The organism is Achromobacter insuavis (genome assembly GCF_902859645.1).
Classification (GTDB): Bacteria; Pseudomonadota; Gammaproteobacteria; order Burkholderiales; family Burkholderiaceae_B; genus Achromobacter; species Achromobacter insuavis.
In genome coordinates this window covers 338,759-396,429 of the sequence record NZ_CADIJR010000001.1, presented here as the reverse complement: position 1 = coordinate 396,429, position 57,671 = coordinate 338,759, and the positions used below count along the sequence as shown (strand labels likewise).

Below are 57,671 nucleotides of genomic sequence, written 5' to 3'. Positions count from 1 at the left end.
GGTGCAGCGACAACGCCACATCAAACTCGCCGGACAGGATAAATTGCGGGTTGAGATCAAGGCCGCGCAGATCCCGGCCCGCGCCGACGCCGTGCGCGCCGTGCTGCGCGCCTTGAAGTAACCCGCCCCGACCTTCGCATTTTTATGACTATCCATCACCTCGTCGTTCAATCCCCCGGCCTGACGGTCGAACACGCCGAACAGATCGCCGCCCTGGCGCAGGCGCAGGGCGTGGCCCGCATCAGCGCCACCGCGGCCCGCCTGCTCGACGTGCAGCACGATGACGCGACCCGCGCCCAGGTGGTGTCGTGGGCCGAGCGCCACGGCGTCGATACCGCCTTCGTGCCGGCCGGCCTGAAGCTGTCGCACTGCAAGGTGCTGGCGATGGACATGGACTCGACGCTCATCAACATCGAGTGCATCGACGAGATCGCCGGCGTGGCGGGCGTCAAGGACAAGGTCTCGGAGATCACCGAGGCGGCGATGCGCGGCGAGATCAAGGACTTCTCCGACAGCCTGCGCCGCCGCGTCGCGCTGCTCAAGGACGTGCCGGCCGAGGCCCTGGAGCAGGTCTACACCGAGAAGCTGCGCCTGAACCCGGGCGCCGAGCGCCTGATCACCACCGCCCAGGCGGCCGGCATCAAGGTGCTGCTGGTGTCGGGCGGCTTCACTTTCTTCACCGACCGCCTGCGCGAGCGCCTGCGGCTGGACAGCGCCCACGCCAATACGCTGGAGATCGACAACGGCGTGCTGACGGGCCGCGTGCTCGGCGACATCCTGGACGCCGACGCCAAGGCCGTGTACCTGCGCGAGTTCGCCCGCACCCATGGCGCGACCAAGGAACAGATCATCGCCATGGGCGATGGCGCCAACGACCTGAAGATGCTGGGCGCCGCCGGCTTCCCGGTGGCCTACCACGCCAAGCCGCTGGTGCGGCAGCAGACGCGCTACGCGCTGAACGTCTCTGGCCTGGACGGCGTGCTGAACTGGTTCGAAAGCTGATCGCGCCGCATCCGCCCAAGAAAAAAGCCACCGTCGAGGTGGCTTTTTCTTGGGCTGAACCCGCCCGGGAACCGCATGCGCGGCGCCCGGACTCGCGAATCAATAGCGCATGTTCACGCTCAGGATCGCCGAGCGGCCCGGCGCGATGTTGGCGTAGTGCGCCGGATAGGCCTTGTCGTAGTAGGTCTTGTCGAACAGGTTGAAGACGTTCAGCTGCACGTTCCAGTTCTTGTTGAAGCGGTAGCCGGCCATCGCGTCGAAGCGCCAGTACGACGGAATGTAGGTGGTGTTGGTGGTGTTGCCGTACTGCTTGCCCACGTAATAGGCGCCGCCGCCCAGCGTGAAGTCCGGCGTCACCGCGTAGGTCGACCACAGGCTGAAGCTGTTCTCGGGCGTGTTGGGGAAATCGTTGCCCTCGTCGGCGCCCGAACCGTCCTTGAGCTTGCTCTTCATGAACGTGTAGCCGCCGAACACCTGCCAGGCCGGCGTGATGCTGCCCGAGAAACCCAGCTCCAGGCCGTTCACTTCCTTCTTGCCGGCCATGGCGTAGTCGCCGGACGGCAGCGTGACGCGGGCGTTGGTGGTCTCGGTGCGGAACAGCGCGGCCGTCAGCGTCATGCGGCGGTCGAGCACATCCCACTTGGTGCCGATCTCGTAGGTCTTGTTCTTTTCCGGCGCCATGTCGGCCGCGTTCAGGCCGACGTTGCCGCGACCCGGCGTCAGGGCCAGGCTTTCGCTGCCTTCGCCCAGCGTGGCGTTGGACGGCGTCGACGAGGTCGCGTACGACACGTACACGCTGCCGTTGTCGGTCGGCTTGAACACCAGGCCCAGCTGGTAGTTCAGCAGCGTGTCGTCGCGCTTGATGACCTGGTAGTTGTTGGCCGGGGTATTGGTGAACTTGGTCTCGTAGCGGTCCAGGCGCAGGCCGCCGTTGACCAGCCATTGCGGCGACAGTTCAACGGTGTCGAAAGCGTAGATCGACTTGGTGATGGTGCGCGAGCGGGTCGGCTGGCCGAGGCGGTCGCCGTCCAGCGTGTTGACCCAGGGATCGTGCGGATCCGGGTCGTACAGGCTGGTGCAGTTGTAGTTCGATGCCGCGCCCAGTGCATTGCACGCGTTCGCCGGGCCCGAGCCCGAGCCGCGGTTGACCGCCAGCGTGTCCTTCTTGCCTTCTTCCTTGGACAGCTCGATGCCGACGTTAAAGCTGTGCTTGAGCGAGCCGGTCTCGAACTTGCCCGTCAGCTCGGTCTGGTTGGCCAGACTGTCGACGCGGCTGGCGCGGGTGTTGGCGCGGCGCCAGACGCGGCCGTTGAGCACGTTGCCCTGGCTGTCGTCGGGCTGCGTCCAGACGTAGTCCTGGGTCGAGTAGGTGTAGCGCGTCATGTTGCGCAGGGTCAGGCGGTTCGAGAAATCGTGCTCGATGCCGATCGTGCCCATGTCGGACGTGGTCTTGCGGTAGTCGCTGGACAGGCCGTAGAAGTTGTTGCGGTTGACGCTGGCCGGGCCGGTTTCCGTGACGCCCATGTAGCTGCCGTTGCGCTGCACCTTGGTGCTCGGGTAGGCGTACGGGATGCCGCTGTCGGGCAGGTCGTCCGACTGCATGTGGTAGTAGCTCAGCGTCACGCGGGTCGGCGTGTTGACGCCGAAGGTGATGGTGGGCGCCACGCCCCAGCGGCTGTTGTTGACCATGTCGCGGCCGGCCACGTCGGCGTCATGGTACATGGCGTTCAGGCGGAAGGCGGTCTTCTCGCCCAGCAGCCAGTTGCTGTCGATCGTGCCGCGATAGTAGTTGTCGGTGCCGATGCCCAGGCTGGCCGCGGTGAAGTTCTCGGCCTTGGCCGTCTTGCTGATCAGGTTGATGCTGCCGCCGGCGCCGCCACGGCCGCCAAAGGCGCCGTCGGAGCCCTTGATGACCTCGATCTGCTCCAGGTTGAACACTTCGCGCGAGGTCGCGCCGATGTCGCGCATGCCATCCACGTAGGTGCTGGCCTGGGCGTCGTAGCCGCGGATGATCGGACGGTCGCCGAGCGGATTGCCGCCCTCGCCCGCGCCGAACGTGATGCCGGGCGAGTTGCGCAGCGCTTCCGTCAGGGTGGAGGCGGCCTGGTTCTGGATCACTTCCTGCGGGATCACCTGCACCGATTTGGGCGTGTCCAGCAAGGGCGCGGTGAACTTGGTGGAGGCGGAATCCTTGACGTCGTACGGCACCAGCGTGTCGCCCTGCACCTGCACGGGCGATAACTGCGTCACGCCCTGGCCGCCCGATTGCGCCTGCGCGCCGGATGCCAGGAACAGCGCCGGGGTCGCCAGCACCGCGGCCAGCGATCCGCTGAGCGAGGTGACGGCAAAAGTGTCTTCGGATTTCAACGCTTTCTCCAGAATATGAATAACAACGATTCTTGTTTTTTTGAAGGTTGCGATTCTGGACGCCGAACCTGAAAGGTTCCTGAAAGAAAGGTGAATACCTCGTAAAGTCGGGAAAAAAACAACACAAGTTAAGTAAACATTCGCGATATATAACAACTCATAACGCGGGTATTCCCTGAATAAAAACTGAACCATTGCGCCGTGCCGCGTCGACAGCCTCCCGGCGTTCTCAAGGCTCGCCCGTCAACGTCCCCGCCCGACGGCTCCATGAAAAAAAGGCCACCTCGAAAGGTGGCCTTCTTCATGCCGCGCGCCGATCAGTAGCGCACTTTCACCGACAGCAAGGCCGCCCGCCCCGTGCCGAGCGCGGCATGGTTGCTCGGCCTGGCCCGCGTGTAGAACGTCTCGTCGAACACGTTCAACACATTGAGCTGGACCGAGAGATTCGGGCTGAAGCGGTACTTGGCCATGGCGTCGAAGCGCCAGTACGACGGCACCCAGCGCGTCTTGGGCGCGCCGTGGGCATCGACATCCGTATTCGTGTTGCCGTAGACCTTGTCGACGTAATAGGCGCCCGCGCCCAGCGTCAGTTCAGGCAGCACCTTGTAGGAGGTCCAGAGGCTGAATGCGTTGCGCGGCGTGTTCGGCAGGTCCCGGCCCTCGGCGCCGATATCCTTGCGGCCGCCCCGGATCAGCTTGCTGTCCAGGAAGGTGTAGCCGCCATAGACGTTCCAGGCGGGCGTGATGGCACCCGAGAAACCCAGTTCGATCCCGCGCACCCGGGTCTCGCCCGCCTGCTCGTACTCGTTCGGCATCACCTCGATGTTGGTGTGCTTGCGCGTGTCCTGGAACACCGCGCCCGAGAGCGTCAGGCGTTCGTCCAGCACCTGCCATTTGACGCCCGCCTCGACCGAGCGGCTCTTTTCCGGCGCCGCCGCCTCGTCCGAGCTTTTCCTCAGGATGTCGGACGCCGTGGCGCCCGCCACCGCGGACGGCGTCGACGACGTGCCATAGGAGGCGTAGAGCGTGCCTTCGGGCACCGGCTTGTACGCCAGGCCCAGCTGATAGTTCAGCAGATTGTCGGTGCGGCGGTAGCCCTGCTCTTTCTTGTCGTGGCCGCTGGCGCGGTAGTTATCCCAGCGCAGGCCGACGCTGGCCTGCCACTGCTCGTCGAACTTGAGCGTGTCGAAGCCGTACAGCGCCAGCGTGTCGGTGGCATAGGGCGCCGGCCAGCTGCGGACGGTGCGGCACGGATAGGACACGCTCGGATCGGGATCGCGCAGCGAGGTCTGCGCCAGGTCGGCCGGGCATTTGGTGACGCCATCCGACGCCAGGACCTGGTCGTTGTTGTAGGCCATGGTCTGCTCGACGCTGGTGTATTCGAAACCCAGGTCGAAGCCATGCTTGACGCCGCCCGACTCGAACTCGCCGCTCAGGTCGGTCTGGTTCGCGAAGGCCTTGGTGGTGTAGTACCTGCCATAGGCCGGCCGGTTCACGATCCCCGCGGGCAGGTTGGCGAGCGTGAGGTCGGGTTGGGTGGCCAGATAGTCGGCGGTCTCGTGGCCATATCGCACCACGCTGCGCAGCTTGAGCCTGTCGGAGAAATCATGCTGGAAATCGACCGTGGCCAGGTCATCGCGCGTCTTCATGAAATCGCGCCCGGCCAGGCCATAGAAGTTCTTGCGGCTGATGCCCAGGGTCTCCGTCACCGGCAGGCCCACTCGCGGGTCATAGGGGATGGAGTAATCCGGCATGCTGTCGTTCTGGTAGTGGTAGTAGCTGAGCGTGATACGGGTTGGCGTGCCCATGCCCAGCGCCAGCGACGGCGCCACGCCCCAGCGCTCGAAGTCCACCGCCTTGTCACGGCCCGGCACATCGCCCTTGTTGCCCATGACGTTCAGACGGAAGGCCGACTTCTCGCCCAGCCGCCAGTTGCTGTCGAGCGTGCCCCGGTAGTTACTGTCGGTGCCGATCTGGCCCGTGACCTCGATGGCGTCCTTGGCCTTGGGCGCCTTGCTGACCAGGTTGATGCTGCCGCCCGCGCCGCCGCGGCCGGCGTAGACCGAATCGGGGCCCTTGATGATCTCGACCTGTTCCAGGTTGAAGGTGTCGCGCGCCTGCATGCTGACGTCGCGCATGCCGTCCAGGAACAGGCTGCTGGCGGCGTTCTGGCCGCGGATGACGGGCAGGTCGCCGCCGGCGCGTCCGCCTTCGCCCGCGGCGAAGGTGATGCCCGGCGAGTTCTGCAGCACGTCCTGCAGCGAGGTCGCGGACTGGTCGGAGATGACCTGCTTGGGCACCACCTGCACCGAGCGCGGCGTATCCAGCAGCGGCGCGGTCATCTTGGACGACTGCACGCTGTCCGGCTGGTAGGGCGAGGCCTCGCCCTCCACCTGCACCGGCGCCAGCTGGGGAATGTGGCTGGCGCCCGCTTGCGCCATCGCATAGGGACTGGCGAACAGCGCGGGCATCGCCACGGCGGCGGCCAGCGACCCGGCCAGTGAATTCAGCGCGCATGCATCTTCGCGTTTCACGATCAAGCCCTCCAGGTTGTGAATGACAACCATTTCTGTTTATGAAAGGTTGCGATTCTGAACGGGAAAGCCGATCGGGTTCAGTTCGACGAGGGAAATCGGACGCGGTAACGCGGAAATGCCGTGATTTGACGATATTTCGCCACGGAATCGGCAATCAGCGGAGACACCGAGGCATCAAAGCAAAACGCCCCTTGCGGGGCGTTTCAAAGGTACTGCTCGGCGCGGCCGGCTCAGGTCCGCAGCCGCGGGTGCCGCTTGAACAGATAGCGATACACGAAACCGGGATAAGCCAGCACCAGGTACAGGCTCAGCGTGATGGCGTAGAACTCCCAGGTCTGCGCGAAGCGGTTGCCCAGCACGGACTCGAACGTGAAGCCCAGGGCCCCCACGATCAGGTAGAACACCAGCACTTCGACCAGGCGCATCCAGAACGGCTTGACGGCATCCGCCCCGCCCCGCTTCCACGGCAGCACGGCGAACACGCGTTCCGTCAGGAAGGGCAGATTCGCGCTGACCAGGGCCAGCGCGATCAGGAGCCATACCGCCAGGGTCTGGTTCATGGCCCGGTCCGCTTACAGGCTGAGCGAGCTGCGGATGGCCTGCACGCACAGGGCCATCAGGCCGCCGGGCAACAGGCCCAGCACCAGGATCAGCAGGCCGTTGACCGACAGCACGCCGCGCTGGCCGCAGGTGGCCGACATCGGGGCGGCATCGGCCGCCGGCTCGTCGAAGTACACGACCTTGACCACGCGCAGGTAGTAGAACGCGCCGATCAGCGAGAACAGCACCGCGATCACGGCCAGCGTGACGTGACCGGCGCTGACCAGCGCCTGCAGCACCGCCAGCTTGGCGTAGAAGCCCACCAGCGGCGGGATGCCGGCCAGCGAGAACATCAGCAGCAGCACGATGGCGGCATGCCACGGGCTGCGACGGTTCAGGCCCTTCAGGTCATCGATGTGCTCGCACTCGAAACCCTGGCGCGACAGCAGCAGCACGATGCCGAAGCTGGCCAGCGTGGTCAGCACGTAGGTCAGCATGTAGAACAGCGACGCGCCGTAGGCGGACGAGGCCAGTTCCGGCTTGCCGACCACCGAGCCCGACATCAGGCCCAGCAGCACGAAGCCCATGTGCGAGATGGTCGAGTAGGCCAGCATGCGCTTGAAGTTGGTCTGCGCGATGGCGGTCAGGTTGCCGATGGCCAGCGACAGCACCGCCAGGATCATCAGCATCGGCTGCCAGTCGGCCGCCAGGCCGTGCAGGCCGTCGACCAGCAGGCGCAGCGTGATGGCGAAGGCCGCCAGCTTGGGCGCGCCGCCCAGGATCAGCGTGACCGCGGTCGGCGAACCCTGGTAGACGTCCGGCACCCACATGTGGAACGGCACGGCGCCGAGCTTGAACGCCAGGCCCGAGACCAGGAACACGATACCGAACACCAGGGCCAGCTTCTCGGCCTTGCCGGCGGCGATGACCTTGGAGACTTCAGCCAGGTCGAGGTGACCGGTGGCGCCGTAGACCATCGACATGCCGTACAGCAGGAAGCCCGAGGCCAGCGCGCCCAGCACGAAGTACTTCATGGCGGCTTCGGTGGCGACGACGTTGTCGCGACGCAGCGCGATCAGCGCGTACAGCGCCAGCGACATCAGTTCCAGGCCCAGGTAGATCGAGATCAGGTTGCCCGACGAGATCATCACCATCTGGCCCAGCAGGGCGAACAGCGTCAGCACGTACAGTTCGCCGCCGCGCATCATGTCGCGCAGCTGGGCGTAGACGCGGCCGTAGACCAGCGTGACCGCCACCGCGATGTACGAGGCGATCTTGAGCAGGTGCGACAGTTCGTCGGTGACGTACAGGCCGTTGAAGGTCGAACCCGTGACGCCGTTCTTCCACTGCAGCACCGACACCACGGTCAGCACGCCCAGCGCAAGCATGGTCAGCAGGAACGTCGGCTTGCGCTCGGGGTGATTGCTGACCGCGTCGACGAGCAGGATAGCCAGGCCGAAAACCAGCAGGAGGATTTCCGGTGTCGCCAGGGCGAAATCGATTTGGGATTGCATCATTGTCTTGTCTTACAGTTTCGAGACGGCAACGTGTTGCAGCAGGGCCTCGACCGACACGTGCATCACGTCGGTGAAGGGCTTGGGATAGATCCCCATGTACAGCACGGCGATCGCCATCACGCCAAGAATCACGAATTCGCGGCGGTTGATATCGGTCAGTTCGCGGACGTGGTCGTTGGCGATGTCGCCCAGGACCACGCGCTTGACCATCCACAGCGAATACGAAGCGCCCAGGATCAGCGCGGTGGCCGCCAGCAGGCCGATCCAGAAGTTGTGCTCGACCGCGCCCATGATCACCATGAACTCGCCGACGAAACCGCTGGTGGCCGGCAGGCCGCTGTTGGCCATCGAGAACAGGATGAAGAACGTGGCGAAGCGCGGCATCACGTTGACCACGCCGCCGTAGTCGGCGATGCGGCGCGAGTGCATGCGGTCATAGAGCACGCCGATACACATGAACATGGCGCCCGAGACGAAGCCGTGGGAGATCATCTGCACGATGGCGCCTTCGACGCCGGCCGTGTTGAAGATGAAGAAACCCAGGGTGACGAAGCCCATGTGGGCGACCGACGAATAGGCCACCAGCTTTTTCATGTCGTCCTGCACGATCGCGACCAGGCCGATGTAGATCACGGCGATCAGCGACAGCGTGATCATCAGGCCGGCCAGGCTGTGCGAGGCGTCGGGCGCGATCGGCAGCGAGAAGCGCAGGAAGCCGTAGGCGCCCAGCTTCAGCATGATCGCGGCCAGCACGATGGAGCCGCCCGTGGGCGCCTCGACGTGGGCGTCCGGCAGCCAGGTGTGCACCGGCCACATCGGCACCTTGACGGCGAAGGCCGCCAGCAGCGCCACGAAGATCAGGATCTGCGGGGTGTAGCCCAGCTTGGTCTGCTGCCAGGTCAGGATGTCGAACGAACCGCCCGAGGCGTGCCACAGGTAGACGAACGCGACCAGCGTCAGCAGCGAGCCCATCAGGGTGTAGAGGAAGAACTTGAAGGCCGCGTAGACCCGGTTCGGTCCGCCCCAGACGCCGATGATGATGTACATCGGGATCAGCGTGGCTTCGAAGAACACGTAGAACAGCATGCCGTCCAGCGCGCAGAACACGCCGACCATCAGACCCGACAGGATCAGGAAGGCGGCCATGTACTGGGACACGCGGCTGGTGATGACTTCCCAGCCGGCCAGCACCACGATGATGGTGATGAACGCGGTCAGGAGCACGAACCACAGCGAAATGCCGTCGACGCCCAGGTGGTAGTTGACGTTGAAGGCTTCGATCCAGGAGGTCTTCTCGACGAACTGCATGGCAGCCGTCTTGGAGTCGAACCCGGTGTACAGCGGGATCGTGACGAGGAAGCCGGCGATCGAGCCGACCAGCGACAGGCCGCGCGTCAGACCGGGACGGTCGTCACGGCCCACCGCCAGCACCAGCAGGCCGAATACGATCGGGACAAAGATCGCAAGCGTGAGCCAGGGGAAAGTGTTGGATGCCATCTCGCTTGCCATCATTGGGGAATCAGCACAAAGAAAGTCACCAGCGCCATGATGCCGATGATCATCGCGAACGCGTAGTGATAGATGAAGCCGGACTGCAGGTGGCGGCTGATCGCCGACACCCAGCCCACCACGCGGGCGCTGCCGTTGATCAGGAAGCCGTCGATGATGCCGCGGTCGCCGGTCTGCCACAGGCCACGGCCCAGGCAGCGCAGGCCGCGGGCGATGATCTGCTCGTTGACCCAGTCGACGTAGTACTTGTTCTCAAGCACCTTGTTGACGCCCGACAGGCTCGACTTGATCGCGGCCGGGACCTTCGGGTTGATCAGGTAGCAGTACCAGGCGATGACCGCGCCGGCCACGACCAGCCAGAACGGCAGGGTCTGGAAGGCGTGCAGGCCGAAGGCGACCCAGCCGTGCCACTCTTCGTGCAGCTCGTGCATGGCGGGATGCTGCGGCAGCACCGTGATCACGCCGTTGAAGAACTTGCCGAACAGCATCGGATCCACCGCCCAGGCGCCGATCAGCACCGACGGGATCGCCAGCAGGATCAGCGGCAGGGTCACGACCCAGGGCGACTCGTGCGGCTTGCCGCCGTGGTGGCCGTGGCCATGGTCGTCGTGACCGTGGTCGTCATGGCCATGCGCGTCGTGGCCGTGGCCATGACCGTGGTCGCTGGTGTCGAAGCGTTCCTTGCCGTGGAAGACCAGGAAGTACACGCGGAACGAGTACAGCGAGGTCACGAACACGCCGATCAGCGTGGCGTAGTAGGCGAAGCTGGCGCCCCAGACGTGGGCGGCGCCGGCGGCCTCGATGATGTGTTCCTTCGAGTAGAAACCCGAGAAGAACGGCGTGCCGACCAGGGCCAGCGTGCCCAAGAGGAAGGTGATCCAGGTGATGGGCATGTACTTGCGCAGGCCGCCCATGTTGCGGATGTCCTGGTCGTGGTGCATGCCGATGATGACCGAGCCCGCGCCCAGGAACAGCAGCGCCTTGAAGAACGCGTGCGTCATCAGGTGGAAGATCGCCACCGAGTAGGCCGAGGCGCCCAGCGCGACGGTCATGTAGCCCAGCTGCGACAGCGTCGAATACGCCACCACGCGCTTGATATCGTTCTGGATGATGCCCAGGATGCCCAGGAACAGCGCGCCGATGGCGCCGATCACGATGATGAACGACAGCGCGGTGTCCGACAGCTCGAACAGCGGCGAGAAACGCGCGACCATGAAGATGCCGGCCGTCACCATGGTGGCGGCGTGGATCAGCGCGGAGATCGGGGTCGGGCCTTCCATCGAGTCGGGCAGCCAGGCGTGCAGGGGCACCTGCGCCGACTTGCCCATGGCGCCGATGAACAGGCAGATGCAGGCCACGGTCAGCAGCATCCAGTCCGAACCGGGCAGCGTCAGCTTGGACAGCTTGTCGGCCTGGGCGAACACTTCACCGTAGTGCATGGTGCCGGCGTAGGCGAACAGCAGGCCGATGCCGAGGACGAAACCGAAGTCGCCGACGCGGTTGATCAGGAACGCCTTCATGTTGGCGAAGATCGCGGTCGGGCGGGTGTACCAGAAACCGATCAGCAGGTACGAGACCAGGCCCACCGCTTCCCAGCCGAAGAACAGCTGCACCATGTTGTTCGACATCACCAGCATCAGCATGGAGAACGTGAACAGCGAGATGTACGAGAAGAAGCGCTGGTAGCCGGGATCGTCGGCCATGTAGCCGATGGTGTAGATGTGCACCATCAGCGACACCGAGGTCACCACGACCATCATCATGGCCGACAGCGGATCGATCAGGAAGCCGATTTCCAGCTTGGTCTGGCCGATCAGGCTCCAGGTGTAGACCGCGCCGTCGAAGCGCAGGCCGTTGAGCACGTCGCCCAGCACCACCACCGAACCGATGGCGGAGATGAGCACGCCCAGGATGGTGATGACGTGCGAGGCGCGGCGGCCGATCGGACGGCCCAGGAACCCGGTGCCGAAAAGGCCCGCGAGGATTGCTCCGGCCAGCGGCGCCAGCGCGATGAGCAGGTAGAGATTGGGTGAGCTAGACATTTTCTTCCAATACCCCGTCAGCCCTTCAGGCGATCGAGTTCGTCAACGTTGATCGTGTTCAGGTTGCGGAACAGCAGCACCAGAATGGCCAGACCGATCGCCGCCTCGGCGGCGGCCACGGTCAGGATGAAGAACACGAACACCTGGCCGGCGGTGTCGCCGAACCAGCTGGAGAACGCCACGAAGTTCATGTTGACGGCCAGGAGCACCAGCTCGATGGACATCAGCAGGATGATCAGGTTGCGGCGGTTCAGGAAGATGCCGAAGATCCCGATGGCGAACAGGATCGCCCCCAGGATCAGATAATGGGCCAGCGTCAGCGTCATTGTTTTTCTCCTTGGGGCGCGGCGGTACCGTTCTGGGCCTGGGCGCGCTCGCTCTGGGCGGGCATGCTCACCATGCGGAAACGGTCCTTCGAGCGCACGCGAACCGCGGCGACCGGGTCGTTGTACTTCACGTCGCGGCGGCGGCGCAGGGTCAGCGCGATGGCGGCGACCATGCCGACCAGCAGCAGCGCGGCGCCGACTTCGATGGCGTAGATGTAGTGCGTGTACATCGCTTCACCGAGCGCGCGGGCGTTGTTGTAGTCGCCGGCGACCGGGGCTTGCGGGCCCGAGCCGTACCAGGTCGAGCCCAGCACGAAGGCCATTTCCAGCACCATCACCAGGCCGATCACCAGGCCCAGCGGCAGGTAGGTCTTCATGCCTTGGCGCAGGGCATCCATGCGGATGTCCAGCATCATGACGACGAACAGGAACAGCACCATCACGGCGCCCACGTACACCAGCACCAGCAGCAGCGCGAGGAACTCGGCGCCCAGCAGCATCCACAGCATGGCCGCGTTGGCGAACGCCAGGATCAGGTGCAGGACGGCGGTGACCGGGCTGCGCGCGGTGATCACGCGGAACGCCGCGATCACCAGCACGGCGGCCAGTATGTAAAACAGGACAGTGGTAAAAGTCATGGATCAGGACCCTGGGCTCAACGGTAGGGAGCGTCTTCGGCCCGGCGGCGGGCGATTTCGGCTTCGTAGCGGTCGCCCACGGCGAGCAGCATGTCTTTGGTGAAATACAGGTCGCCGCGCTTTTCACCGTGGTATTCGTGGATGTGCGTTTCCACGATCGAGTCCACGGGGCAGCTTTCCTCACAGAAGCCGCAGAAAATGCACTTGGTCAGGTCGATGTCGTAGCGCGTGGTGCGGCGGGTGCCGTCGTCACGCTGGTCCGACTCGATGGTGATGGCCAGCGCGGGGCACACGGCTTCACACAGTTTGCACGCGATGCAGCGCTCTTCCCCGTTGGGGTAGCGACGCAGCGCGTGCAGGCCGCGGAAACGCGCCGAGGTCGGCGTCTTTTCCTGCGGGTAGCGCAAGGTGACCTTGCGCTTGAAGAAATACTTGCCCGTCAGGCGCATGCCCTTGAGCAGTTCGGCCAGCATCAAGCTGCCGAAGAAATCTTTGATCGCTTCCATATCCTGCCTCTGCCTGGCGGCTTAGCGCCAAATGTTCCAGGGCGTCTGCATCCAGATCGCCACAACGACCAGCCAAACGCCGGTCAGCGGGATGAAGATCTTCCAACCCAAACGCATGATCTGGTCGTAGCGGTAACGCGGGAACGACGCACGGAACCACACGAACAACGAAACCACGACGAACGTCTTGAGACCGAGCCAGATCCAGCCCGGGATCCAGGTCAGCGGCGCGATGTCGATCGGCGAAGCCCAGCCGCCCAGGAACATGATCGACGCCATGCACGACAGCAGGATCATGTTGGCGTATTCGCCCAGGAAGAACAGCGCGAAGGCCATGCCCGAGTATTCGACCATGTGGCCGGCCACGATTTCCGATTCGCCTTCCACCACGTCGAACGGGTGGCGGTTGGTTTCGGCCACGGCCGAGATCACGTAGATCACGAACAGCGGCAAGAGCGGCAGCCAGTTCCAGGACAGGAACGTCAGGCCCTTGTCGGCGAACCAGCCGCGGTTCTGCACATGCACGATCTCGGACATGTTCAGGCTGCCGGACACCAGCAGCACCGTCACCAGCACGAAGCCGATGGCCAGTTCATACGACAGCATCTGGGCCGAGGCGCGCAGCGCGCCCAGGAACGCGTACTTCGAGTTCGAGGCCCAGCCGGCGACGATCACGCCGTACACGCCGATCGACGTGATGGCCATGATGTACAGCAGGCCGGCGTTGACGTTGGCCAGGACCACGTCCGGGCCGAACGGCACCACCGCCCAGGCGGCCAGCGCCGGCATCAGCGTGACCACGGGGGCCACGATGAACAGCACCTTGTTGGCCTGGCTGGGGACCACGACTTCCTTGGTCAGCAGCTTGAACACGTCGGCGAACGGCTGCAGCAGCCCCTTGAAACCGACGCGGTTCGGACCCATGCGCACGTGCATGGCGCCGATCATCTTGCGCTCCCAGTACGTCAGGTAGGCGACGCACAGGATGATGGGCACGGCGATGACCACGATCTTGATGAGGGTCCAGAGGACCATCCAGACCGTCGGGCCCAGCAATGCCGTGCCGTGGCTTTCAAGAACATTGAGCCATTCCATCAGGCACGCTCCACGCTGAGTTGACCAAATGCGCCACCCAGGGCTGCGGTATTTTCAAAGGCTGCGGCGATGCGCACGGCGCGATCGGCCACGGCGTCATCCTGCACGGTTTCGAGCTCGACAGCGCCCTGCCCGCCCGTCACGCGCACCTTGACGCCGGCGGTCAGGCCGAGGCTGGTCAGCGTGTTGCCGTTCATGCGCGCGGCGGGCAGCTTCGAGGCCGGCGCGGCCTGCAGCGGCTCCGAGCGGCGCACCATGGCGTCGGTACGGTAGATCGGCACGTCGGCGACGCGTTCCAGGCCGGTCAGGGCCTGGCCCAGGCCCAGCGGCGCCTTGATGTCGTTGGACAGGCGGCCTTCGACGCCACCGGCCAGCGCGGTGTCGCGCACGGACTCGGAGGTTTCGTCATCGAAGCCGGCCAGGTGCAGGACGTTGCCCAGCACGCGCAGGACCTTCCAGGCCGGACGGGTCTGGCCGAACGGCGCGACCGTGCCCTTGAAGCTCTGGGCCAGGCCCTGGGCGTTGACGAACGTGCCCGAGGTTTCGGTGAACGGCGCCACCGGCAGCATGACGTCGGCCCATTCGGCGGCGGCCGAACGGTAAGGCGTCAGGGCCACGGCGAATTGCGCGCCGCGCAGCGCGGCGATGGCTTGCTGGCCGTTGTCGGCATCCAGCAGCGGCTCGGCGTGCAGCACCACGTAGGCCTTGAGCGGCTCGGCCAGCATGGCGGCGGCGTTCTTGCCGCCCTTGCCCGGGATGGCGCCGGCCAGGTAACCGCCGACGGTGTTGCCGCCGGAGGTCAGGAAGCCGAACTTGCCGCCGGCCAGGTCGGCCACGGCGCGGCCGTTGGCTGCCAGGGTCGAGGCCTGGGCGCTGGCCACGGCCAGGTTGCCCATCAGCACGGCGGTGTTGGAACCCGACGCCAGGCTGGCGGCGATGATCTTGGCGTTCTCGCCCGGGGTGACCGAGGCGAACTCGGCCGGCACCGCGGCTTCCTTGGCTTGCGCCAGGGCCACGGCCACTTCGGCCAGGGCGCGCGGCAGCTCGGACGGAGCCACGGTGAGGCGGCCGGCGACCGGCATCAAGGGATCGTCGGCGGCGCTGTCGACCATCAGGATCTGCGTGCCGCGCTTGGCGGCCTGGCGCAGGCGCTGGGCCATCAGCGGGTGATCCTTGCGCAGGAACGAGCCGACCACCAGGACGCGGTCCAGGTTGTCGAGTTCGGCGATCGGCATGCCCAGCCACGGCGCGCCGGTCAGGGCGGCGTCGAAGGCGGCATCGGTCTGGCGCAGACGGAAGTCGATGTTCTCGGAACCCAGCGCGCGGACCAGGCGGCCCAGCAGCGCGTATTCCTCGGTGGTGGCGTATTCGGACGCCAGGGCGCCGATCTGGCCGGCGCCGAAGCTGTCACGCACGCGCGACAGGCCTTGGGCCACGGCGGCCAGGGCGTCGGCCCAGGAGGCTTCCTGCCACTTGCCGTCGGCGCCCTTGATCATCGGGGCGGACAGGCGGTCTTCGCTGTTCAGGCCTTCGTACGAGAAGCGGTCGCGGTCGCTGATCCAGCATTCGTTGACGGCTTCGTCTTCGAACGGCACCACGCGCATGACGCGGTCGCCCTTGACCTGGACCACCAGGTTGGCGCCCAGGCTGTCGTGCGGGCTGACCGAACGGCGACGGGCCAGTTCCCAGGTGCGGGCGCTGTAGCGGAAGGGCTTGGAGGTCAGCGCGCCCACCGGACAGATGTCGATCATGTTGCCCGAGAGCTCGGACTCGATCGAGCGGCCCACGAACGAGGTGATCTCGGAGTGCTCGCCACGGCCCAGCATGCCCAGTTCCATGACGCCGGCGATTTCCTGGCCGAAGCGCACGCAGCGGGTGCAGTGGATGCAGCGGCTCATTTCCTCGGCGGAAACCAGCGGGCCCAGGTCCTTGTGGAACACCACGCGCTTTTCTTCCTGGTAACGCGAGGAAGAGCCGCCGTAGCCCACGGCCAGGTCCTGCAGCTGGCATTCGCCGCCCTGATCGCAGATCGGGCAGTCGAGCGGGTGATTGATGAGCAAGAATTCCATCACCGACTTCTGAGCGGCGCGAGCCTTCTCGGAGCAGGTGTGCACGACCATGCCGTTCGTCACGGGGGTGGCGCAGGCGGGCAGCGCCTTGGGCGCCTTTTCCACTTCGACCAGGCACATGCGGCAGTTGGCCGCGATGGACAGTTTCTTGTGGTAGCAGAAATGCGGCACGTAAAGCCCGACTTTCTGGGCCGCATGCATCACCATGCTGCCCTCGGGCACTTCTACCGTATTGCCGTCGACGGTTAGTTCAACCATTGCTGTTCCTGAGACCTACAGATATTGCGGAACCACACACGACTTGTGCTCGATGTGGTGCGCGAATTCGTCGCGAAAATGCTTGAGGAAGCCACGCACGGGCATGGCGGCGGCGTCACCCAGGGCGCAGATGGTGCGGCCCATGATGTTGCCCGCCACGTTGTCCAGCATGTCCAGATCTTCCGGACGGCCGTGGCCGTTTTCGATGCGGTGCACCATGCGGTACAGCCAGCCGGTGCCTTCGCGGCACGGCGTGCACTGGCCGCAGCTTTCCTCGAAATAGAAATACGACAGGCGCAGCAGCGACTTGACCATGCAGCGCGTCTCGTCCATGACGATCACGGCGCCCGAACCCAACATGGAACCCGCCTTGGCGATGGCGTCGTAGTCCATCGTGGTTTCCATCATGATGTCGGCCGGCAGCACCGGGGCGCTCGAGCCGCCGGGGATCACGGCCTTGAGCTTCTTGCCGCCGCGCATGCCGCCCGCCAGTTCCAGCAGGGTCGAGAACGGGGTGCCCAGCGGGATCTCGTAGTTGCCGGGACGCTCGACGTCGCCGGTGATCGAGAACAGCTTGGTGCCGCCGTTGTTGGGCTTGCCGACTTCGAGGTAGGCCTGGCCGCTGTTGCGGATGATCCAGGGCACCGCCGCGAAGGTTTCGGTGTTGTTGATCGTGGTGGGCTTGCCGTACAGGCCGAAGCTGGCCGGGAACGGCGGCTTGAAGCGCGGCTGGCCCTTCTTGCCTTCCAGCGATTCCAGCAGCGCGGTTTCCTCGCCACAGATGTAGGCGCCGTAGCCGTGGAATGCGTGCAGCTGGAAGTTGTATTCCGAACCCAGGATCTTGTCGCCCAGGAAGCCGGCGGCGCGCGCCTCTTCCAGGGCCTCTTCGAAGCGCTCGTAGACTTCGAAGATTTCACCGTGGATGTAGTTGTAGCCGACGCTGATGCCCATCGCGTAGGCGGCAATCGCCATGCCTTCGATCACGATGTGCGGATTGAAGCGCAGGATGTCGCGATCCTTGAACGTGCCGGGTTCGCCTTCGTCCGAGTTGCAGACGAGGTACTTCTGGCCCGGGAAGGCGCGCGGCATGAAGCTCCACTTCAGGCCGGTCGGGAAGCCCGCGCCGCCACGGCCGCGCAGGCCCGACGCCTTGACTTCGGCGATCACGTCTTCCGGCTTCATACCGGTGGTGAGGATCTTGCGCAGGGCTTCGTAGCCGCCGCGCTTGACGTAGTCGGCCAGGCGCCAGTTGGCGCCGTCGACGTCGGCCATGATCTGCGGCTTGATGTGGCGGCCGTGCAGGCACATCGAATTGGACAGGTCGTTCAGCGGGTTGGGCTCCAGGCCCTGCGCGAACTGCTTGTAGATGTCCGGCGCGTTCATGCCGACTCTCCTTGCGCCTTGAGGGTCGCGACCAGCGCGTCCAGCTTCTCTTCGGTCATGCGCACGCACATATGCTTGTTGTTCACGATCAGCACGGGGGAATCGCCGCAGGCGCCCATGCACTCGCCCTCGACCAGGGTGAACTGGCCGTCGGCGGTGGTCTCGCGATAGTCCACGCCCAGCTTGCGCTTGAGGTAGTCGCCGGCACGTTCGCCGTCGCGCAAGGCACAGGGCAGGTTGGTGCAGACCGCGATCTTGGTCTTGCCGACGGGCTTGACGTCGAACATGTTGTAGAAGGTGGCGACTTCCTGCACCGCGATGGGCGGAACGCCGATGTAGTTGGCCACATCTTCGATGATGTCGGTAGCCAACCAGCCCTTCTCTTCTTGCGCGATCGCAAGAGAGGCCATGATGGCGGACTGCCGCTGGTCGGCCGGGAACTTGGCGAGTTCTCGGTCGATTTTCTGGTAGGCCTGTTCGGAAAGCAGCATAGTTTGAATCCGGGTTAAGCGGGCGTGCTCGTGACTGTCTCTGGGCGGATCAGCGATCGATCTCGCCGAAAACGATGTCCTGCGTACCAATGATGGTGACGGCGTCGGCGATCATGTGACCGCGCGACATTTCGTCCAGCGATTGCAGGTGGACGAAGCCGGGCGCCCGAATCTTCAGGCGGTACGGCTTGTTGGCGCCGTCCGACACCAGGTAGATGCCGAACTCGCCCTTCGGGTGTTCCACCGAGGCGAACGCTTCGCCCGGAGGCACGTGGAAACCTTCGGTGAAGAGCTTGAAGTGGTGAATCAGCTCTTCCATGTTGGTCTTCATGGCGGTGCGCTTGGGCGGGGCGATCTTGTGGTTCTCGATCATGACCGGGCCCGGGTTGTTGCGCAGCCATTCCACGCACTGGCGGATGATGCGGTTGCTCTCGCGCATTTCGGCGATGCGGACCAGGTAGCGGTCGTAGCAGTCGCCGTTGACGCCGACGGGGATGTCGAAATCGAGCAGGTCGTAGACTTCGTAGGGCTGCATCTTGCGCAGGTCCCAGGCCACGCCCGAGCCGCGCAGCATCGGGCCGGTGAAGCCCAGCGCCTTGGCGCGTTCGGGATCGACCACGCCGATGCCGACCAGACGCTGCTTCCAGATGCGGTTATCGGTGAGCAGGGTTTCGTACTCGTCGACGCACGCGGGGAAGCGGTTGGTGAAGTCTTCGATGAAGTCCAGCAGCGAGCCCGAACGCGCGTCGTTCATGACGCGCATTTCCTTCTCGCCGCGGTATTTGCTGGTGTCGCCGTACTGCGGCATGGTGTCCGGCAGGTCGCGGTAGACGCCGCCCGGACGGTAGTAGGCCGCGTGCATGCGCGCGCCCGAGACCGCTTCGTAGCAGTCCATCAGGTCTTCGCGCTCACGGAAGGCGTACAGGAACACCGCCATGGCGCCCACGTCCAGCGCGTGCGAACCGAGCGACATCAGGTGGTTCAGGAGACGCGTGATCTCGTCGAACATCACGCGGATGTACTGCGCGCGCAGCGGGGCTTCGACGCCCAGCAACTTCTCGATGGCCATGACGTAGGCGTGCTCGTTGCACATCATGGACACGTAGTCCAGGCGGTCCATGTAGGGCAGCGCCTGGATGTAGGTCTTGTGCTCGGCCAGCTTTTCAGTGGCGCGGTGCAGCAGGCCGATGTGCGGGTCGGCGCGCTGGATGACTTCGCCGTCCAGCTCGAGCACCAGGCGCAGCACGCCGTGGGCGGCCGGGTGCTGCGGGCCGAAGTTGAGCGTGTAGTTCTTGATTTCTGCCATGATTCAACGTCCCAAGCCGTAGGTGTCTTCGCGCACCACGCGCGGCGTGATCTCGCGCGGGTCGATCGTGACGGGCTGGTAAATGACGCGCTTCTGTTCCGGGTCGTAGCGCATTTCGACGGTGCCGGAAAGCGGGAAGTCCTTGCGGAACGGGTGGCCGATGAAGCCGTAATCGGTCAGGATGCGGCGCAGGTCCGGGTGGCCTTCGAAGACGATGCCGTACAGGTCGAACGCCTCGCGCTCGAACCAGCCCACGGCCGGCCAGCATTCCATCAGCGACGCGACCATCGGGAACTCGTCGTCCGGCGCCCAGGTGCGCACGCGCAGGCGCCAGTTGTTCTCGACCGACAGCAGGTGCGCGACCACGGCGAAACGCGCGCGGTGCACCTTGGCGTTGGTTTCCTCGGGCAGCTGGCGCGTGCCGTTGCCCCAGGTCAGGTAATCGACGCCACAGAGGTCGATACAGATTTCGAAGCGCAGGCCGGCTTCGGTGCGCAGCTTGTTGCAGACGGAGAACCACTGCTCCGCGGGCACTTCGAGCGTCAGCTCGCCCAGCGCCTCGGTCAGCGCGATGTCCGCGCCGAGGGTGGTCTGCAAATTGTTTTTCAGGGTTTCGAGCCTGGTCATCATCTTGTACGCTTAGGTGAACCGATACGCTGTTTCGCGGGGTCCTGCGGCGGCGTTTGCGGCGGCCGCGGACCGGAGCGCAAACTCAGCGCGCAATCGTGTTGGTCAGACGGATCTTGTTCTGCATCTGCAGCAAGCCGTAGACCAGCGCCTCGGCCGTGGGCGGGCAGCCCGGCACGTAGACGTCTACCGGTACGATGCGATCGCAGCCGCGCACCACGGAATACGAGTAGTGGTAGTAACCGCCACCATTGGCACAGGAGCCCATGGAGACCACCCAACGCGGTTCGGGCATCTGGTCGTAGACCTTGCGCAGCGCCGGCGCCATCTTGTTGCACAGCGTGCCGGCGACGATCATCAGATCGGACTGGCGCGGGCTGGGGCGGAAGATGATGCCGAACTGGTCCAGGTCGTAGCGGGCCGCGCCCGCGTGCATCATCTCGACCGCGCAACAGGCCAGGCCGAAGGTCATGGGCCACATGGAGCCGGTTTTCGCCCAGTTAAGGAACTTGTCGGCGCTGGTTGTGATGAACCCTTGCTTGAGAATGCCGTCTATAGCCATATTCGTCTCTGATAGCGTGCGGTGATGAAATAACCCGGCGGGTTATTCCCAGTCCAGCGCGCCCTTTTTCCATTCGTAGATGAAGCCGACGGTCAACACGGCGAGGAAAACCATGACCGTCCAGAAGCCGACGAGCCCGACCGTACCTTGGGCGATGGCCCACGGGAACAGGAACGCGATTTCCAGGTCGAAAAGAATGAACAGAATCGCCACCAGGTAGTAGCGCACGTCAAACTTCATGCGCGCGTCTTCGAACGCTTCGAAGCCGCACTCATAGGGGGATAGCTTCTCGGCGTAGGGACGCCGCGGGCCAAGGAGGGAGCCGGCCGTCAGAAGCGCGAACCCGATAAGGGTGGCCACTACGATAAACAGCAGGACGGGGAAATACTGTTGCAGGTTCATTCAGGCGTCCGTCAAATGCGCAAACCTTAGGATTGTAGCATTCGCGCGGTTACTTCCGGCTGAACTCTGTAGCGTGAACAGCGGGTGAAAGACTGCATTTCTCCAGTGGAACAATCGCAGTATTCAAGGGGGGACACGCAAGCTTACCGCCACGCGCGCCGATATGTCGCGCCGGCAGGGCAAAACGCCCGCACAGCGGTCGCGAATTACCGTAAAAACAGACTGACCGCAAACAAAAAACCACCCCGAAGGGTGGTTTCATATGAGCGGGCCGAAGCCCGCTCATGCACTAAGAATCTAGGCAGGACTTACGCCCTGCTTTCGATTAGAAGCGGTGACGCAGGCCCACGCCAACAGCGGTCGCCTTGACGCCGTCGTTGAACGCGTAGTTCTTCGAGTACGAACCGTAGGCGTACAGGTTGGTACGCTTGGACAGGTCGTAGGTGTAGCCGGCCGAGAACACGTTCATCGTGGCATCGTCGCCAGTCAGCTTGTTGTTCGACGGGTCAACGCGCTGCCACGAACCGAACAGGCTCGAAGCGCCGCCGATCGGAGCCGACAGACCCAGCAGGTACGAGTTGGCCTTGAAGCCATCAGCGAACTGGTTGGTGCCGAAGCCGAGCTTGCGCGACGTACCGTCAACGGTAATCGAGCCCGAAGCGCCAGCCGGGTTGGACGTGGCGAACCAGCCGTCGGTGGTGCGAGCGTAGGCCAGGGCCAGCTTGACCACTTCGAAGTCATACGAACCGCCGATCATGTACGAACGGGGCGTCGCGTCGACTTCGCCTTGGGCTTGGTTGTGCGAAGCGTTCAGCTGGTCGTACGACAGAGCGACGTTCAGGGGGCCGTTGACGTAACGCAGGCCGGTCGTGATGGCGCGGACGTTGTCGGCGGTCTTGAAGCCAACGCGAGCCGGATCAGCCTTGGTCGAACCGTCAGCATTGCCGTCATCGGCGCTGAACGAGTAGCCAACGCCGAACTGGAAGCCGCTGAACGACGGGGTTTGGTACATGACCATGTTGTCGTAGCGTTGCGTGTTGGCAGCGCTCATGCCGGTACCGATGTTGGCGACGTTGAAGCCGGCGCCGAACGGATCGATCGAGCCGAAGTACTTCGACGCGATGTTGGTTTGGCGACCGAAGTCCAGTTGACCCCAGGCGTCGCTGGCCAGACCGACGGTGGCTTGACGGCCGAACAGACGGCCGTTTTGGCCCGACTTGCCGTTACCCGAGTCGAAACCCGATTCCAGTTGGAAAACAGCGCGCAGGCCGTCACCCAGATCTTCCGAGCCACGCAGACCCCAGCGCGAACCGTTCTGGACGCCGTTGATCATGCCGATCTTGCTGCCGTTCTTGGCATCGCCAGCACCGCTGATCTTGTTGTAGCCGATACCCGTGTCGATGATGCCGTACAGGGTGACAGACGTTTCTGCCTGGGCGACACCGGCGAAACCGGCGAGCAGGGCGGCAGCGAGCAGAGTCTTTTTCATTTAAGAAATCTCCGTTGATTTGAGTGACAAGAGCAGCAATCCAGCAAACCAGCCTGCCGCCCCCCTAACTCCGCGAAGGGAAGTTGACGCTATTGCATCAAAAATCAGGGGGGCTGGCTATGGTCGACACCAGAAAAGTGCAGGTTTGCGACAGCCCTGTTGGGATATTGCAACATCAGACCGATCCCACTAGGGCTAACCCTGCATTTTCCCGACGACCACGTATTCACGCGACTTTCAGCCCTGGCCCCAATAAACAACGAATCGCCACGATCTTTCTTTCAGACTCCTTCCGCACTCCCCGCAGGCCGGTTGGGCGCATTTTCGCGGCGACCGCCGGGGACGCCCGCCAAGCCGGCATCCGTCAGTTTCGATAACATTGTTATTTAAATAAACCGCCGATATTATTTCGGAACAATGCAATGGTCCTGATCCCCGCCCATGCCCACGCCCACCCAGCGCGCCGACCGCAATGAACGCCTGAGCGCCCTGCGCCGCCAGATGATCCTGGACGCCGCCCAGCGCGTCTTCGAGCGCGACGGCCTGGAAAAGACCACGCTGCGCGCCATCGCCAAGGAAGCCGGCTGCACCACGGGCGCGATCTACCCCTGGTTCGCGGGCAAGGAAGTCCTGTACGGCGCCCTGCTGGACGAATCGCTGCAGCGCCTGCACACCCACCTCTTGAGCGCCACGTCGGGCGGCAGCCCCGCGGCGGCGGCCCGCCAGGCGATCCAGGCGTTCTTCGGCTACTACGCCGAGCGTCCAACCGATTTCTCGCTGGGGCTGTATCTGTTCCAGGGGCTGGGGCCGCGCGGCCTGGGCCGCGACATGGACGAGCGGCTGAACCAGCGCCTGCGGCTGTGCGTCGACGTGCTGGGCCAGGCCCTGGCCCGGACCAAGTCCTGGCCGCCCGAGGCGGCGCAGGTCGAGCAGATGAACGTCTTCACCTATCTGATCGGGCTGTTGCTGCTGCTGCACACCCGCCGCCTGAAATCCCTGGGCCAGCAGGCCGATGTCCTGCTGGATCATTATTGCCTCGCGCTGGAACAACGATGACGCCCTCCCCCCTGCCCCGCGACGACGCCGATGCGTCGCTGATCAGCCTGGCCGACTTCCGGCTGCTGCTGGCCGAGCAGCATCCGTTTTCCCTGCTGTTGGGGATCGAGGTGGAGCGGATCGGCCGCGGCACCGCCCTGGCCGTCCTGCCCGCGCGCGACAGCCATCAGCGGCTCGGCGGCATCGTCGCCGGGCCGATGCTGATGGGGCTGGCCGACCTGGCGATGTACGCCGCGGTGGTCGGCGCCACGGGCCAGGCCCACGCGGTAACCGCCAGCCTGACCATCAATTTCCTGCGCAAGAGCCCGGCCGGCGCGATCCACGCCGACGCCCGGTTGCTGAAGGTCGGCCGCCTGTCCGCCGGCGAGGTCATCCTGACCGCCGCCGGCGCCGCTGAGCCGCTGGCGCACATCGTCAGCACCTGGTCGGTACCCAAATCATGAGCCTGCGCATCAGCATCGTCGGGATGGGCCACACCGGCACCCAGGCGGCGCGCCGCCTGCTGGCGGCCGAACCCGATATCGCCCTGACCGTTTACGACATCGATCCGGACCGTTGCGAGGACTTTCGCGGCAGCGCCACGCTGGCGACCTCGGCGCGCGAGGCGCTGGCGGAGTCCGACACCATCGTGCTGGCCCTGCCGCGCGAGCGCGAGATCGACCGCACGCTGGAACGGTTCAGCGATGGCGAGGTCAGCGCGCCGGTGGCCGGCAAGCTGATCGTGGATCTGGAGCCGCCGCCGCCCGAGCGCGCGCGGCGCCTGGACCAGGCCATCGCCAGCGCCGGCGGCCGTTATGCCTGCGCGCCGCTGCGGCCGGCGGGCGCGGGCGAGCCGGGCGCGCGGCTATTGAACGCCTTGATCGCGCCGCGCTGAACGCGCCAGGCCTTCAGTGGCCGCCACGCATAGCGACAGCCAGACGAAGGTGATGGCGAAGCCGGCCGCCACGTCGCTGGCGAAGTGCACCTGCAGCAGCACGCGGCTCAGGCCGATCGCCATCACCAGCCCCGCCGCCAGCGCCACGCCGGGCAGCCGCCAGGAAACCGGCGCCAGGCGCCAGGCCAGGTAGCAGGCCCCGCCGTACACCGCCATGGCGGCCGAGGCATGGCCGCTCGGAAAGCTCCAGCCCAGCGCGGTGGCGAATCCATGGTCATGCTCGGGCCGCACGCGCTCGAAACCCAGCTTGAGCATCCGGTTGAGCAGGCCGCCACCAGCGGTGGCCACCGCATAGAACGCCGCCAGCCGCCACTGCCGCCGCCACAGCAGCGCGGCGGTCGCCAGGACGGCGAGGACCGTGAGGAACATCCGGTCGCCGAGCGTGGTGAACCACGACAGCAGCCACAGCACGGAATCCCCCAGCGACATGCTGAGGGCGCCCGCCAGGGCGCTGTCGAACTCGACCACCACGCCGGGACGGGTCACCGCCGCGGCCAGCGCCAGGAACGCCGCGGCCGACAGGGCCACCGCCCCGATCCAGCCGGCCATGCGCAGGGCCGGCGCGGCCTGCGCATAGGCGCGCGTCAGCGCCACCGCGATGGCGGCGGCGCCCAGCGGCAGCAGCGTGAACAGGAGCAACGCATGGGAGGCCACCCAGGCCGCATCGGCATCGATCATCGCGCCCCCTTCATGATGGCCCCGTCACCGCTAGCCGGCGACCAGGGTCTTGTCGACCGGCGCGAAGGCGTGGGTGGCGGCGGCATAGTCCCACCGCTCGACATGGCAGACCCGCGTATCGCCGTCCGCTTCGCAGGTGATCACGTTGACCGAATTGGGAATGTTGCCGCGCACCCGGCGCGAGCACGTGGTGCCGGCCTGCACCACCCAGCCGGCCGCCACCGCCGGATTGGCGCTGGCGGGCAGGACATAGGGCAGGTGGATGTGGCCGCCCAGGATCAGGTCGACGCCGGCCTGGCCCCAGGCCGACAGCGCCCGTTCGCGGCCGATCAGCAGGTTGAAGCGGTCGGATTCCACCTTGGCGCGCACCGGATGGTGCGCCACCACCACGCGCAACTGGCCCGGCCTGGCCTGGCGCAGGCGCTGCGCCACCCGCGCGATCTGCGCGTCGGAAATCTCGCCGTCCTTGCGCCGCCGGGGCCGCGTGGTGTTGACGCCGATGGCCAGCAGGCCCGGCGTCTCGTAGATCGGCTCCAGCACGGCGCCGAGCGCGCGCTTGTAGTTGCCGTAGGGATTGAGCGCGCGCGCGAAAAGATTGAACAGGGGGATGTCGTGGTTGCCCGGCACCGCCAGCACGGGCAGCGACAAGCGCTCGATGAACTTGCGGGCGGCGGCGAACTGGCCGCGCCGGGCGCGCTGGGTGATGTCGCCGCTGATCACCACCAAGTCCGGCGCCAGCGCGCGGGCCAGGTCCAGGGCGGCCTCGACCACCGGCTTGCGCTCGGTGCCGAAATGCGTGTCGGAGAATTGCAGGATGCGGGTCATGGGCGCGCTCCGTCCGGCGCATCGACCGGCACGACCAACGGCAGCGGCGTTTCGGACACCTTGAATTCCAGCGGGGCATCCATCCAGGAAATCTCTCCATCCATGGCGACCTTGACCCGGCGGCGTCCGCGGATGGACACCGCCAGGCGGTCAAAAGCAAAATTGACGACGTGTTCGGCATCGCCCAGGCGGCTGAACAGCCCGCGCAGCAACAGGCCATACAGCGCCAGCGTGCCGACCGGCCGGGTCGCCATGGCCACCAGGCGGTTGCGGTCCAGTTCGGTCGGGTCGATGCCGATGTGTTCCAGCTGCAGGCGGTTGTTGCCCACCACCAGCGTCGGCGCGCGCAGGTCGCGCACCCGGCCTTCGTATTCCAGGCGCAGGCCGAGCTGGCGCGGCGCGCGCAGCAGGGTCACCAGTCCGGACCACAACGCCACCAGGCGGCTGCGGCCGAAGCGCTGCTTGTAGGCTTCGCGATCTTCCAGCAACTGGGGATACAGGCCGAGGCTGGCGTTCACCAGGAACAGGCGGCCGTTGAGCAGGCCGACCTGCACCGGCCGCAGCTCGCCGCCGAGCAGGCCGCGCAGCGCCGCTTCGGTGTCCTGCGAAATGCCGTAGCGGCGGCCGAAGTAATTGAAGGTGCCTTGCGGCAGGATGCCGAAGGGCACGCCCTGCCCCAGCACCTGGCTGGCGACGGCGTTGAGGGTGCCGTCGCCGCCCGCGGCGACCACGATGCCGTCCGCCTGGCGCGCCTGCGCCACGGCGTCGCGGGCGGTGGCGGTCAGGCGCGACGGGTCGTCGACCGGCATCAACTGGTAGCGCCGGCCCGCTTCGTCGAGCACGCGGCGGATGATGTCCTGCAGCGCTTGCGCGTCGCCGCGCCCGGAGCCGGTGTTCAGGACGATGAAGAGAGGTTCGTGTCCCGTCAGGGGACGAGCCCCTGTCGCCGGGCTCTGCTGGATAGGCGTCATGGGCAAAAGATAGCCCATGCCGGCAAATCGTCGCAACCGTGCCGGCGCGCGCCTCGCGGGCGCGCCGGCACGCGGCTCACCGGCCGACCGCGTAAGCCTGCATCAGGCGCGGCGTGGCGGCCGCGTGCAGCAGGCCGTCGGCGTCGCGCGAGGCCGCGGTCAGGCGGCCGACCGACCATTGCGGCACCTCCTCGATCTGGTGGCCGCGGGCGCGCAGGGCGGCGATGGTCTCGGCGCCGAAGCCGCTCTCCACCGCCAGATGGCCCGGCTTGCGGTCGCGCGGGTAGAACGACGAGGGGAAGTGCATGGTGTGCGACATCGGCAGGTCGATGGCTTCCTGCAGGTTCAGGCCATGGTGCGCGTGACGCAGGAAGAACAGCAGCTGCCATTGCTCCTGCTGGTCGCCGCCCGGCGTGCCGAACGCCAGGTAGGGCCGGCCCTCGCGCAGCGCCAGCGATGGCGTCAGCGTGGTGCGCGGACGCTTGCCCGGCGCCAGCGTGCCCGGCAGGCCCTCTTCCAGCCAGAACATCTGGGCGCGGGTGTTCAGGCCGAAACCCAGTTCCGGGATCACCGGCGAGGACTGGAACCAGCCGCCCGACGGCGTGGCCGAGATCATGTTGCCCCAGCGGTCGATGACGTCGACGTGGGTGGTGTCGCCGCGCTTGACCGAGGCGCGCATGTCGGCCATCGTCGGCTCGTTGGTCGCGCTGCCGGGGGCCGAGACCTTGGACAGGCGCTGCAGCGTGTCCATCACCCGCGCCACCTGCGCCTCGAAACCGGGGATCTGGCCGGGCCGCAGGTCCTGCGAGGCCTGTTCGCCGATGAGGGCGCGGCGCGCGTCGTTGTACTCGTCGGACAGCAGCTGGGCCAGCGGCACGTCGACGAAGGCGGGATCGCCGTAGTAGGCCTCGCGGTCGGCGAAGGCCAGCTTCATGGCCTCGGTGACGCGGTGCACGAACTCGGCGCTGGTCGGGCCGACGCCGGCCAGGTCCATGTCCTTGAGCAGCGCCAGGGTCTGCAGGAACACCGGCCCCTGGCTCCAGGCGCCCGCCTTGGCCACGGTATAGCCGTGGTAGTCATAGGTGGCGGGCTGGTCGTAGCTGGCGGACCAGCCGGCCAGGTCGTCGGCGGTGATCACGCCGCGATGGCGTTCGCCGCTTTCGTCCATGACCTCGTTGCCGCGCGCGAACTTGTCGATCGCCTCGGCGACGAAGCCGCGGTAGAAGGCGTCGCGGGCCGCCTCGATCTGGCGCTCGCGGTCGCCGCCGGCCTGTTCGGCGGCCTGCAGCACGCGGGTCCAGGTGGCGGCCAGCGCCGGGTTGCGGAACAGCTTGCGGGCCTCGGGCACGTTGCCGCCAGGCAGGTAGACCTGCGCGGTGGTGGGCCAGTGGGCCTGGAAGAAGTCCTTCAGGCCGGCGATGGTGTTGGAGATGCGCGGCATCAGCGCGTGGCCGTGCTCGGCGTAGTAGATGGCGGGTTCCAGCACGTCGCGCACGCGCATCGTGCCGTGGTCGCGCAGCAATTGCATCCAGGCGTCGAAGGCGCCGGGAATGACGGTGGCCAGCAGGCCGTTGCCGGGAATCAGCTTGAGGCCTTCGGCGCGGTAGCGCTCGAGCGTGGCGGCCGCCGGGGTGGTGCCCTGGCCACACAGCACTTCGACGCGGCCGGTGCGGGCCGAGTAGAACACCGCCGGCACTTCGCCGGCCGGGCCGACCAGGTGGGGCTCGACCACCTGCAGCACGAAGGCCGAGGCGACACAGGCGTCGAATGCGTTGCCGCCGCGCTCCAGCAGCGACATGCCGGCCGAGCTGGCCAGCCAATGGGTGGAGGTCACGACACCGAAGGTGCCGAGGATTTCCGGGCGAGTCGTAAACATGGTGCGATCCTGTTGCGGACGGCGCGCAGGCCGGTGGCCGCAAGATAAGTAAAAACGGGACCCGCAACCGGGTCCCGCGTCTGGCTTGATGCCTACTTCCTGGCGAGGCTGACGCCCTTCAGGCGGATCAGGCCATCGGGATACGGCACGAAGCCTTCCAGCTTCTTCTGCGTGCCGAAGGTCCACGGCAGGTAGAACAGGTAGACGATGGGACGCTGGTCCTGCATCACCGACAGCACCTTGTCGTACATGGCGCGGCGCTTGGCGGTGTCCGGCTCGGCGCGGGCGTCGTTGAGCAGCTTGTCGGCCTCGGGGTCGCAGAACTTGCCGTCGTTCAGGTTGCCCTTGCAGCTGAGGTACTGGTGGATGTTGCCGCTGGGATCGACCCGGCCCGACCAGCCGCTCTGGCCGACTTCGAAGTCACCACGCGCCAGCGACGATTGCAGCGAGGCGAACTCGACGGGACGCAGGGTGATGTCGAAACCGGCCTCGGCGCCCATGGCCTGCACCAGTTCGAAGACCTGCTGCATGGTGGTGTTGTTGCCGAAGGTGATCTCGAACTTGACGCGGTCGAAGCCCGCTTCCTTGAGCAGGGCCTGGGCCTTCTTGGGATCGCGGCCGGCGTGCTCGAACGACTTGTTGTAGGCGAAGCTGGCCGGCGGGAACGGCTGGTAGGCCGGCTGGTACTGGCCTTCGCCGATGACCTGGTTGAGCACGTCGCGGTCGATGGCGAGGTCGAGCGCCTGGCGCACGCGCTTGTCCTTGGCCAGCGGATTGTTGGCGCGCGCGCCGTTGCCCAGGTTGACCGAGATCGACTGGAAGCCCAGGCCGGTGACCGGGGCCAGGCGCAGGTTGGCGTCGTCCTTGACCGCCTTGGCGTCGCTGGGCGCCACGCGCTCGATGATGTCGAGGTCGCCGGCGCGCAGGTTGTTCAGGCGCACGGTGTTGTCGGGGATCGGCGTGAAGACGACACGGTCGAAGTGATAGTTGGCGGCGTCCCAATACTTGGGAAATTTCTCAAGCACGATGCGGTCGTTCTGCACCCGTTCCTTGAACTGGTACGGGCCGGAGCACACCGGCTTGCCGCCGGGATCCTTGTCGAACGAGGCGGGCGAGATCATCATGCCGGCGCGGTCGGACAGCTGCGACAGCAGCGAGGCGTCGGGCTCGGACAGGTGCAGCACCACGGTGCTGGCGTCGGGCGCGTCGACGCTGGCCACGGTGGCCAGTTCGCTCTTGCGGTTGCTGTCGGGCAGCGTGCGGGCGCGATCCAGGTTGGCCTTGACCGCGGCGGCGTCGATCGGCGTGCCGTCATGGAACACGGCGTCGGTGCGCAGCTTGAAGGTCAGCGTCTTGTTGTCCGGGCTGGTGCTCCAGGACTGGGCCAGCTGCGGCACGAACTTCAGGTCCGGCGTGATGTCGACCAGCTTGTCGCACAGCGAAGCGAACACGATGCGGCCGACGAAGGTGCGGGCGCGGGTCGGATCGAGCACGTCCGGGTCGTCCTGCAGGCCGACCCGCAGGGTCGATTGGGCGTGGGCCAGCCCGCTGGCCAGCATTCCCGCCATGGCCATGGCGAGGCAAAGTTTACGCATGAATGATCTCCGTCGATTCAGGCGGCCTGCTTCCCCGCGCGCCGGGCGGCGCGCCGCCTGGCAGTGAGGGAACAGACCCCGAGCCGTGCTGCATCGCCGGGCCCATCCCCCCGTTGCGCACGTTCTTGTTTGGATTCTGCGCCAGGCGCGGCACGATTGTATAGAGCGGCGGCTGTCAGCGACCCAAACGCCCCCGCGGCGACCGCCTTGCGGACAGGTCGCCCGCGCGCCGTTGCGCGGCGGGCCCGACGCGCGGTCTCAAGGCAGGCGGCAAGGCGCCGAGAAGTCGACCGCCGCCAGCACGGCTTCGCGCAGCTTGCCGACCAGCGGCCGGGTGTCGTCGCGGCGGTACTGGAAGGAATACGGCAAGGCCGCCGGCGCCGGGTCGCACGCCAGCACCCGCAGGCTGCCCTCGTCCTGCAACGCCCGCGCCCAGTGGCTGGGCAGCAGCCCCACGCCGGTGCCCTCGATCAGCAGGCCGGCGATGGCGCCCCAGTTGTTGCAGCAGAGCCGTTCGCCGGCCACGTCGCGTCCGGCCAGCCAGTCGTCGACGATGCGGGTGGTGCCCGCGCCCGCCGGCAGGGTCACCAGCGGCAGCCGCGCCAGCAGGCCGGGCGCCATGCGGGTCGCGCCCGCCAGCGCGGCCGGCGCCGCGGCCCAGGCGAACGCGGCTTCGCCGATCGGCGTGGAAGCGATGTTGGGGCGCGAGGAGCGCCCGGCGATGACGGCGAAGTCCAGTTCGCCGTCGGCCACGCGCTGCTCCAGCACCTGGCCGATATCCACATAGGGCTCCAGCACCAGGTCGGGATAGGCGGCGCGCACCACGCCGATCAGGCGCGGCAGCCAGGTCAGCGCGGTCAGCTCGCCCACGCCGAAACGGCAGCGGCCGCGCAGGCCCGGCGTCTCGGCCAGCGAGGCGCGGATCCGGTCGGCGGCGGCCAGCAGCTCGCGCGCCTGCGGCAGCAGCCGCTGGCCAGCGTCGGTCAGGACCGCCTTGTGGCCGCTGCGGTCGAACAGCGGCTGGCCCAGCGCGTCCTCGAGTTCGGCGATGCGCTTGGACAGCGACGACACCGACAGGTGCAGCCGCTCGGCCGCCACGGCGAAACTGGCGCAGGTGGCGGCCCAATAGAAGGCTTCGAGTTGCTTGAGGGTCATGCCCGGATTGTAGGGGCGCGCGGATCCCCCCGGCGCGGCATGGCCACGCGGACGGCCATGGCGGCGGCGTCCGCGTCGACGGGGTCAGGCGGCCTGCGGCAAGCGCAGTTGCGGCGACAGGCGCAGCGTGTCGATGGCGGCGCGGAGCATGCGCTCGACGCGCGGCCAGATATCGCCCTTGAGGCGATCGGACCAGCAGATCGTGCCGAACACGCCCTCGACCAGGGAGTGCAGGTAGACATTGGACAGGCGCACGTCGAGCGCGGGCGGCAGGTCCTCGCGGCTGACGGCGGCGCGCAGCAGTTTTTCCGAAGTACGCAGGGCGTGGCGCTCCCACAGGTCGCGGCGGCGCAGCAGCGGCGCGTTCTCGTCGCTGCGCTCGCATTTCAGGTAGAGGATTTCCAGCACGCGCTGCACCGAGCCTTCCTCTGCGTAGATCTGCACGTACTGGCGCATCGAGGCATAGAGCGCTTCCAGCGCCTCGCCATCGGTCGACACGCGGGTCAGCGACACCGCTTCCCCCAGGGCCCGGTCGCACATGGCGATGCAGACGTCGATCTTGTTCTTGTAGTGGCCGTAGACGGCGCCCCGGGACACGCCCGCGAAATCGGCGATATCGCTCATGGTGGTGCTGGCCACGCCCCTGGACAGGAACACGTGCTCGGCGGCGTCCAGGATGCGGTCGCGGGTGCGTTGGGATTCTTCTTTCGTCTTGCGGGCCATACAGGGATCTCCTTGGGGAAACAGGGGTTGAGGGAACGGGAACAGGCGATATGAAAACGGCGGCCCGTCTTGCGGGGGCCGCCGGCTGCGCACTGTAAAGAAGTATGCAGACGCCAGCATACTTTCGAACAAAACAATTAATCAAGCATGACGGATTAAATGATAGACTGCCGACCCCACAGGGAAAACCCGCGACTTTCCCTCTCTCGCCCGCAACGGGCGCCTCACAATAATTTTTAAAAAAATGACGCACCGAGTTCCCCTCAGAACGCTCGCATTCGCATCCGTACTGGTTCTCGTTTCCGCATGCTCGAAGCAGGAAACCCCCGAAGCCGCCAAGGCCCCCGCCGAAGTCGGTGTCATCGTGGCCAAGGCCACGCCCACCGCCGTCGCCAGCGAACTGCCCGGCCGGCTGGAGCCCTATCGCGAAGCCGAGGTCCGCGCCCGCGTGGCCGGCATCGTGACCCGCCGCCTGTATGAGGAAGGCCAGGAAGTGACGCGCGGCACGCCGCTGTTCCAGATCGACCCGGCGCCGCTGCAGGCCGCCTACGATTCCGAGGCCGCCTCGCTGGCGCGCGCCCAGGCCAACCTGTCGGCCGCCGCCGACAAGCTGCGCCGCTATGCCGATCTGGTGTCGGACCGCGCCATCAGCGAACGCGACCATGCCGAAAGCGTGGCCGAGGAGCGTCAGGCCCGCGCCGAAGTGGCGCTGGCCAAGGCCAACCTGCAAAGCGCCAGGCTGCGGCTGGAATACGCCCGCGTCACCTCGCCGATCGACGGCCGCGCGCGCCGCGCGCTGGTCACCGAGGGCGCGCTGGTGGGCGAAGGCCAGGCCACGCCGCTGACGGTGGTGCAGCAGCTCGACCCGATCTACGTCAACTTCTCGCAGCCCGCGGCCGAAGTCATGCAGCTGCAGAAGCAGATCCGCGCCGGCGCCCTGCAAGGCGTCGCGCCCGACAAGATGCGGGTGCGCCTGCTGCTGCCGGACGGTTCCGAGTACGGCCAGGGCGGCACGCTGTCGTTCGCCGACCTGGCGGTCGATCCCGGCACCGACAACGTGACCATGCGCGCGCTGTTCGACAACCCGGGACGCGAACTGCTGCCGGGCATGTACGTGCGGGTGCGGCTGGAGCAAGCGGTCAACCGCGACACCTACCTGGTGCCGCGCAACGCCCTGCTGCGCAACGCCGACGGCGCGCACCTGCTGGTGGCCGGCGATGACGGCGAGCTGCGCAGCGTGCCGGTGGCGGCGCATCGGCTGCTGGGCCCGAACTGGGTCGTCACCGAGGGGCTGACGGGCGGCGAACGCGTGGTGGTGGAAAACGCCGCGCAGCTGGCCCCGGGCCAGAAAATCAAACCGGTCGAGCGGGCCGCGCCGAGCGCGCCCGCGGCGACCGCGGGAAATCACGAAAAAAGGTAAACCGCCATGGCGCGTTTCTTTATCGATCGCCCCGTTTTCGCGTGGGTGATCTCGCTGCTCATCGCGCTGGTCGGCCTGTTGTCGATCCGCGCGCTGCCGGTGGCGCAGTATCCGGACATCGCTCCGCCCGTCGTCAACATCGGCGCCAGCTATCCCGGCGCTTCGGCCAAGGTGGTCGAGGAAGCCGTCACCGCCATCATCGAACGCGAGATGAACGGCGCCCCGGGCCTGATGTACACCTCGTCCAGCAGCGATTCGACCGGCTGGGCCAGCATCAACCTGACCTTCAAGCAGGGCACCAACCCCGACATCGCGGCGGTGGAAGTACAGAACCGGCTGAAGGCGGTCGAGCCGCGCCTGCCCGAATCGGTGCGGCGCGACGGCGTGCGGGTGGAAAAGGCGGCCGACAACATCCAGCTGGTGGTGTCGCTGAAGTCCGACGGCAGCCTGGACGACATGCAGCTGGGCGAACTGGCCGCCTCCAACGTGCTGCAGGCGCTGCGGCGGGTCGAGGGCGTGGGCAAGGTGCAGCTGTTCGGCGCGGAAGCCGCGATGCGCATCTGGCCCGACCCGGTCAAGCTCACCGCCCTGTCGCTGACGCCGGGCGACATCGTCTCGGCCCTGCGCAGCCACAACGCGCGCGTCACCATCGGCGAACTGGGCAACCAGGCCGTGCCGAAGGACGCGCCGCTGAACGCCAGCATCGTGGCGGGGGAATCGCTGCACACGCCGGAGCAGTTCGCCAACATTCCACTGCGGGCGCTGCCGGGCGGCGCCACGCTGCGCCTGAAGGACGTGGCGCGGGTGGAGCTGGGCGGCACCGACTACATGTACCTGTCGCGCGTCAACGGCCTGACCGGCACCGGCCTGGGCATCAAGCTGGCGCCCGGCTCGAACGCGGTCGAGACCACCCGCCGCATCCGCGAGACCATGCGCGAGCTGGCGCAGTACTTCCCGCCGGGCGTGAGCTGGGACATTCCGTATGAAACGTCCACCTTCGTCGAGATCTCGATCAAGAAGGTGCTGATGACGCTGCTGGAGGCGGTGGCGCTGGTGTTCTGCGTGATGTACCTGTTCATGCAGAACCTGCGCGCCACGCTGATCCCGACGCTGGTGGTGCCGGTGGCGCTGCTGGGCACGCTGGGGGTGATGCTGGGACTGGGCTATTCGATCAACGTGCTGACGATGTTCGGCATGGTGCTGGCCATCGGCATTCTGGTGGACGACGCCATCGTGGTGGTCGAGAACGTCGAGCGCATCATGGCCGAGGAAGGCCTGTCGCCGCATGACGCCACGGTCAAGGCCATGGGCCAGATCAGCGGCGCCATCGTCGGCATCACGGTGGTGCTGGTGTCGGTGTTCGTGCCGATGGCGTTCTTCGACGGCGCGGTGGGCAACATCTACCGCCAGTTCGCCGTGACGCTGGCGGTGTCGATCGCCTTCTCGGCCTTCCTGGCGCTGTCGCTGACGCCGGCGCTGTGCGCCAGCCTGCTCAAGCCGATCCCGGCGGGCCACCACGAGAAGCGCGGCTTCTTCGGCTGGTTCAACCGCGCCTTCGCGCGCCTGACCACGCGCTATACGGCGCGCGTGGCCGGCGTGCTGGCGCGGCCGGTGCGCTTCGGGCTGGCCTACGCGCTGGTGATCGGCGTGGCGGCGCTGCTGTTCGCGCGCCTGCCGTCGTCGTTCCTGCCGGACGAGGACCAGGGCAGCTTCATGGCCATGGTGATCCTGCCGCAGGGCTCGCCGCAGGCCGAGACCATGGCGGTGGTCAAGGACGTCGAGCGCTACATGATGGAGCACGAGCCGGTGCAGTACGTGTACTCGGTCAACGGCTTCAGCCAGTACGGCAGCGGGCCGAACTCCGCCATGTTCTTCGTCACGCTCAAGGACTGGCAGGAGCGGCGCGACGCTTCGCTGCACGTCGATGCGGTGGTCAAGCGCATCAACAAGGCATTCGCGGATCGCAAGAACCTGATGGTGTTCGCGCTCAACTCGCCGCCGCTGCCGGACCTGGGCTCGACCTCGGGCTTCGACTTCCGGCTGCAGGATCGCGGCGGCCTCGGCTACGAAGCCCTGACACAGGCGCGCCAGAAGCTGCTGGCCAAGGCCGCCGAGCATCCCGCGCTGACCGAAGTGGTGTTCGCCGGCCAGGAAGAGGCGCCGCAACTGCAATTGCGCGTCGACCGCGACAAGGCGCAGGCCATGGGCGTGCCGATCGACGAGATCAACACCGCGCTGGCGGTGATGTATGGCTCGGAGTACATCGGCGACTTCATGCTCAACGGCCAGGTGCGGCGCGTGACGGTGCAGGCCGACGGCAAGCGCCGCGTGGACGTGGACGACATCTCGCGCCTGCACGTGCGCAACCTGCAGGGCCAGATGGTGCCCCTGTCGGCGTTCGCCACGCTGAAATGGTCGATGGGCCCGCCGCAGCTGAACCGCTACAACGGCTTCCCGTCGTTCACCATCAACGGCTCGGCGGCGCCGGGCCACAGCAGCGGCGAGGCCATGCGCGCCATGGAAACGCTGGCGGCCGAGCTGCCGCGCGGCATCGGCTTCGACTGGTCGGGCCAGTCGTACGAAGAGCGGCTGTCCGGCAACCAGGCGCCGGTGCTGTTCGCGCTGTCGGTGCTGATCGTGTTCCTGGCGCTGGCGGCGCTGTATGAAAGCTGGTCGATTCCGCTGGCGGTGATCCTGGTGGTGCCGCTGGGCGTGATCGGCGCGCTGTTGGGCGTGACGGTGCGCGGCATGCCCAACGACATCTACTTCAAGGTCGGCCTGATCGCCACCATCGGCCTGTCGGCCAAGAACGCGATCCTGATCGTGGAAGTGGCCAAGGACCTGGTGCGCGACGGCCAGGGCGTCCTGTCGGCCACGCTGGAAGCGGCGCGGCTGCGGCTGCGGCCGATCGTGATGACCTCGCTGGCGTTCGGCGTGGGCGTGCTGCCGCTGGCGCTGGCCAGCGGCGCCGCCTCGGGCGCGCAGGCCGCCATCGGCACCGGCGTGCTGGGCGGGATCATCACCGCGACCGTGCTGGCGGTGTTCCTGGTGCCGCTGTTCTTTCTCATCGTGGGGCGCATGGTCGGCATGCGCGCCCGCCCCGCGCGCCCCGAGGGCCGCGAATCGCTGGAGACGACGCCATGAAACCCGTGGCAATGACCCTGCTGGCGCTGGCCCTGTCCGGCTGCTCGCTGGCGCCCACCCATGAGCGCCCCGCGGCGCCGGTGCCGGCGCAGTACGACACGCCGGCGCAGCCCGGCCAGGCGGCCGCGCCGCCGGACTGGCGCGCCTATTTCAACGACCCGGCGCTGCAGACCTGGATCGCGGCCGCGCTGGCCAACAACCGCGACCTGCGGGTGGCGGCGCTGCGCATCGAGGAGGCGCGCGCGCTGTATGGCGTGCAGCAATCGGAACGCCTGCCGTCGATCGACGCCAGCGGCGAATTCAGCCGCGGCCGCGCCGCCGAACCGGGCCAGCCGCGCATGCCGGTGGCCAACCGCTACCGCGCCGCGGTCGGCATCACCGCGTTCGAGCTGGATTTCTTCGGCCGGGTGCGGAGCCTGTCGGATGCGGCGTTGGCGCGCTACCTGGCGAGCGAAGAGGCGCACCGCGCCGCGACGCTGGCGCTGGTGGCGGAAACCGCCACCGCCTACTTCAACCAGCGTTCGCTGGCCGAGCAGTTGCGCCTGACCGACAGCACCCTGGCGCTGCGCGAGGCCTCGCTCAAGCTGACCCAGCGCCGTTATGACGCCGGGCTGGAGACCGCCATCGGCCTGCGCACCGCGCAGATGCTGGTGGAAAGCTCGCGCGCCACGCGCGCCGAGCTGACCCGCGAGGCCAGCCTGGCGCGGCATGCGCTGGGCCTGCTGGCGGGCGACTTCACCCTGCCGGTCGGCGTCGATGCGACGCCGCTCGAAAGCCAGGCGCTGACGCCGCTGGCGGCTGGCCTGCCGTCCGAGCTGCTGACGCGCCGCCCCGACCTGCGCCAGGCGGAACAGGCGCTGCGCGCGGCCAACGCCGACATCGGCGCGGCGCGCGCGGCGTTCTTCCCGTCGGTGCAGCTGACCACGGACATCGGCACCACCGCCGACCGCTTCTCTGACCTGTTCAGCGGCGGCACCGGCGGCTGGAGCTTCGCGCCGCGCCTGACGCTGCCGATCTTCAACGCCGGCCGCAACCGCGCCAACCTGTCGCTGGCCGAGACCCGCAAACACATCGCGGTGGCGCAGTACGAGGGCAGCATCCAGGCGGCGTTCCGCGACGTGGCCGACGCCCTGTCGGCGCGCGACGCGCTGCGCGACCAGATCGAGGCCCAGCGCAAGGTGCGCGACGCCGACCGCGAGCGCCAGCGGCTGGCCGAGCGGCGCTATGCGCGCGGGGTGGCGAACTACCTGGAGATGCTGGAGGCCCAGCGCAGCCTGTTCGAGTCGGAGCAGGAATACATCCGGCTGCAGCAGCGCCGGCTGGTCAATGCGGTGGATCTGTACAAGGCCCTGGGCGGCTGGGACGACGGCGCATCGCCAGCGTCCTGACGCCACCGGGCCATTGGGCGGTGATGCGGGACGCGCCGCCCTGGCGGGTCAGGCGCGCGCGCTGACGCGGTAGGCGCAGCGGCGCGCGCCCAGCAGGATGTGCTCTTCGCGCTCGACCCGCACGCCCTCGCCCAGCACCTGCCGGAACAGTTCCAGCTCGCTGCGGCAAAAGCCCATACAGGCCTGGGCCGCCGCACAGATGGGGCAGTGGTTCTCGATGAACAGGAAGTCGTCGCCGTCGCGGCGCATCTCGGCCATGTAGCCCTCGGCCGAGCGCACCCGCGCCAGGCATTCGAGCCGCTGCGGCAGATCGCTGGCGCCTTCCAGCGCCTGCCGGTAGGTGGCCAGCATGGCGGCCTCGCGCACCGAGATCAGCTTGTCCACGCCATCGTCGCCGAACACCTGGCGCACGGCGTTGATCATCTGCACCGTCATGTCGGCGTGCGTGTCGGGGAAGCGCCGGTTGCCGGCATCGGTCAGGAACCAGATCTGCGTGGGCCGGCCGCGCCCGGCGCTGCGGCTTTCCGAATCCACCAGGCCGTCCGCGTGCAGGCGCGCCATCTGCTGGCGCACCGCCTCGGCCGTGACGTCGAGCGCCTTGGCGATGACCGCGACCGACTGCGGGCCGCGCGTCTTGAGCGTCATGAGCACGCGGTCCGCCGGCTGGTGCGGTTGCCAGGAAATGGGATGGGACAGGCTGTCGTCGGACATGGAAAGTGGGAAAGGCGCCAAGCCCCTATGGTGCCACGGATTGCGCCTCCCAGCCGCCGCCCAGCGCCTTGTAGAGGGCGACCAGGCTGGTATAGGAAGCCGTTTCGGCCTGCGCCACCGCATCCTGCGCCCGCAGTTGCGTGCGCTGCGCGTCCAGCACCGTCAGGTACGGCGCGCTGCCTTCACGGTAGCGCAGGCGCGCCAGCTCCGCCGCGCGGCCGCTGTGGCCGGCCGCCTGCGCCAGGTTGCCGAGCCGCTGCTGGGTCTGGCCGTACTGCGTCAGCGCCCCCTCCAGTTCCTCGACCGCCTGCAGCACGGTCTGCTCATAGCGCGCCACCTCGCCCTGCGAACGCGCCTGGGCGGCGCGCTTGCGGGCCAGCGCGGTCGGCAGGTGGAAGGCCGGCCAGTTGACGCCGGGCGCCACGCTGAAGGCGCGGCTGGAGGCGCTGCCGAAATCGGCCCCGCGCAAGGCCACGAAGCCGAGGAAACCGCCCAGGTCGATGCGGGGATACAGCTCGGCGGTGGCCACGCCCACGTCGGCATTGGCCGCCGCCATGTTGCGCTCGGCCGCCCGGATGTCGGGACGGCGCGACAGCAAGGCGCCGACGTCGCCGATCGGCAGGCGCGCCGCCAGCGGCGGCTGCGGCGTGGCCGCGTCCAGTTCGCCCAGTTCCACCGGGCGCAGGCCGGCCAGCACCGCCAGGCGGTACAGCGCCAGGCGCCGGGCGGTTTCCTGCAGCGGCACGCTGGCCTGCACGGTTTCGAGTTCGGCGCGGGCGCTGGCCAGGTCGCCCTCGTCGCCGCGGCCGGCCGACACCATGGCCTGGATCACGCGCAGGCTGTCGCGCTGGCTGTCCAAGTTGGCGCGCGCCACCGCCAGGCGTTGCTCGGCGCCGCGCAGCTCGAAGTAGTTGCGCGCCACCTCGGCCACCACCACGATGCGGGCCTGCGCCAGGTCGGCGGCCTGGGCTTCGCTGCGCGCCGCCGCGCCCTCGGCCGCGCGGCGCAGGCGGCCAAACAGGTCGATCTCCCAGGCGGCGTCGAAGCCGGCGCGATAACTCTTGGCCAGGTTGCGCTCGCCCGCCACGCCGGGATTGGCCTGCGACAGGCTGCGCTCGAAGCGCCCGCCCAGCGTCACGGTGGGGAACTGGTCGAGTTCCTTCTCGTCCAGCACCGCGCGCGACTCGGCCAGGCGGGCCTGGGCGATACGGATGTCATGGTTGCGTTGCAGCGCCAGCGTGATCAGCCGGTCCAGTTGCGGGTCCTGCAGCTGCTTCCACCAGTCCTGCTGCAGCCGGTCGGTGGAGAACAGCGCCTGCTCGGGGCTGGCCAGCGCCACCGGCGCGGCCTGGGGTTTCTGGTAGTCGGGGCCCACGGCGCAGCCGGCGGTGGCCAGCGCGGCCAGCAGCACCGCGGCGCCGCGGCGCAGGCGTTTGGAAAGGTCGGGATGATTCATGAGATTCCTCAATGCGTGGCGGCCGGCTGCGACGTCGCGAGCGGCGGCGCGTCCTCGGCCTGCGCCTGCGCCAGTTCGCGGGCGCGCGGCGTGTCGTTGGCGGCGCGGTGATCGCGCGCCAGCACGGTGTAGACGGTGGGCAGCACGAACAGCGTGAAGAGCGTGCCGACCAGCATGCCGACCACGATCACCAGCCCCAGGCTGTAGCGGCTGTGGGCGCCGGCGCCGCTGGCGAACAACAGCGGAATCAGGCCCACCACCATGGCGGCGGTGGTCATCAGGATGGGGCGCAGGCGGATGCGGGCGGCGTGCTCCATGGCGCTGCGCCGGTCCAGGCCGTGGCTGACCTGCATCTCGTTGGCGAACTCCACCATCAGGATGCCGTGCTTGCTGATCAGCCCGATCAGCGTCACCAGCCCGATCTGGGTGTAGATGTTGATGGTCGCCATGCCCAGCGCCAGCGGGATCAGCGCGCCGCAGATCGACAGCGGCACGCTCACCAGGATGATGAACGGGTCGCGCAGGCTTTCGTACTGCGCCGCCAGCACCAGGTAGATGACGATGATGGCGAAGATGAAGGTGATCATCAGCGCCGAACCTTCCTGGCTGAACTGGCGCGCGTCCGATTGCCAGTCATAGCTGAAGCCGGCCGGCAGCTGCTGCGCCTGGCGCGTCAGGAACTGCACCGCGTCGCCCATGGTCACGCCCGGCATCGGGATGGCCTGGAAGGTGGCGGCGTTGAGCTGGTTGAACTGGGTCAGCTTGTTGGGCTCGACGCCCATCGACACCGACACGATGTTCGACAGCGACACCTGCGCGCCGCTGGCGCTCTTGACGTAGTACCGCGCCAGCGATTCGGGCGAGATGCGCTGCTCGCGCAGGCTCTGCGGGATCACGTCGTACGAGCGGCCATCCATGCCGAAGCGGTTGATGTAGTTCTCGCCCACCAGCACCGCCAGTGTGTCCCCCACCGCCTTCATGGTGACGCCCAGGCTGTTGGCCTTGGCGCGGTCCACCTTCAGCTGCACCACCGGGTTGTTGTAGTCCAGGTCGCTGTCGACCACCATGAACAGGCCGCTGGCGCGCGCCGCCTGCTTCAGGTTTTCCATGGCCTCGTAGACCACCGGGTAGTCGGCCGCGCTCATGATGACCATCTGCACCGGCAGGCCGCCGGTCGAGCCGGGCAGCGGCGGCAGCTGGAAGGCGAAGATGTTGCTGCCCTCGATCTGGTTGACCATCGACTGCATGTCGGCCTGGATCTGGTCGGCCGAGCGCTTGCGCTCGTGCCAGTCGACGAAGTCGACGCCGCCGATGCTGTTGGACACGCCGTCCGAGCCGTTGATCAGCCAGCGGCCCTTCTGTTCGGGCAGCGTCGCCATCACGTCGTCCCACTTCTTGCCGAATTTCTCGACGTAGTCGATGTTGGCGTGCTGCGGCGACTTGATCGCGGTGAGCACGGTGGACTGGTCCTCGACCGGCGCCAGCTCGCGCTGGGCGGCGTTGTACAGGAACGGCAGGCTGGCCATCACCGCCACCGCCAGCAGGCCGGTGACCCAGCGATGGTGCAGCGACACATCCAGCAGCCGGCCGTAGGCCTCGCCCAGGCGGCCGAAGAAATGCTCGGCGCGGCGCGCCATCCAGCCTTCGGACACCTGGCTGTTGAGCAGGAACGAACTCATCACCGGCGACAGCGTCAGCGCGATCACGCCCGACACCACCACCGCCCCCGCCAGCGTGAAGGCGAATTCCTTGAACAGCGAACCGGTCAGCCCGCCCATCAGCCCGATCGGCGCGTACACCGCAGCCAGCGTGATGGTCATGGCGATCACCGGGCCGGCCACTTCGCGCGCGCCGATCAGGGCCGCGCGCACCGGCGACTTGCCTTCCTCGATATGGCGGTGCACGTTCTCGACCACCACGATGGCGTCGTCCACCACCAGGCCGATGGCCAGCACCATGGCCAGCAGCGTCAGCAGGTTCACGCTGAAGCCGAACAGCGCCATGATGGCCGCGCCGCCCAGCATCGACAGCGGAATGGTGACCACCGGGATCAGCACCGCGCGCAGCGAGCCCAGGCACAGGAAAATCACCGCCACCACGATGACGATGGCTTCCATCAGCGTGTGCACCACGCCGTCGATCGAGGCGCTGATGAAGCGCGCCAGCTCGAACGGCACTTGCACGCTGGTGCCGGGCGGCAGGTTCTGCTTGATGTTGGGCAGCAGTTCGTTCAGGCGCTTGACGATCACCAGCGGGTTGCCGACCGGCGTGGCGTTCAGGCCGAAATACACGGCCGGCTCGCCATCCATCAGGCCGCTGGAGTCGGTCGAGGCCGCGCCCAGTTCAACCGTGGCCACGTCACCCAGGCGCACGATGGCGTCGCCCTCGCGCTTGATGACCATGTCGCGGAACTCGGCCACGTTGACCAGGTCGGTGTTGACCTTGATGTTGGACACCACGTACAGGCCCTTGGCCTGGCCGGGCGCCGCCTGCACGTTGTTCTGGCGCAGGGCCTCGGCCAGTTCGCCGGCCGAGATGCCGCGCGCGGCCAGCCGGTCGGGGTCGAGCCAGACGCGCATCGCCAGCTTCTGGCCGCCATACAGCTCCACGCTGGCCACGCCGTCGATGGACGACAGCTGCGGCTGCACCACGCGCGACAGGTAGTCGGTCAGCGCCGGCAGCGACATGGTGGAACTGGAGAACCCCACGTAGGCCACGGCGGTGGCCTCGCCGGCGGACTTGACCAACACCGGGTCGTAGGCGTCCTGCGGCAGGCGGTATTTGACTTCGTTGACCTTGGCCATGACCTCGGTCATGGCCTTGTTGGAATCGGCATTGAGCTTCATGCGCACCGTGATCACGCTGCGCCCCTGGGTCGAGGACGACGACAGGTAGTCGATGCCCTCGACGGTGGCGACGGATTGCGCGATGGGCTGGGTGACGAAGCCCTGCATCAGGTCGGGCGAGGCGCCCGGGTACTGCGTGGTGATGGTGATGGTGGTGCTTTCGGTCAGCGGGTACTGGCGGATCGGCAGGCCGCTCAGGGCGCGCAACCCGAGCAACAGCAGCAGCGTGCTGACCACCAGCGCCAGCACCGGCCGGCGGACGAACAGATCGGTGAACTTCATGATCGGCTCCGCGGGTTCAGCGGGCTTGCGCCACGGATTGCGGCGCGGCGTCCAGCGCCACGGTGTCCTGGGCGCTGATCTCGACGGGTGCGCCGTTGTGCAGGCGCAGCTGGCCCGAGGTCACCACGCGGTCGCCCGGCTTGAGGCCCTTGGTCACCACCACCCGGCCGCGCACGCGCTCGGCGGTCCGCACGTAGGCCTGGGTCACGGTCGGCGGCGCCGACGCCTCGCCGCCCTTGGGCGGCGTCACCACGTAGACCGAGTCGCCATAGGCGCTGTAGCTGATGGCGGTTTCTGGCACGGTCAGCACGCCGGGCCGCGGCGGCAGCACCACCTGGCCATGGGCGAACATGCCGGCCGCGAGCGCGCCGTCGGCGTTGGCCAGCGTGGCCTGCACCCGCACGGTGCGCGAGCCCGGGTCGACCTGCGGTTCGATGGTGGTGACGGTGCCGTCGAAGACCCGGCCGGCGTGGGCGTCGACCGTCACGGTCACCGGCTGGCCGGCGCGCAGCGCGCCCAGCGCCTGCTCGGGCAGCGTGATGTTGGCGTAGACGCTGGCCGCGTCGGTCAGCGACACCAGCGGATCGCCGGCGCGGGCGAACTGGCCCAGGTTGACCCGGCGCACGCCGAGCACGCCGTCGAACGGGGCCTTGATGCGCTTCTGCTCGATCAGGGCCTGGACCCGCTTGATCTCGCCGGCGGCCTGGTCGTAGTCGGCCTGGGCCTGGTCCAGCTGCTCGCGCGTGGCCGCCTGCTGCGGCACCAGGCGGCGGGTGCGTTCCAGCAGCGCCCGGGCGTTCCTGGCCTGGGCCTGCAGCCGCGCCAGTTCGCCCTGCTCGGGCGCGTCGTTCAGCTGCACCAGCAGCTGCCCGGCGCGCACCCGCTCGCCGGGGGTGAACAGGATCTGCGCCACCCGGCCGTCGACTTCGGCCGGCACCAGCACCTGCCGGGTCGCCTCGAGCGAGGCGATGCCCGACAGCGCCGCCGGGAAATCCGCCTGCAACACGGGCGCCACCGCCACCTTGGCCGGCGCCATGGCCCAGCCGCCCTTGTGCGACGCGCCGCCGAATTTCCAGTACAGCCCGCCCCCCGCCACTACCGCCAGGGCCAGCACCCCGGCCGCCCATGCGCCTGATTTCGCCTTCATGACTCTCTCACTATTTATCAAAGGAATTGCTTGGATAATCCTTGAAAAATCGGACGAAGTCAAAAAACCTAAAGTAATGTTTAGGATTAAGAAAACCTATCGGCGGGAAATGGCCAAAAAAAACGCCGGCGAAGGCCGGCGGTTTGCGGGGAAACAGGCTTGCGCCCAGGGCGCAACGCCAGGGCTACGTGCGCACCATGTGCAGGTAGTGGCGGTGGCGTTCGTACTGGTCGAGGATGTCGCCGATGACGGCGTCGCGGCTCCAGCCCATGATGTCGTAGTCCTGTCCGCCCTCGCGCAGGTGGACCTCGGCGCGGAAGTACTTGCGCTCTTCCTCGTCGGCGGCCTCTTCGGGCGTCAGGCTGGGCCGCACGAAGGCCTGCGGCCGCACCGAATAGAAGAAGTCCAGGTGTTCGCCGTGGTTCACCTCCAGCACCACCCCGCCCTCGCCGTCGCTTTCCTTGACCGCGACGGCGTAGCCCTGCTTGCGCAGTTCATCGGCCACGTCCTCCAGCGCCGGGGTCACCACATCCGCGATGAAGCGCAGCACGTGGGCGCGGCGCGGCATCATGACCATGTTGCGCAGCCGCCGCTCCCACGACTGGCCACCGCGCGCGGGGCGCGACAGCGTCAGCGACTGGTAGCGGATGCCACGCTTGGTGGCGTCGAGCCTGAGCGCCTTGAACAGCCCCCACAACGACAGCAGCAGGATGATCGAGAACGGCAGCGCGCTGGCGATGGTGGCCGTCTGCAACGCCGTCAGGCCGTCGGCCAGCAGCAGCGCGATGGCCACCGCGCCCATCGACAGCGACCAGAAGATGCGCTGCCACACCGGCGTGCGGTCGGCGCCGCCCGAGGCCAGCAGGTCCACCACCAGCGCGCCCGAGTCGGCCGAGGTGACGAAGAACACCGCCACCATCGCGATGGCGAAGATCGAGATCACGCTGCTCCAGGGCAGCAGCTCGAAGAACGCGAACAGCGCCAGCGAATTGTCTTGTTTGACCGTATCGGCGAACCCCTTGATGCCGTCGACCAGGATGAAGTGGATGGCGGTATCGCCGAACACCGTCATCCAGAACAGCGTGAAGCCGGCCGGCACCAGCAGCACGCCGCTGACGAATTCGCGGATGGTGCGCCCGCGCGAGATGCGGGCGATGAACAGGCCGACGAACGGCGACCAGGCGATCCACCAGCCCCAGTAGAACAGGGTCCAGCCGCCGATCCAGTCGGTCGGCTCGTAGGCGTACAGGTTGAAGGTCTTGTTGACGATGTCCGACAGGTAGGCGCCGGTGTTCTGCACGAAGGTCTGCAGCAGGAACACGGTGGGGCCGGCCACCAGCACGAACAGCAGCAGGATCACCGCCAGCACCATGTTGGCCTCGGACAGGATGCGGATGCCCTTGTCCAGGCCGCTGGCCACCGACAGCGTGGCCAGCCCGCAGGTGATGACGATCAGGATGATCTGCGGCATCACGCCCACGGGAATGCCGAACAGATGGTTCAGCCCGCTGTTCATCTGCGCCACGCCCAGTCCCAGCGAAGTCGCCACGCCCAGCACGGTGCCGATGATGGCGAACACGTCGACCGCGTGGCCGATGGGGCCGTGGATGCGATTGCCGATCAGCGGATACAGGGCCGAGCGCAGGGTCAGCGGCAGGCCGTGGCGGAAGCTGAAGAATGCCAGCGTCAGCGCCACCACCGCGTAGATGGCCCAGGCGTGCAGGCCCCAATGGAAGAAGGTGATCTTCATGGATTCGCGCGCGGCGGCCGCGGTGGCGCCCTCACCCACCGGCGGCGACATGAAGTGCATGACCGGCTCGGCCACGCCGAAGAACATCAGGCCGATGCCCATGCCCGCCGAGAACAGCATGGCGAACCAGGTGAAGTTGCGGTAGTCGGGCTCGCTGTGATCGGGCCCCAGCTTGATGTCGCCATAGCGGCTGATGGCCAGGAACGCCACCGACAGCAGGATGATGGCGACCACCAGGATGTAGAACCAGCTGGCGTTGCCCAGGATCCAGGCCTGGATCGATTCGAACAGATTCTGCGCGGTCCTGGGCGCCGTGATGGCAAAGCCCACCAGCAGCAGCGTGAACAGCGCCGCCGAATAGAAGACCGGGCGGTTGATGGTGGATGGTCGGGTTTCTGAAGACATGCTGCCGCTCCTTTCGCCCGAGGGATGCCAAAGGCTGCGGCGCTGGCCCCCTCAGTCCAGCCGGCGCGCCGCCGTTATTACTATCATGCCGCCGCTGGCCGTGACAATGCCCGCGTCGCATGGCCGCACCGCGCCCGGCATCCGGGCCCGGGCCGGCCGCGCGGGTCGCCGTCGGGCCGGGCGGCCCTAGCCGGGGTCGCGTTCGCCGAATACCACGCGGCGGAAGAACCCCGCCAGCACCGATTCGGTGGTCTCGGCGCTGACGTTCTGCGGGTCGAAGGCGAAGCTGAATTGCATGCCGTCGGACAGCGCCAGCAGGCCGATGGCCAGCTCGCGCGCGGGCAGCGGCAGGGGCGTGCCGACGCGCTCGGAGAACTGGCGGATGTATTCGGTGGTGGCTTCGCGCAGCTCGCCCATACAGGCGATGAAGCCGACGCGGAATTCGGGATCGCGGGCGGCCTGCAGCTTGGCTTCCATCCACAGCAGGAAGCACTCGTTGTCGCGGAAATGGTTGCTGTAGTAGTGCAGCACGCTGTCTTCCATCTGCTGGCGGGTCTCGCCGGCCTCGAAGATGGCGCGCATGTCGCTCATCACGTTTTCATGGTCGCGCTTGAGCAGCTGCAGGAACAGTTCGGACTTGCTGGCGAAATTGGAATAGAAGGCGCCGCGGGTATAGCCGGCCAGTTCGGCGATGTCCTCGACGCTGGCGGCGACGAAACCCTTGGTCAGGAAGATCGATTGCGCGGCATCGAGCAGACGCTGGCGCGTCTGGTCGCGGCTTTGCTCTCGGGTAAGGCGGACTTTTGACATGGGGCGATTCTATCATCTGGAACGATTTCAGATTCACACTTGTATTTGAATACACACCCGAATTAGAATCCATCCCGTATCGGATTGCCAGGGTGCCGCGCGCCGGCCTGCAAGGGCCTGCCGCCTCGCGTCCCGTTTCCCCCTCCTGCCCGCGTCGCGAGGTGTTTCGTGAATTCTTCAGGTTCTTGCGCGCCCGTCGCCGCGCGCAATCCCGCCGCCCATGCCGCGGCGCTTTCCCATCCTGTCCTGCGCCGCCCCTGGCCCGCGCTCGCCCTGGCGCTGACGCTGGCGCTGGCCGGCTGCGGCAGCAAGGAGGCCGAGCCGCCGCCGCCGCGTCCAGTGGTGGCCATGCCGGCCAAGGCCGATTCGGCGCTGCCGGCCTGGACCCTGCCCGGCGAAGTGCAGGCGCGCTACAGCACGCCGCTGTCGTTCCGGGTGGGCGGCAAGATCATCGAACGCAAGGTCCGGCTGGGCGACACGGTCAAGCCGGGCCAGGTGGTCGCCAGGCTCGACCCCGCCGACGCCACCAAGAACGCCGCCGCCGCCCGCGCCCAGCTGTCGGCCGCCCAGCACCAGCTGGACTACGCCAAGCAGCAGCTGGACCGCGACCGCGCCCAGTCCAGGGAAAACCTGATCGCCGCCAACCAGCTCGAACAGACCCGCAACGCCTACGCCTCGGCGCTGGCGCAGCGCGACCAGGCGGCGCAGCAGGCGGCCCTGTCGGCCGACCAGCTCAACTACACCACCCTGGCCGCCGACCACGCCGGCGTCATCACCGCCGAGCAGGCCGACACCGGCCAGAACGTGGCGGCGGGCCAGGCGGTCTACAACCTGGCCTGGGCGGGCGACGTCGACGCCCTGTGCGACGTGCCCGAAAGCGTGCTGGCGGGCCTGGCCATCGGCCAGCGCGCCACCGTCACGCTGGCGCCGCTGCCCGGCCAGACCTTCAGCGCCGTGCTGCGCGAGATCGCGCCGGCGGCCGATCCGCAGAGCCGCACCTACCGCGCCAAGCTGACGCTGGAGTCGCCCTCGCCCGAGGTGCGACTGGGCATGACCGCCAACATCAGCTTCGACAACCGCCAGGCCAACGGCGCCACCACCTACACGGTGCCGGCGACCGCGCTGTTCCATGACAACGGCGAGCCGGCGGTCTGGATCGTCAAGCCGCAGGAAGACACGCTGGAACTGCGTCGCGTGCAGGTGCTGCGCTACGACGCCCGCAGCGTCACCCTGACGCAGGGCGTGCAGGCCGGCGAGCGCGTGGTCTGGCAAGGCGTGCACGCCGTGTCGGCCGGCGAGAAGGTCCGCGCGGTGCCGCCGCTGCACCCCGAGGACTTCGCATCATGAGCGCGCCGGTTCCCGAGAATCAGAACGCCGCGCACCGCCACGAGGAAGGCAAGTTCAACCTGTCGGCCTGGGCGCTGCGGCACCAGCCGCTGGTGATCTTCCTGATCACGCTGGTGACGCTGTTCGGCGTGCTGTCGTATTCGCGCCTGGCGCAGTCCGAAGACCCGCCCTTCACGTTCCGCGTGATGGTCATCAAGACCCTGTGGCCCGGCGCCACCTCGCAGCAGGTGCAGGAGCAGGTCACCGACCGCATCGCCAAGAAACTGCAGGAAACACCGTCCACGGACTTCCTGCGCAGCTACTCGCGTCCCGGCGAATCGCTGATCTTCTTCACCATGAAGGACTCGGCGCCGGCCAGCGAGGTGGCCAACGAGTGGTACCAGGTGCGCAAGAAGGTCGGCGACATCGGCGCGACGCTGCCGCAGGGCGTGCAGGGGCCGTTCTTCAATGACGAGTTCGGCGACGTCTACACCAACATCTACACCCTGGCGGGCGACGGCTTCTCGCCGGCGCAATTGCGCGACTACGCCGACAGCCTGCGCACCGTGCTGCTGCGCGTGCCGGGCGTGGCCAAGGTCGATTACTTCGGCGAGCAGCCCGAGCACGTCTATATCGAGATCAGCAACACGCAGCTGACGCGGCTGGGCGTGTCGCCGCAGCAGATCGCCGAGGCCATCAACAGCCAGAACGCGGTGGCCAGCGCCGGCACCCTGACCACGGCCGACGACCGCGTGTTCGTGCGTCCCAGCGGCCAGTTCCAGGACACCCGGGCGCTGGCCGAGACGCTGATCCGCGTCAACGGCAAGTCGATCCGGCTGGGCGATATCGCCACCATCCACCGCGGCTATGACGATCCCCCGGCCGAGCAGATGCGCACGCGCGGCGAGCCGGTGCTGGGCATCGGCATCACCATGCAGCCCGGCCAGGACGTGGTGCACCTGGGCAAGGCCCTGGACGCCAAGTTCGGCGAACTCAAGGCGCGGCTGCCGGCCGGCCTGACGCTGACCGAAGTGTCGAGCATGCCCAAGGCGGTGTCGTTCTCGGTGGACGAGTTCCTGCGCTCGGTGGCCGAGGCCGTGGCCATCGTGCTGATCGTCAGCCTGGTGTCGCTGGGCCTGCGCACCGGCATGGTGGTGGTGATCTCGATTCCGGTGGTGCTGGCGGTGACCGCGCTGTTCATGGACATGTTCGGCATCGGCCTGCACAAGGTCTCGCTGGGCACGCTGGTGCTGGCGCTGGGCCTGCTGGTGGACGACGCCATCATCGCGGTCGAGATGATGGCGGTGAAGCTGGAACAGGGCTGGAGCCGCGCGCGCGCCGCCGCCTTCGCCTACACCAGCACCGCCTTCCCGATGCTGACCGGCACGCTGGTGACGGTGGCCGGCTTCCTGCCGATCGCGCTGGCCAAGTCCAGCACCGGCGAATACACCCGTTCGATCTTCCAGGTGTCGGCGATCGCGCTGATCACCTCGTGGTTCGCCGCGGTGGTGCTGATCCCGCTGCTGGGTTATCGCATGCTGCCCGAGCGCAAGCGCGAGGCTCACCTGCCCGATGACCACGAGCACGACATCTACAACACCCGCTTCTACCAGCGCCTGCGCGGCTGGGTGGCGTGGTGCGTGGACCGCCGCTGGCGCGTGCTGCTGGCGACCGTGGCGCTGTTCGTGGTGTCGATGGTCGGCTTCGGCCTGGTGCCGCAGCAGTTCTTCCCCAGCTCGGACCGCACCGAGCTGCTGGTGGACGTGCGGCTGCAGGAAGGCGCCTCGTTCGCCGCCACGCTGCGCCAGGTCGAGCGGCTTGAAAAGGTGCTGGACGGCCGGCCCGAGATCGCCCATTCGGTGAGCTTCGTCGGCACCGGCGCGCCGCGCTTCTACCTGCCGCTGGACCAGCAGCTGGCCACGCCCAACTTCGCGCAGATCGTCATCACCGCCAACTCGGTGGAAGACCGCGAAAAACTGGCGCACTGGCTCGAACCGGTGCTGCACGAGCAGTTCCCGGCGATCCGCAGCCGCCTGTCGCGGCTGGAGAACGGCCCGCCGGTGGGCTTCCAGGTGCAGTTCCGCGTCAGCGGCGACAAGATCCCCGAGGTGCGCCAGGTGGCCGAGAAGGTGGCCGCCGAAGTGCGCGCCGACAGCCGCTCGGTCAACGTGCAGTTCGACTGGGACGAGCCGTCCGAGCGCTCGGTGCGCTTCGACATCGACCAGCAGAAGGCGCGCGAAGTGGGCGTAAGCTCGAACGACATCTCCAGCTTCCTGGCGATGACGCTGTCGGGCTACACCGTGACGCAGTACCGCGAGCGCGACAAGCTGATCAACGTCAGCCTGCGCGCCCCCGACAGCGAACGCGTCGACCCGGGCCGCCTGGCCACGCTGGCCATGCCCACGCCCAACGGCCCGGTGCCGCTGGGCAGCCTGGGCCAGGTGCGCTACGGCCTGGAGTACGGCGTGATCTGGGAACGCGACCGCCAGCCCACCATCACCGTGCAGGCCGACGTCAAGGCCGGCGCGCAGGGCATCGACGTCACCCACGCCATCGACAGGAAGCTGGACGCGCTGCGCGCCGAACTGCCCGTCGGCTACCGCATCGAGGTCGGCGGTCCGGTCGAGGAAAGCGCCAAGGGCCAGTCGTCCATCAATGCGCAGATGCCGATCATGATCGTGGCGGTGCTGACGCTGCTGATGGTGCAGCTGCAAAGCTTCGCCCGCGTGCTGATGGTGGTGCTGACCGCGCCGCTCGGCCTGATCGGCGTGGTGGCCGCGCTGCTGCTGTTCGGCAAGCCGTTCGGCTTTGTCGCCATGCTGGGCGTGATCGCGATGTTCGGCATCATCATGCGCAACTCGGTGATTCTGGTCGACCAGATCGAACAGGACATCAGCGCCGGCCACAAGCGCGTCGACGCCATCGTCGGCGCCACGGTGCGGCGCTTCCGTCCCATCACGCTGACCGCGGCGGCCGCGGTGCTGGCGCTGATCCCGCTGCTGCGCAGCAACTTCTTCGGCCCCATGGCCACCGCGCTGATGGGCGGCATCACCAGCGCCACGGTGCTGACGCTGTTCTTCCTGCCCGCGCTGTACGCGGCCTGGTTCCGCGTGCGCCACGACGAGCGCGAGGAGCCCGAAGGCGTGCCGCCCGGCGCCCACGCCGGCGACAACGTAGAACGAGGAGCCTGACGATGTCCCTCCGTCTCCCGACCCCGGCCTGGCGCCTGGCCACCCTGCCGCTGCTGCTGGCGCTGGGCGCCTGCGCCTTCGCCCCCGACAGCAAGCCGCCGGCCATGGCGCAGCCCGCGCAATACGGCGTCGAGGCGCTGCCCGCCGCCGGCGCGCCGGCGCAGGGCGTGGCGCAGCGTTATGCGCGCGACGCCGGCCCGGTGCCCGAATGGTGGAAACGCTTCGGCTCCGAGGCGCTCAACGCCATGGTGGAAGAAGGCCTGGCCAACAGCCCCGACCTGGCCGCCGCCGAGCGCAACCTGGCCGGCGCCCGCGAGCAATTGCGCGGGCAGGTCAATTCTTCGTTGATGCCTACGGTCGACGCTGGCGGCGACGTCACGCGCAAGCGCGCGCTGACCATGCCGAACCTGCCGGAACCCACCGCGCTCTACAACGTCTTCACCGGCCAGATCCAGGCCAAGTACGACCTGGACCTGTTCGGCGCGGCGCGCTTCGAGAACGTGTCGCGCGCGGCGCACGTCGAGCAGCAGGCGTTCCAGCTGGAATCGGCGCGCCGTTCGCTGGCCGGCAACATCGTCACCGGCGCCATCACCTCGGCCTCGCTGGCCGAGCGCGTGGCGCTGACCGAAAAGCAGGTGGTGCTGGCGCGCCAGGTGGCGCGCGACACGCAGCGCCGCTACGAACTGGGCTCGGCCTCGCAGAACGACGCGCTGCAGGCCGACCAGGACGCCGCCACGCTGGAGGCCTCGCTGCCGGGCCTGCGCGCGCAGTGGCAGACCACCCGCCACGCGCTGGCGGTGCTGATGGGCCGCAGCCCCGACCAGGCGCCGCCAGACCTGGCCTTCGCCATGATCGCCGTGCCCGGCGAAGTGCCGGTGCTGGTGCCGTCCGAACTGCTGGCGGCGCGGCCCGACATCCACATCGCCGAGGCCGTCCTGCGCGCGGCGGCGGCCGACGTCGGCGTGGCCACGGCGCAGCTGTTCCCCAGCCTGTCGCTGTCGGCATCGATGGGCAAGGGCGGCTTCAGCTGGCCGGCGGCGCTGTCGGGCGCGGGCTCGATCTGGGCGGTGGGCGCGTCGCTGACGCAGCCGATCTTCCATGGCGGCGCGCTGCTGGCCGAGCGCAGCGCCGCCAAGGACCGCTATGAAGCGGCGGTGCTGCAATACAAGCAGACCGTGCTGACCGCCTTCCGCGACGTGGCCGACACGCTGGCGCAGCTGGATGCGGATGGGCAGGCGCTGGCGTCGGCCGAGGCCTCGCGCCGGTCGGCGGAGCAGTCGCACCGCAACACCGCCAACCGAGTGCGCCTGGGCGCGCTGGCGCCCTACACCGCGTACGCCAGCGAACAGCATTACGTCGCGGCGCGGGTGCGGGAAGTGGAATACGCCAATGCCCGCCTGACCGAGACGGCGGCGCTGTTCCAGGCCATGGGCTCGCCGGTGCGCGCGCCGCAGGCGCCGGCGCAACCGGCCACCGGCGGCAATACGGGCGAACCGCCGGCGCCTCAGCAGCAGCAGCAGCAGCAGCAGCAGCAGCAGCAGCAGCAGTAACCCGCGCCGCTCGATCCGAGCGGCCCACAGGCCCCCGACGCCTACGGCGCGGGGGCCTGTTCCTTGATGCGGGACGCCAGCGCCAGGGATTCGATGCGCCGCGCCGCCGCCTGCAGCAGCGCCGTGGTCTTGTCCTGCGCAATGGTGTTGAGCCGGGTCGCCAGGAAGGTCACGGTCAGCGCGCCGAAGATGCGCCGGTCTTCCTGAAACACCGGCACCGCGATGCCGGCGCGTTCCGGCGAAATCTCGCCCACCCCCAGATACGCCCCACGCACCCGGATCTCGTCCAGGTGGCGGATGAACTCGGCCTGCGTCGGCCCCAGGCCCGCGGCCTCGACCTCGGCGGCGTGCCCTTCGTAGAGTCTGCGCTGGTCCTTGCGCGGCAGGAACGCGATGATGGTCTTGGCGGTGGCGCCGCGGAACAGCGGGTGGGCGCGGCCGCGGCCGTGCGGGATGCCGAGCGCGTCGGGCCCGCGTTCGTGGTGGATGTTGAGGATCCGCAGGCCGTGGATGACGCTGAGCAGCACGTCGCCGCCGACCTGGTCCACCACCTCGCGCATGATCGGCCGGGCCACGCCCAGCACCGGATCGCCGTCGATGATGAGATGGTCCAGCTCGATGATGCGCGGCCCCAGCTTGTAGCCGCCGCCCGTCATGCGCAGCAGGTAGCCCAGGTCCGACAGGTCGCGGATGTAGCGGTAGCCGGTCGGCGCCGAGTAGGACAGCTTGGAGATGATCTCTTCGGCCGTCAGCACCGGCGTGGCCAGGCTGAAGAGGTCGAGGATCGCGAGGGCGCGCTTCAGGGTGGACATGGAATCGGCGGACGGTGGGCGAGGCGGAACCGGCGCAGCGTATCACAGCGATCCCGGCGCGCCCCTGCGCCATAACCCTCCGCTATCGCTTCTCACCCAACGCTCTGCTTCTCGCTATCGTCTTCGCTATTTTTATCATTTATAGATAAAAACTAATTGGTGAAGATTGTTTTTTATCGAATAATGATACTGAAGCAGCAGGCCAGCGGACAGCGAAAAGTCCGCGGCCCGCCTCGCCCGGCATGCACATCCAAGGGGAAATCGCATGAAGCAGTCCAGCAGCAGGCCCGGCGGCATCAGCCGCCGGCAATTCATGGCGGCGTCGGCCGCCTCGTTGGCGGGCGCCGCGCTCGCCCGCCCCGGCCTGGCCCGCGCGGCCGGCTACCCGTCGGAACACCCGATCCAGTTCATCGTGCCGTTCCCGGCGGGCGGCGGCACCGACCTGGTGGCGCGGCCGCTGGCCCAGGGCATCGGCGAAGCGCTCAAGCAGAGCGTGGTGGTGATCAACAAGGGCGGCGCGGCCGGCATCATCGGCACCCAGCAGGCGGCGCGTTCGGCGCCCGACGGCTACACCGTCGCGCTCGGCTCCACCGGCACCCACACCGTGAACCAGAGCCTGTACGAGAACATCGCCTACGACCCCATCAAGGACTTCGAGCCGGTCTCGATGGTCTGCTACTACAACAACGTGCTGGTGGTGCATCCGTCGTTTCCGGCCAAGACCCTGCAGGAGTTCGTCGCCCTCATCAAGGCCAACCCCGGCAAGTACTTCTACGGCATCACGCAGAACGGCAGCTCGGCGCACCTGGCGATGGAACTGCTCAAGGCCACGGCCGGCCTCGACCTGCCCGGCGTGCCCTACAAGGGCGCGGCGGCGGCGGTCAACGATTTCCTGGGCGGCCAGTTCCCGGTGCTGATGGACGTGGTGATCAACCAGCAGCAATTCATCCAGGGCGGCAAATCACGGCCGCTGGCGGTGACGTCCGCCGCGCGCTCGCCTGCCCTGCCCGACGTGCCGACGGTGGCCGAGTCCGGCTATCCGGGCTATCAGGCGATCGGCTGGAACGGCGTGTTCGTGCCCGCCGGCACGCCACCGGCCATCGTCCAGACGCTCAACGGCGCGGTGCAGAGCGCGCTCAAGCAACCCGCCCTGGCGCAGCTGACGCAGAACGGGCTGGAACTGCACGGCGGCACGCCCGAAGAACTGCGCCGTTTCGTCGCCACCGAAAGCGAGAAATGGCGCACCCTGATCAAGAACGCCAATATCAAGGCCACCTGATGCAAGCCATTCCCTATGGCGTCCCGCTGGACGCCGCCGCCAATCCCTGGCTGGCGCTCGACCATGAACTACGCGCCGAGGGACGGCGCGCGCCATCAGCCCCGCCGGTGCGCGCCGTGGTGTGCGTGACCGTTCACGTCGACGGCCCCGCCGTCGAGGTCGGCCGCAAGCAATTCCCCAGCGCCGGCATCCATACCGCCGGCCGCTACGCCATCCGCCGCGGCGTGCCGCGCCACCTGGAGATCCTGGCGCGCCACGCCATGCCGGCGACCTTCTTCGCCTGCGGCTACGACGTCGAGCATTACCCGGACACCTTCCGCGCCATCCTGGCCGCCGGCCACGAGATCGCGGCGCATGGCTACCTGCACGAAGCCTGGGACCTGGGCGAGGACGAACCCGCGCTGCTGGAAAAGACCCACACCCTGATCCAGCGGCAGCTGGGCGTGACGCCGGTGGGCTGGTGTTCGCCGTCGGGCCGCAAGAGCCACCGCACCCTGCCCACGCTGCGCCGGCTCGGCTATTGCTACGACGCCAGCGAAAAGGACCGTGACCGCCCCTACCTGCCGGCCGAGGGCGGCGATGGCTTCGTCATGCTGCCCAACAACACGGTGTCGCTGGACGACTATCCGTTCTATTTCACCGGCCACAGCCTGGCGGCCGAGGCCTGCGACAACTGGATCGAGGAATTCGAGGCGCTGCGCCAGGCCGAGGGCTACATCCACCTGACGGTGCACCCCAAGGCCGCCGGCGGTTCCGGCACGCCGGCCCGCGCCGCCGCCATGGACCGCTTCCTGGCCTACGTCGGCGCCCAGCCGGACGTGCACTGCATGACGCTGGCCGCGCTGGCCCGCCACTGCCTGGCCCACCCCGCCGCCTGGAGAACCGCATGACGGCCCCCAAGACCGTACTGGTCACCCTCAACGTGCAGGGCATCGGCCCCGAAGCCGCCGCCCGCCCGGAACACGAACTGCACGGCCGCGACGGCCACGGCCGCTACACCTATGGCGGCGGCCTGGCGCGGGTGCTGGACATGCTGCGGCGCCAGGAAATCCGCGCCACCCTGTTCTGGCCCGCCTTCGAGGCCGAGCGCTGCCGCGACCTGCTGGAACGAAGCCTGCGCGACGGCCACGAAGCCGCCTCGCAGGGCAACGCCTTCGAAGACCTGGCCACGCTGGGCGAGCGCGAGGCCGAGGTGCTGCAACGCGGCCGCGACCGCCTGGCGGCGCTGACCGGCCAGGCGCCGCAGGGCTTTCGCTGGACCGGCGGCGGCTTCAGCGCGCGCACCCTGCCCTTGCTGCGCGAGCTGGGCTACCGCTACGACAGCAGCGCCATCGACGACGACGCGCCCTACGCGCTGGACGCCGACGGCGCCCCCGGCATGATCGAACTGCCCTGGAGCGAGGGCCTGTGCGACGCCAGCCATTTCGGCCGCCGCGTGACCCAGGACCGCGCCTATGCGCACCTGGCCGAACAGGGCGACGCGCTGCTGGCGGCCGAGGGCTACGCCTGCCTGACGCTGCACCCGCGCGCGGACAACGGCGTGGGACGCGCCGCCCGGCTGCAGATGATCGAGCGGCTGCTCGACCGGCTGCGCGCCGCCGGCGCCGGCTTTGCCCGCTGCGACGACCTGGCGCGCGAACACGCGGCCGGCGCCTGACCGATGCGCCGCCGCCCA

46 protein-coding genes (1 of these 46 cut by a window edge) are annotated in these 57,671 nt (G+C 67.7%); 14 read left to right on the top strand and 32 right to left on the bottom strand.

Annotated features, from left to right (window positions below; translation table 11 throughout):
- Both mfd and serB read left to right on the top strand, forming a co-directional pair.
- Window positions 1-121, top strand: partial view of a transcription-repair coupling factor gene (gene mfd, locus H0523_RS01790; protein ID WP_082385495.1) — the final stretch only. The gene continues 3,362 nt to the left of window position 1, outside the view; the window shows 121 of its 3,483 coding nt (coding positions 3,363-3,483); its start codon lies off the left edge, out of view; the stop codon is at window positions 119-121.
- A gap of 23 nt (window positions 122-144) precedes the next feature.
- Window positions 145-1,002 (top strand): phosphoserine phosphatase SerB, encoded by an 858-nt coding sequence (serB, locus tag H0523_RS01785; protein ID WP_054429644.1) that lies wholly within the window; start codon window positions 145-147, stop codon window positions 1,000-1,002.
- Between the two features lie 99 nt (window positions 1,003-1,101).
- Here serB and H0523_RS01780 read toward each other — a convergent pair whose 3' ends face one another.
- From H0523_RS01780 to H0523_RS01695, 18 genes are all read right to left on the bottom strand, one after another.
- A complete protein-coding gene (locus H0523_RS01780; protein ID WP_054429645.1) occupies window positions 1,102-3,369 on the bottom strand; it encodes a TonB-dependent receptor in 2,268 nt (755 codons plus the stop codon).
- Window positions 3,370-3,686: 317 nt separating this feature from the next.
- Window positions 3,687-5,936: a TonB-dependent receptor gene (locus H0523_RS01775; RefSeq protein WP_054429646.1), complete on the bottom strand. Its 2,250-nt coding sequence runs from the start codon at window positions 5,934-5,936 to the stop codon at window positions 3,687-3,689.
- 200 nt (window positions 5,937-6,136) lie between these two features.
- The gene (locus H0523_RS01770) at window positions 6,137-6,466 is read right to left on the bottom strand and encodes a DUF2818 family protein (protein ID WP_006393413.1); all 330 of its coding nucleotides are present in this window, start codon (window positions 6,464-6,466) and stop codon (window positions 6,137-6,139) included.
- A 12-nt stretch (window positions 6,467-6,478) separates the two neighbouring features.
- Window positions 6,479-7,963 carry an NADH-quinone oxidoreductase subunit NuoN gene (nuoN, locus tag H0523_RS01765; RefSeq protein ID WP_054429647.1) on the bottom strand — a complete coding sequence of 495 codons (1,485 nt, stop codon included), beginning with the start codon at window positions 7,961-7,963 and terminating at the stop codon, window positions 6,479-6,481.
- 9 nt (window positions 7,964-7,972) lie between these two features.
- Window positions 7,973-9,475, bottom strand: a complete 1,503-nt coding sequence (locus tag H0523_RS01760; RefSeq protein ID WP_054429648.1) for an NADH-quinone oxidoreductase subunit M — start codon at window positions 9,473-9,475, stop codon at window positions 7,973-7,975.
- Window positions 9,472-11,514 (bottom strand): NADH-quinone oxidoreductase subunit L, encoded by a 2,043-nt coding sequence (gene nuoL / locus H0523_RS01755; RefSeq protein ID WP_006393410.1) that lies wholly within the window; start codon window positions 11,512-11,514, stop codon window positions 9,472-9,474. Before nuoL ends, H0523_RS01760 begins: the two co-directional genes overlap by 4 nt.
- A 17-nt stretch (window positions 11,515-11,531) precedes the next feature.
- Window positions 11,532-11,840 (bottom strand): NADH-quinone oxidoreductase subunit NuoK, encoded by a 309-nt coding sequence (gene nuoK, locus H0523_RS01750; RefSeq protein ID WP_006217969.1) that lies wholly within the window; start codon window positions 11,838-11,840, stop codon window positions 11,532-11,534.
- Window positions 11,837-12,478: an NADH-quinone oxidoreductase subunit J gene (locus H0523_RS01745; protein ID WP_054429649.1), complete on the bottom strand. Its 642-nt coding sequence runs from the start codon at window positions 12,476-12,478 to the stop codon at window positions 11,837-11,839. The genes nuoK and H0523_RS01745 overlap by 4 nt, the downstream gene beginning before the upstream one ends.
- A gap of 17 nt (window positions 12,479-12,495) precedes the next feature.
- Complete coding sequence (gene nuoI / locus H0523_RS01740; protein WP_006389216.1) at window positions 12,496-12,984, bottom strand: NADH-quinone oxidoreductase subunit NuoI; 489 nt, start codon at window positions 12,982-12,984, stop codon at window positions 12,496-12,498.
- A gap of 21 nt (window positions 12,985-13,005) precedes the next feature.
- Entirely contained in the window at window positions 13,006-14,079 is a 1,074-nt protein-coding gene (gene nuoH / locus H0523_RS01735) for an NADH-quinone oxidoreductase subunit NuoH (protein ID WP_054429650.1), read from the bottom strand.
- Entirely contained in the window at window positions 14,079-16,406 is a 2,328-nt protein-coding gene (gene nuoG, locus H0523_RS01730) for an NADH-quinone oxidoreductase subunit NuoG (RefSeq protein WP_054429651.1), read from the bottom strand. Before nuoG ends, nuoH begins: the two co-directional genes overlap by 1 nt.
- 15 nt (window positions 16,407-16,421) lie before the next feature.
- Complete coding sequence (nuoF, locus tag H0523_RS01725; RefSeq protein ID WP_054429652.1) at window positions 16,422-17,789, bottom strand: NADH-quinone oxidoreductase subunit NuoF; 1,368 nt, start codon at window positions 17,787-17,789, stop codon at window positions 16,422-16,424.
- On the bottom strand, window positions 17,786-18,280 hold the full coding sequence (gene nuoE, locus H0523_RS01720) for an NADH-quinone oxidoreductase subunit NuoE (protein WP_006393404.1): 495 nt from the start codon (window positions 18,278-18,280) through the stop codon (window positions 17,786-17,788). The genes nuoF and nuoE overlap by 4 nt, the downstream gene beginning before the upstream one ends.
- A gap of 49 nt (window positions 18,281-18,329) precedes the next feature.
- Window positions 18,330-19,586 (bottom strand): NADH-quinone oxidoreductase subunit D, encoded by a 1,257-nt coding sequence (locus tag H0523_RS01715; RefSeq protein ID WP_054429653.1) that lies wholly within the window; start codon window positions 19,584-19,586, stop codon window positions 18,330-18,332.
- A 3-nt stretch (window positions 19,587-19,589) separates the two neighbouring features.
- The gene (locus H0523_RS01710) at window positions 19,590-20,216 is read right to left on the bottom strand and encodes an NADH-quinone oxidoreductase subunit C (protein ID WP_049072038.1); all 627 of its coding nucleotides are present in this window, start codon (window positions 20,214-20,216) and stop codon (window positions 19,590-19,592) included.
- A gap of 82 nt (window positions 20,217-20,298) precedes the next feature.
- Window positions 20,299-20,775 carry a NuoB/complex I 20 kDa subunit family protein gene (locus tag H0523_RS01705; RefSeq protein WP_006217960.1) on the bottom strand — a complete coding sequence of 159 codons (477 nt, stop codon included), beginning with the start codon at window positions 20,773-20,775 and terminating at the stop codon, window positions 20,299-20,301.
- A gap of 42 nt (window positions 20,776-20,817) precedes the next feature.
- Window positions 20,818-21,177 (bottom strand): NADH-quinone oxidoreductase subunit A, encoded by a 360-nt coding sequence (locus tag H0523_RS01700; RefSeq protein ID WP_006217959.1) that lies wholly within the window; start codon window positions 21,175-21,177, stop codon window positions 20,818-20,820.
- Window positions 21,178-21,502: 325 nt separating this feature from the next.
- Window positions 21,503-22,666, bottom strand: coding sequence for a porin (locus tag H0523_RS01695; protein WP_054429654.1), 1,164 nt, complete (start codon window positions 22,664-22,666; stop codon window positions 21,503-21,505).
- 441 nt (window positions 22,667-23,107) lie between these two features.
- Here H0523_RS01695 and H0523_RS01690 point away from each other — a divergent pair, with 441 nt between their 5' ends.
- Genes H0523_RS01690 through H0523_RS01680 form a run of 3 tightly spaced genes read left to right on the top strand, consistent with a single transcriptional unit; the run spans window position 23,108 to window position 24,596 of the window.
- A complete protein-coding gene (locus H0523_RS01690) occupies window positions 23,108-23,722 on the top strand; it encodes a TetR/AcrR family transcriptional regulator (RefSeq protein ID WP_054429655.1) in 615 nt (204 codons plus the stop codon).
- Window positions 23,719-24,165, top strand: coding sequence for a PaaI family thioesterase (locus H0523_RS01685; protein WP_054429656.1), 447 nt, complete (start codon window positions 23,719-23,721; stop codon window positions 24,163-24,165). The genes H0523_RS01690 and H0523_RS01685 overlap by 4 nt, the downstream gene beginning before the upstream one ends.
- The gene (locus H0523_RS01680; protein WP_054429657.1) at window positions 24,162-24,596 is read left to right on the top strand and encodes an NAD(P)-binding domain-containing protein; all 435 of its coding nucleotides are present in this window, start codon (window positions 24,162-24,164) and stop codon (window positions 24,594-24,596) included. The genes H0523_RS01685 and H0523_RS01680 overlap by 4 nt, the downstream gene beginning before the upstream one ends.
- Here H0523_RS01680 and H0523_RS01675 read toward each other — a convergent pair.
- From H0523_RS01675 to axyZ, 7 genes are all read right to left on the bottom strand, one after another.
- Window positions 24,567-25,334 carry a phosphatase PAP2 family protein gene (locus H0523_RS01675; RefSeq protein WP_054429658.1) on the bottom strand — a complete coding sequence of 256 codons (768 nt, stop codon included), beginning with the start codon at window positions 25,332-25,334 and terminating at the stop codon, window positions 24,567-24,569. The two genes, H0523_RS01680 and H0523_RS01675, sit on opposite strands and share 30 nt — an antisense overlap.
- 30 nt (window positions 25,335-25,364) lie before the next feature.
- Window positions 25,365-26,159, bottom strand: coding sequence for a metallophosphoesterase family protein (locus H0523_RS01670; protein WP_054429659.1), 795 nt, complete (start codon window positions 26,157-26,159; stop codon window positions 25,365-25,367).
- The gene (locus tag H0523_RS01665; protein WP_054429660.1) at window positions 26,156-27,130 is read right to left on the bottom strand and encodes a diacylglycerol/lipid kinase family protein; all 975 of its coding nucleotides are present in this window, start codon (window positions 27,128-27,130) and stop codon (window positions 26,156-26,158) included. The genes H0523_RS01670 and H0523_RS01665 overlap by 4 nt, the downstream gene beginning before the upstream one ends.
- 76 nt (window positions 27,131-27,206) lie before the next feature.
- Window positions 27,207-29,006 (bottom strand): gamma-glutamyltransferase family protein, encoded by a 1,800-nt coding sequence (locus H0523_RS01660; RefSeq protein ID WP_054429661.1) that lies wholly within the window; start codon window positions 29,004-29,006, stop codon window positions 27,207-27,209.
- Window positions 29,007-29,098: 92 nt separating this feature from the next.
- The gene (locus H0523_RS01655; RefSeq protein WP_054429662.1) at window positions 29,099-30,601 is read right to left on the bottom strand and encodes an ABC transporter substrate-binding protein; all 1,503 of its coding nucleotides are present in this window, start codon (window positions 30,599-30,601) and stop codon (window positions 29,099-29,101) included.
- Between the two features lie 258 nt (window positions 30,602-30,859).
- Window positions 30,860-31,756 (bottom strand): LysR family transcriptional regulator, encoded by an 897-nt coding sequence (locus H0523_RS01650; RefSeq protein ID WP_054429663.1) that lies wholly within the window; start codon window positions 31,754-31,756, stop codon window positions 30,860-30,862.
- An 84-nt stretch (window positions 31,757-31,840) separates the two neighbouring features.
- Window positions 31,841-32,479 carry a multidrug efflux transcriptional repressor AxyZ gene (axyZ, locus tag H0523_RS01645; protein WP_054429664.1) on the bottom strand — a complete coding sequence of 213 codons (639 nt, stop codon included), beginning with the start codon at window positions 32,477-32,479 and terminating at the stop codon, window positions 31,841-31,843.
- A gap of 244 nt (window positions 32,480-32,723) precedes the next feature.
- Between axyZ and axyX the strand changes: the two genes are divergently transcribed.
- Genes axyX through oprZ form a run of 3 tightly spaced genes read left to right on the top strand, consistent with a single transcriptional unit; the run spans window position 32,724 to window position 38,431 of the window.
- On the top strand, window positions 32,724-33,899 hold the full coding sequence (axyX, locus tag H0523_RS01640) for a multidrug efflux RND transporter periplasmic adaptor subunit AxyX (protein WP_054429665.1): 1,176 nt from the start codon (window positions 32,724-32,726) through the stop codon (window positions 33,897-33,899).
- Between the two features lie 6 nt (window positions 33,900-33,905).
- Window positions 33,906-37,043 (top strand): multidrug efflux RND transporter permease subunit AxyY, encoded by a 3,138-nt coding sequence (gene axyY, locus H0523_RS01635; RefSeq protein WP_054429666.1) that lies wholly within the window; start codon window positions 33,906-33,908, stop codon window positions 37,041-37,043.
- Window positions 37,040-38,431 carry a multidrug efflux RND transporter outer membrane subunit OprZ gene (gene oprZ / locus H0523_RS01630; protein WP_054429667.1) on the top strand — a complete coding sequence of 464 codons (1,392 nt, stop codon included), beginning with the start codon at window positions 37,040-37,042 and terminating at the stop codon, window positions 38,429-38,431. The genes axyY and oprZ overlap by 4 nt, the downstream gene beginning before the upstream one ends.
- Window positions 38,432-38,479: 48 nt before the next feature.
- Here the strand turns inward: oprZ and H0523_RS01625 are convergent, their stop codons facing one another.
- The 6 genes from H0523_RS01625 to H0523_RS01600 all read right to left on the bottom strand — a co-directional run bounded on the left by H0523_RS01625 (window position 38,480) and on the right by H0523_RS01600 (window position 47,838).
- Window positions 38,480-39,142, bottom strand: coding sequence for a helix-turn-helix transcriptional regulator (locus H0523_RS01625; protein WP_054429668.1), 663 nt, complete (start codon window positions 39,140-39,142; stop codon window positions 38,480-38,482).
- A 25-nt stretch (window positions 39,143-39,167) separates the two neighbouring features.
- Window positions 39,168-40,598, bottom strand: coding sequence for an efflux transporter outer membrane subunit (locus H0523_RS01620; RefSeq protein ID WP_054429669.1), 1,431 nt, complete (start codon window positions 40,596-40,598; stop codon window positions 39,168-39,170).
- Window positions 40,599-40,606: 8 nt separating this feature from the next.
- Window positions 40,607-43,726 (bottom strand): MexW/MexI family multidrug efflux RND transporter permease subunit, encoded by a 3,120-nt coding sequence (locus H0523_RS01615; RefSeq protein ID WP_054429670.1) that lies wholly within the window; start codon window positions 43,724-43,726, stop codon window positions 40,607-40,609.
- 16 nt (window positions 43,727-43,742) lie between these two features.
- Window positions 43,743-44,873: an efflux RND transporter periplasmic adaptor subunit gene (locus tag H0523_RS01610; protein ID WP_054429671.1), complete on the bottom strand. Its 1,131-nt coding sequence runs from the start codon at window positions 44,871-44,873 to the stop codon at window positions 43,743-43,745.
- A 184-nt stretch (window positions 44,874-45,057) separates the two neighbouring features.
- Window positions 45,058-47,028 (bottom strand): BCCT family transporter, encoded by a 1,971-nt coding sequence (locus H0523_RS01605; RefSeq protein ID WP_054429672.1) that lies wholly within the window; start codon window positions 47,026-47,028, stop codon window positions 45,058-45,060.
- Window positions 47,029-47,214: 186 nt separating this feature from the next.
- Complete coding sequence (locus tag H0523_RS01600) at window positions 47,215-47,838, bottom strand: TetR/AcrR family transcriptional regulator (RefSeq protein ID WP_054429673.1); 624 nt, start codon at window positions 47,836-47,838, stop codon at window positions 47,215-47,217.
- A gap of 168 nt (window positions 47,839-48,006) precedes the next feature.
- On the opposite strand from H0523_RS01600, the gene H0523_RS01595 reads away from it, so the two are divergent.
- The 3 genes from H0523_RS01595 to H0523_RS01585 are packed head-to-tail and all read left to right on the top strand — an operon-like array spanning window position 48,007 to window position 53,905.
- Window positions 48,007-49,185: an efflux RND transporter periplasmic adaptor subunit gene (locus H0523_RS01595; RefSeq protein ID WP_369816778.1), complete on the top strand. Its 1,179-nt coding sequence runs from the start codon at window positions 48,007-48,009 to the stop codon at window positions 49,183-49,185.
- Window positions 49,182-52,355 carry an efflux RND transporter permease subunit gene (locus tag H0523_RS01590; protein WP_054429674.1) on the top strand — a complete coding sequence of 1,058 codons (3,174 nt, stop codon included), beginning with the start codon at window positions 49,182-49,184 and terminating at the stop codon, window positions 52,353-52,355. The genes H0523_RS01595 and H0523_RS01590 overlap by 4 nt, the downstream gene beginning before the upstream one ends.
- 2 nt (window positions 52,356-52,357) lie before the next feature.
- A complete protein-coding gene (locus H0523_RS01585; protein ID WP_180179997.1) occupies window positions 52,358-53,905 on the top strand; it encodes an efflux transporter outer membrane subunit in 1,548 nt (515 codons plus the stop codon).
- Between the two features lie 41 nt (window positions 53,906-53,946).
- Here H0523_RS01585 and H0523_RS01580 read toward each other — a convergent pair whose 3' ends face one another.
- Window positions 53,947-54,717, bottom strand: a complete 771-nt coding sequence (locus H0523_RS01580) for an IclR family transcriptional regulator (RefSeq protein ID WP_054429676.1) — start codon at window positions 54,715-54,717, stop codon at window positions 53,947-53,949.
- Window positions 54,718-54,982: 265 nt separating this feature from the next.
- On the opposite strand from H0523_RS01580, the gene H0523_RS01575 reads away from it, so the two are divergent.
- The 3 genes from H0523_RS01575 to H0523_RS01565 are packed head-to-tail and all read left to right on the top strand — an operon-like array spanning window position 54,983 to window position 57,653.
- Entirely contained in the window at window positions 54,983-55,996 is a 1,014-nt protein-coding gene (locus H0523_RS01575) for a Bug family tripartite tricarboxylate transporter substrate binding protein (RefSeq protein WP_054429677.1), read from the top strand.
- On the top strand, window positions 55,996-56,886 hold the full coding sequence (locus tag H0523_RS01570; protein ID WP_054429678.1) for a polysaccharide deacetylase family protein: 891 nt from the start codon (window positions 55,996-55,998) through the stop codon (window positions 56,884-56,886). Before H0523_RS01575 ends, H0523_RS01570 begins: the two co-directional genes overlap by 1 nt.
- Window positions 56,883-57,653 (top strand): polysaccharide deacetylase family protein, encoded by a 771-nt coding sequence (locus tag H0523_RS01565; protein ID WP_054429679.1) that lies wholly within the window; start codon window positions 56,883-56,885, stop codon window positions 57,651-57,653. Before H0523_RS01570 ends, H0523_RS01565 begins: the two co-directional genes overlap by 4 nt.
- Window positions 57,654-57,671 lie beyond the last annotated feature (18 nt).

Coding starts and splice junctions, on each gene's coding strand:
- serB (WP_054429644.1), top strand. CDS start 145: ATGACTATCCATCACCTCGTCGTTCAATCCCCCGGCCTGACGGTCGAA.
- H0523_RS01775 (WP_054429646.1), bottom strand. CDS start 5,936: ATGGTTGTCATTCACAACCTGGAGGGCTTGATCGTGAAACGCGAAGAT.
- H0523_RS01770 (WP_006393413.1), bottom strand. CDS start 6,466: ATGAACCAGACCCTGGCGGTATGGCTCCTGATCGCGCTGGCCCTGGTC.
- nuoN (WP_054429647.1), bottom strand. CDS start 7,963: ATGATGCAATCCCAAATCGATTTCGCCCTGGCGACACCGGAAATCCTC.
- H0523_RS01760 (WP_054429648.1), bottom strand. CDS start 9,475: ATGATGGCAAGCGAGATGGCATCCAACACTTTCCCCTGGCTCACGCTT.
- nuoL (WP_006393410.1), bottom strand. CDS start 11,514: ATGTCTAGCTCACCCAATCTCTACCTGCTCATCGCGCTGGCGCCGCTG.
- nuoK (WP_006217969.1), bottom strand. CDS start 11,840: ATGACGCTGACGCTGGCCCATTATCTGATCCTGGGGGCGATCCTGTTC.
- H0523_RS01745 (WP_054429649.1), bottom strand. CDS start 12,478: ATGACTTTTACCACTGTCCTGTTTTACATACTGGCCGCCGTGCTGGTG.
- nuoI (WP_006389216.1), bottom strand. CDS start 12,984: ATGGAAGCGATCAAAGATTTCTTCGGCAGCTTGATGCTGGCCGAACTG.
- nuoH (WP_054429650.1), bottom strand. CDS start 14,079: ATGGAATGGCTCAATGTTCTTGAAAGCCACGGCACGGCATTGCTGGGC.
- nuoG (WP_054429651.1), bottom strand. CDS start 16,406: ATGGTTGAACTAACCGTCGACGGCAATACGGTAGAAGTGCCCGAGGGC.
- nuoF (WP_054429652.1), bottom strand. CDS start 17,789: ATGAACGCGCCGGACATCTACAAGCAGTTCGCGCAGGGCCTGGAGCCC.
- nuoE (WP_006393404.1), bottom strand. CDS start 18,280: ATGCTGCTTTCCGAACAGGCCTACCAGAAAATCGACCGAGAACTCGCC.
- H0523_RS01715 (WP_054429653.1), bottom strand. CDS start 19,586: ATGGCAGAAATCAAGAACTACACGCTCAACTTCGGCCCGCAGCACCCG.
- H0523_RS01710 (WP_049072038.1), bottom strand. CDS start 20,216: ATGATGACCAGGCTCGAAACCCTGAAAAACAATTTGCAGACCACCCTC.
- H0523_RS01705 (WP_006217960.1), bottom strand. CDS start 20,775: ATGGCTATAGACGGCATTCTCAAGCAAGGGTTCATCACAACCAGCGCC.
- H0523_RS01700 (WP_006217959.1), bottom strand. CDS start 21,177: ATGAACCTGCAACAGTATTTCCCCGTCCTGCTGTTTATCGTAGTGGCC.
- H0523_RS01695 (WP_054429654.1), bottom strand. CDS start 22,666: ATGAAAAAGACTCTGCTCGCTGCCGCCCTGCTCGCCGGTTTCGCCGGT.
- H0523_RS01690 (WP_054429655.1), top strand. CDS start 23,108: ATGCCCACGCCCACCCAGCGCGCCGACCGCAATGAACGCCTGAGCGCC.
- H0523_RS01685 (WP_054429656.1), top strand. CDS start 23,719: ATGACGCCCTCCCCCCTGCCCCGCGACGACGCCGATGCGTCGCTGATC.
- H0523_RS01680 (WP_054429657.1), top strand. CDS start 24,162: ATGAGCCTGCGCATCAGCATCGTCGGGATGGGCCACACCGGCACCCAG.
- H0523_RS01675 (WP_054429658.1), bottom strand. CDS start 25,334: ATGATCGATGCCGATGCGGCCTGGGTGGCCTCCCATGCGTTGCTCCTG.
- H0523_RS01670 (WP_054429659.1), bottom strand. CDS start 26,159: ATGACCCGCATCCTGCAATTCTCCGACACGCATTTCGGCACCGAGCGC.
- H0523_RS01665 (WP_054429660.1), bottom strand. CDS start 27,130: ATGACGCCTATCCAGCAGAGCCCGGCGACAGGGGCTCGTCCCCTGACG.
- H0523_RS01660 (WP_054429661.1), bottom strand. CDS start 29,006: ATGTTTACGACTCGCCCGGAAATCCTCGGCACCTTCGGTGTCGTGACC.
- H0523_RS01655 (WP_054429662.1), bottom strand. CDS start 30,601: ATGCGTAAACTTTGCCTCGCCATGGCCATGGCGGGAATGCTGGCCAGC.
- H0523_RS01650 (WP_054429663.1), bottom strand. CDS start 31,756: ATGACCCTCAAGCAACTCGAAGCCTTCTATTGGGCCGCCACCTGCGCC.
- axyZ (WP_054429664.1), bottom strand. CDS start 32,479: ATGGCCCGCAAGACGAAAGAAGAATCCCAACGCACCCGCGACCGCATC.
- axyX (WP_054429665.1), top strand. CDS start 32,724: ATGACGCACCGAGTTCCCCTCAGAACGCTCGCATTCGCATCCGTACTG.
- axyY (WP_054429666.1), top strand. CDS start 33,906: ATGGCGCGTTTCTTTATCGATCGCCCCGTTTTCGCGTGGGTGATCTCG.
- oprZ (WP_054429667.1), top strand. CDS start 37,040: ATGAAACCCGTGGCAATGACCCTGCTGGCGCTGGCCCTGTCCGGCTGC.
- H0523_RS01625 (WP_054429668.1), bottom strand. CDS start 39,142: ATGTCCGACGACAGCCTGTCCCATCCCATTTCCTGGCAACCGCACCAG.
- H0523_RS01620 (WP_054429669.1), bottom strand. CDS start 40,598: ATGAATCATCCCGACCTTTCCAAACGCCTGCGCCGCGGCGCCGCGGTG.
- H0523_RS01615 (WP_054429670.1), bottom strand. CDS start 43,726: ATGAAGTTCACCGATCTGTTCGTCCGCCGGCCGGTGCTGGCGCTGGTG.
- H0523_RS01610 (WP_054429671.1), bottom strand. CDS start 44,873: ATGAAGGCGAAATCAGGCGCATGGGCGGCCGGGGTGCTGGCCCTGGCG.
- H0523_RS01605 (WP_054429672.1), bottom strand. CDS start 47,028: ATGTCTTCAGAAACCCGACCATCCACCATCAACCGCCCGGTCTTCTAT.
- H0523_RS01600 (WP_054429673.1), bottom strand. CDS start 47,838: ATGTCAAAAGTCCGCCTTACCCGAGAGCAAAGCCGCGACCAGACGCGC.
- H0523_RS01590 (WP_054429674.1), top strand. CDS start 49,182: ATGAGCGCGCCGGTTCCCGAGAATCAGAACGCCGCGCACCGCCACGAG.
- H0523_RS01585 (WP_180179997.1), top strand. CDS start 52,358: ATGTCCCTCCGTCTCCCGACCCCGGCCTGGCGCCTGGCCACCCTGCCG.
- H0523_RS01580 (WP_054429676.1), bottom strand. CDS start 54,717: ATGTCCACCCTGAAGCGCGCCCTCGCGATCCTCGACCTCTTCAGCCTG.
- H0523_RS01575 (WP_054429677.1), top strand. CDS start 54,983: ATGAAGCAGTCCAGCAGCAGGCCCGGCGGCATCAGCCGCCGGCAATTC.
- H0523_RS01570 (WP_054429678.1), top strand. CDS start 55,996: ATGCAAGCCATTCCCTATGGCGTCCCGCTGGACGCCGCCGCCAATCCC.
- H0523_RS01565 (WP_054429679.1), top strand. CDS start 56,883: ATGACGGCCCCCAAGACCGTACTGGTCACCCTCAACGTGCAGGGCATC.